Raw genomic sequence first — 41,874 nt, 5'->3', positions numbered from 1 at the left:
AGACAGAGTGACCACGACTGGTGAGTCAGTCACTGGTGCTGTCACCGAAGCGGTGTAAACGACGGTGCCACCTTCAGCCACATTTGGAGTTGCGGTCAGGCTGACGGTCGACGTATCGATAGTGTCTGTGACGTCGGTCACAGCCGGAGCCGGGTTGGTGACCAGGTTTTCGAAATTGCCGCCATCGGCCTTGGTGATGGTGACTTCAACCTTGCCGGCGTCTTTATAGACATCATCGGCAGGGGCGGCGACGGTCGCTGTACCCGAGGTAGCACCGGCAGCGATGGTGATCACGGCGCCGTTGCTCAGGGTTACGGTGACCGGGGTGCCCGCAGGGTTGGTCAGGGTGGCGGTGTAGACGATGGAGCCGCCTTCGGCCACGGTATCGGTGGCCGACAGGCTCAGGCCGGTGTCGTCAATGCTGTCGGTCACGGTGGTGACCGCTTTGTCTGGGCTGGGTTGCAGGTTCTCGAAGTTGCCGCCTTCAGCCTTGGTGATACCGACTTCGATGGTGTCGCCGTTCTTGTAGACATCATTGGCTGGCGCCGGGACGTCGATCGAGCCACTGGACTTGCCCGCTTCGATCGTGATCACCGAGCCGTTGGACAGGGTGATGGTCACTGGAGTCTGTGCCGGGTTGGTGAGGGTGGCGGTGTAGGTGATCTGCCCGCCCTCGGTAACGCTGGCATCAGCGGTCAGGCTGACGGTGGTGGTGTCGATGGTGTCGGTGACCTGGGTGACCGCCGGGGCCGGGTTGACCGTTACCAGCAGGCCGCCACCGCCGGTGGTGCCGGTCACGCTGACGCTGATCTGGCCAGGGTCGATATAGACGTTGTCGTGGGGCGCCAGGGGCACTTGCACGCTGCCAGTGGTCTGGCCGGCGCTGATGACGATGACCGCGCCATTGGACAGGGTCACGGTCAGGTCGGTAAGTGGCGCCTGGGTCAGGGTCGCGGTGTACACCAGGGTGCCGCCGGCTTCGGTAATGGTCGGGGTGGCGCCCAGCGTCAGGGTGGCCGGGCGCAGGGAGTCACTCCCGCTGCCATTGCCGTTGCCATTGCCCAGGCCGCCATTGTTGGTCAGGCCGCCAAAGGTGTTGTCCTGGGTCGAATTGGCCAGCCCCAGGCCAGCGGTGGGGAAACCGATGGTCGGGTCGACCCGGCCCGCAGTCTCTTCCAACTGCACAAAACTGTGGCCTCCACCGGCCGCGCCGCCATTCCCCGCGGCGGTCGGGCCGGCGGCGGTGGCTTCCAGGTCGGTGGTCGGGTCCGCGCCGGCGGCGATGGCCTGCTGCAGCTCTGCCACCGAAGGGGCGGCCTGAGCGGTGGCCTGTGCCAGGTCCGTGCTGGAATCCGGTGCAGCACCGCTCCACTGGGTGTCACGTCCCAGGTCCAGAGTGCGCCCGTCGGTCAACTCCAGGGTGACGGCTCCGGCGGGGCCGGTGTCTACCTGGTCACCCACGAACAGGCGGTCCCCTTCAATGAGTACGCGTCGGATCCCTTCCGGGGAAACCACGAAAACTTGGCCGACAATGCTTTTGACGATGGCAACAACACTGCTCATTGGGGACTCTCCGGTGTACCGCTCAGTCGACTTCCATGTACCGGCTTGGGCGCGGGCCGCAACTCAGTCAGGACGTACTAGGTGTGTAATTGGGAACGGGTAATTGACAGATCTATCGTCAAAAGTTTGGCTATATTTTTTGGGTATTAACTTTATGCCAAACTATTGACCTTATGGGCGCCATCCTAAACAATCGCCGAATTAATGTCACATTGATATTCACGCAGTAACCTGACTTGAAGTATGTGAACCAGTTCTTAGTTTGAACTTTCCGACGGACGGTTGTTTTGGTTGTAATCAATCGATGTGGTGCCACGTTCTGACGTGATTCTGGACACGCTGTCCGAGGGAAATTCTTACCATGCGTTTTCATCTGTTCAAGGCCCTGCCCTTTGCCTTAGCCGCCAGCTTTGTGCAGGCTCAAACCCTTCCTGAAGCCATGCAGAAAGCACTGGATGTGCACCCGGAAATCCAAGCCGGCGTGAACAGCCGCCTGGCTGCTGACTACCAGCTGAAAGCCGCCAAAGGTGGCTATCTGCCACGAGTGGACATGCTAGCTGGCTATGGTCGTGAAGGGACGGATAACCCTACGACCCGTGCGGGTACAGGCAGCAATCACTGGGAAACCTTGAGCCGCGGCGAGTCAAGTTTGCGTCTGCAACAGATGGTTTTTGACGGTTTTGCCACGTCCAGCGAAGTCGGGCGTCAACAAGCCACCGTCAACTCCCGCGCCTATTCCCTGCTGGGCACTTCCGAGCGTACGGCCCTGACCGTGGCCCAGGTCTACCTGGATGTGCTGACCCGCCGTCAATTCGTGCAACTGGCGGAAGACAACCTGCGCAATCACGAGCGCATCTACGACCAGATCAGGCTGCGCACCCAGCGTGGCGTGGGGAGCGGCGCCGACCTTGACCAGGCTGAAGCGCGGATGGCCCAGGCCCGCAACAACCTGATCACCGAGCAGACCAACCTGGCCGACGCCCAGACCAACTATCTGAGTGCCGTCGGAGAAATGCCGGACCAACTGGAACGCCCTGCCAGTTTTATGGCGTTGTTGCCGGCCAACCTCGACGAGGCTCGGCACCAGATGCTGGAAAACAGCCCGATCCTGCGTTCCGCCGAGTCCGATATCGTCGCCGCCGAGAAGCAGTACGACGCCGCCAAGTCGGCGTTCTATCCGCGTTTCGACGCTGAGCTGGGGCGTACCGCCGACAACGACCTGGACGGCCAGAACGGCCACAACAATGAATGGCAGGCCATGCTGCGCATGCGCTTCAACCTGTTCGCCGGCGGCAGCAACAAGGCCGACCTGGAGTCCAAGGCCTACCAGTCCAACCAGGCGCTGGATATCCGCAACAACGCCCTGCGGGTGCTGAACGAGGAACTGGGCCTGGCCTGGAACGCCTTGAACAACGCCAACGCCCAGGTGCCGATCGCCCAGCAATATGTCGATCACAGCACCGCCGTGCGCACCGCCTACCAGAAGCAATTCAGCCTTGGCGAGCGCACCCTGCTGGACTTGCTCGACAGCGAAAACGAGTTGTTCACCGCTTCCCGGCGTCTGGCCGAGATCCAGAACATTCAGTTATTTACTCAGTACCGAATCAAGGCGACCATGGGCGAGTTGCTCAAGAGCCAGGGAGTGGTCGCACCTATGGCTTCTGTCGTGCAGAACGATACGAAGCCCAAGGTCCAGCTGCCCGGGATGAATTGAGCTAATTTCATCCAACCAGCCAGTCAAGAGTGTCGAGCGTGGAAGCAGAAGTCAGTGTGCAACTCAGTCATGATCCACGCGGCATGCATGACGATCCCCTTCTGGATGGTTTGCTGACCCTCTGCTTCCTGCACCAGAAGCCCGCCAGTGCGGCGATGCTGACCACTGGCCTGCCCTTGCCATCCCAGCGCCTGAGCGCCGAGCTGCTGCCCCGGGCCGCAGCCCGGGCCGGGCTGCAGGGCCGGGTGCTGCGGCGCAAGCTCGAACAGATTCCAGCCATCGCCATGCCCGCCCTGTTGCTGCTCAAGGACGGTCGCAGCGCGGTGCTGCTGGGCTGGCAGGGGGAAGACCAGGCGCGGCTGCTGCTCAGCGAAAGCGATGGCGGCGAAGTCTGTGTCGACCGCCAGTTGCTGGCCGACGATTACAGCGGCCAGGTGTTCTTCGCCCAGCCCCAGCACAAGTTCGACGTCAACCACGGGTCGCTGATCCCCCGCGCCCGTTCCTGGTTCCGCGACACCCTCAAGCGCTCGCGCTGGCTGTATGTCGACGCCATTGCCGCGAGCCTGCTGATCAACATCATCGCCATGGCTGCGCCGTTGTTCGTGATGAACGTCTATGACCGGGTGGTGCCGAACCAGGCCACCTCGACCCTGTGGGTGCTGTCCATCGGCATCATCGGCGCCTACATCTTCGACCTCATCCTCAAGGGCCTGCGCAGCCTGTGCCTGGACCTGGCGGGAAAGAAGACCGACCTGATCATTTCCGCCACGCTGTTCGAGCGCATCGTCGGCATGGCCATGAAGTACCGCCCGGCACGGGTCGGCAGCTTCGCCCAGAACATCCATGAGTTTCAGAGCCTGCGGGACTTTCTCGCATCCCTGACCCTTACCAGCCTGATCGACCTGCCGTTCACCCTGCTGATCTTCCTGGTGATCGCCATCCTTGGCGGGCATCTGGTGTGGATTCCGGTGCTGGCCTTCCCGATTGCCCTGTGCATCGGCTATGCCCTGCAGAAGCCGCTGGTGGCGACCATGGAGAAGACCATGGCCCTGGGGGCCGAGCGCCAGTCGAGCCTGATCGAGACCCTGGCCGGGCTGGACGCGGTCAAGGTCAACAACGCCGAGAGCGAGCGCCAGTACCAGTGGGAGCAGACCATCGGCACCCTCAGCCGTCTTGAGCTGCGGGTGAAGATGCTGTCCAGCCTGGCGATGAACATCACCTTGCTGATCCAGCAACTGGCCGGGGTGATCATGATCATCTTCGGCGTGTACCAGATCATCGACGGCAACCTCAGCATGGGCGGCCTGATCGCCTGCTACATGCTCAGCGGTCGGGCCCTGAGCCCGCTGGCTTCGCTGTCCGGGCTGCTGACCCGCTACCAGCAGGCGCGGGTCACCATGACCTCCGTGGACCAGATGATGGAGCTGCCCCAGGAGCGCAATTTCGACGAGCGCCCCCTGAGCCGCAGCGTGCTGCAGGGCGCCATCGAGTGCCGGCAACTGAGCTTTACCTACCCGGGGCAGCAGAACCCGGCGCTGAAGAACATCAACCTGATGATCAAGCCGGGGGAAAAGGTCGGCATCATCGGCCGCAGCGGCTCCGGCAAGAGCTCCCTGGCCAAGCTGCTGGTGGGGCTCTACCAGCCGGATTCCGGGGCCCTGTTGGTGGACGGTGTGGACATTCGCCAGATCGATGTCAGTGAACTGCGTCACAACATCGGCTACGTGCCCCAGGACATCCAGCTGCTGGCCGGTACCCTGCGTGACAACCTGACCTCCGGTGCCCGCTACGTCGAGGACGAGCTGGTGCTGCAGGCCGCGGAACTGGCGGGGGTCCATGAGTTCGCCAGGCTGCACCCGCAGGGCTATGAATTGCAGGTGGGCGAGCGCGGGCAGAACCTTTCCGGTGGCCAGCGGCAGAACGTTGCCCTGGCTCGCGCGCTGTTGCTCAACCCACAGATCCTGCTGCTCGACGAGCCCACCAGCGCCATGGACAACACCGGCGAAGAGCGCTTGAAACAGCGCCTGGAGGCGGTGGTGCAGGGCAAGACCGTGGTACTGGTCACCCACCGGGCGTCGTTGCTGTCGCTGGTGGACCGGCTGTTGGTGGTGGACCGTGGGCAAATCCTGGCCGATGGCCCGAAAGCGGTGGTGATGGAAGCGTTGAAGAAGGGGCAGATCAGTGTTGCTTAAGTCGGGATTCAAGGACTCGATCCGTCGCTATTTCAAAGGCACCGATTCGCTCCAGGGGCAGCCACTGCCCGAGGTCAACAAGGCTCTGATCGAAGATGCGCCGCGGGTTATCCGCCTGACCATCTGGGGCATCATCGCGTTCTTCCTGTTCCTGGTGCTGTGGGCCAACTTCGCGGTGATCGACGAGGTAACCAAGGGCGAGGGCAAGGCGATTCCTTCCTCCAAGCTGCAGAAGATCCAGAACCTGGAAGGCGGCATCGTCTCCGAGCTGTACGTCAAGGAAGGCCAGATAGTCGAAGCCGGCGCGCCGCTGATCCGCCTCGACGACACGCGCTTCCAGTCCAACGTCGGCGAGACCGAGACTGTGCGCCTGTCCATGCTGCTGCGGGTCGAGCGCCTGAGCGCCGAGGTGGATGAACGCGAGCTGAATTTCCCCGCCGAGGCGGTCAAGGAAGCGCCGGGTCAGGCGGCCAGTGAGAAATCCCTGTACCAGAGCCGTCGCCAGCAACTGCATGACGAGATCGGCGGCCTCCAGGAACAGCTGATCCAGAAGCAGCAGGAACTGCGCGAGTTCACCTCCAAACAGGCGCAATACCGCCAGCAGCTGGGCCTGCAGCGCCAGGAAATCGCCATGTCCGAGCCGCTGGTGGCCCAGGGCGCGGTGTCGCCGGTGGAAGTGCTGCGGCTCAAGCGTGCCGAGGTGGAAACCCGTGGCCAGTTGGACGCCACCACCCTGGCGATTCCCCGCGCCGAATCGGCGATCAAGGAAGTGCAGCGCAAGATCGATGAAACCCGCGGCAAGTTCCGTAGCGAGGCCCTGACCCAGCTCAACGAAGCGCGCACCGAACTGAACAAGGCCAGCGCCACCGGCAAGGCCCTGGAAGACCGGGTCAGCCGCACCCTGGTGACCTCGCCGGTACGCGGTATCGTCAAGCAGCTGATGGTCAACACCATCGGCGGGGTGATCCAGCCGGGCAGCGACATGGTGGAAATCGTCCCCCTGGACGACACCCTGCTGGTGGAAGCCAAGATCCGTCCCCAGGACATCGCCTTCCTGCACCCGGGGCAGGAAGCGGTGGTCAAGTTCAGCGCCTATGACTACACCATCTACGGCGGCCTCAAGGCCCGCCTGGAGCAGATCGGCGCCGATACCATCACCGATGAAGACAAGAAGACCACCTACTACATGATCAAGCTGCGCACCGACCGCAGCCACTTGGGCACCGACGAGAAGCCGCTGCTGATCATCCCTGGGATGGTGGCCTCGGTGGACATCATCACCGGCAAGAAAAGCATCCTCAGCTACCTGCTCAAGCCGATCATCCGCGCCCGCGCCGAAGCCCTGCACGAACGCTGATCCATGTAAGAAACCACCTGCCAGCCTTGTAGGAGCTGGCTTGCCAGCGAAGGGCCTTGAGAGCGCCTTCGTCGGCGTACCGTCCCCAAGCGGTCCATCGGTTGAATCAACATATCGTTATTCACTAACGGTATTTAAATTCGTTTTCTTATATCTATAAAGTTGACTCCCTGCGTACCTGCCGACCAATCGGCGCGCCGCACGAAATGAACCCACACGGGATCTCCGTGAGTTTCTGATCGACGCGCGCGCCCTGGGCGCGCCTGCGCGGGAGTTTCAGTCATGTCTGCACCAGCCAGTGCCGCCTCCATTGCCGCACAAGCTTTCCAAATCCGGCCCTTGAATGGGGCTGTAGGCGCCGAGATCGTCGGCCTCGACCTGTCCCGGCCAGTCAACGACCAGGACTTCGCCCGCATCCACCGCGCCCACCTGGACCATCACGTAGTGGTGTTCCGCGACCAGCGCATCAGCCCCGAACAGCAGATTGCCTTCAGCCGTCGCTTCGGCGTGTTGCAGATTCATGTGCTCAAGCAGTTCCTGCTGGCCGGGCACCCGGAAATCCTCATCGTTTCCAACATCATCGAGAACGGCCAGTCCATCGGCCTGGGGGACGCCGGCAAGTTCTGGCACTCGGACCTCTCCTACAAGGAACTGCCGAGCCTGGGCTCGATGCTGCACGCCCAGGAACTGCCAGCCGAAGGGGGCGACACCTTGTTCGCCAACATGCACCAGGCCTGGGACAACTTGCCCGAGGCGCTGCGCAGGGCGGTCGAGGGTCGCAGCGCCGCCCACTCCTACACGGCGCGCTACAGCGAGACCAAGTTCGAGGGCAACTGGCGCCCGACCCTGACCCCGGAGCAACTGGCCCAGGTCGCCGAGGTGGTGCACCCGATCGTGCGCACTCACCCGGAAAACGGCCGCAAGGCACTGTTCGTCAGCGAAGGTTTCACCACCCGCATCGTTGGCCTGCCGGAAGACGAAAGCGCCCAGGTGCTGGCCGAGCTGTATGCCCACAGCGTGCTGCCGGACAACATCTACCGCCACCAATGGCAGCCCCACGACCTGGTGTTCTGGGACAACCGCTCGCTGATCCACCTGGCTGCCGGTTGCCCGAGCCATCTGCGCCGCAAGCTGTATCGCACCACCATCCAGGGCGACGCCCCTTACTGATCAGCCAGGCACGGCAGGAGAACCAGCATGTCCTTATCCATTCCCTTCATTCCCCGCCTCGGCAGACTGGCCACGGCCATCGGCCTGGGTTTCAGCCTGCTGGCCGGCAGCCTGGTCGCGCCTGCGCCAGCCCAGGCCGAAGGCGAGATCCGCATCGCCGAACAGTTCGGTATCGTCTACCTGCTGCTCAATGTGGTGCGCGACCAGAACCTGATCGAAAAGCACGGCAAGGAGCAGGGCATCGACATCAAGGTCGACTGGACCCAGCTGTCTGGCGGCGCGGCGGTCAACGACGCGCTGCTGTCGGGCTCCATCGACATTGCCGGGGCCGGCGTCGGGCCACTGCTGACCATCTGGGATCGCACCCACGGCCGGCAGAACGTCAAGGCCGTAGCCTCTCTGGGTAACTTTCCCTACTACCTGGTGAGCAACAATCCCAAGGTCAAGACCATCGCCGACTTCACCGAAAAGGACCGCATTGCGGTACCGGCGGTGGGGGTCTCGGTGCAGTCGCGCTTCCTGCAATACGCCGCCGCCAAGCAATGGGGCGACCAGGAATTCAATCGCCTGGACAAGTACACCATCGCCGTTCCCCACCCGGACGCCACCGCCGCGCTGATTGCCGGCGGCACCGAGCTCACCGGGCACTTCTCCAACCCGCCATTCCAGGACCAGGCCCTGGAGAACCCCAATGTGCACGTGGTGCTCAATACCTACGACCTGCTGGGGCCCAACTCGCCGACGGTGCTGTTCGCCACCGAGAAATTCCGCAACGACAACCCCAAGACCTACAAGGCCTTCGTCGAGGCCCTGGCTGAAGCGGCCGAGTTCGCCCAGCATGACAAGGGCGCAGCCGCCGATACCTACCTGCGCGTGACCAAGGCCAAGATCGACCGCGCCGCCTTGCTGAAGATCATCGACAACCCGCAGTTCGAGTTCAGCGTGACACCGAAAAACACCTACCCGCTGGCGGAATTCCTGTACCGGGTCGGTGCGATCAAGAACAAGCCCGAGTCGTGGAAGGACTACTTCTTCCAGGATGCCAAACCGTTGCAGGGGAGCTGATCGCCATGAACGCCCCCTTGCCAGGCCACACGGCCAGCAATCGCGCTGCCATCGCCCAGGCGCTGTTGGCGGTGGAACAAGTCAGCCTGGAATACCGCACCCCACAGCGGGTGGTGCGGGCCACCCACCAGGTGAGTTTCGAGGTTGATCCGGCCGACCGCTTTGTCCTGCTGGGCCCTTCAGGCTGCGGCAAGTCGACCCTGCTCAAGGCCGTGGCCGGGTTCATCCAGCCCTGCGAGGGCGAGATTCGCCTGCAAGGCCAGCGCGTCAGCCAGCCCGGGCCGGATCGTATCGTGGTGTTCCAGGAGTTCGACCAGTTGCCCCCCTGGAAAACCGTGAAACAGAACGTGATGTTTCCCTTGCTGGCGTCGAAGACCCTCGGCCGCCGCGAGGCCGAGGAGCGTGCCCTGGAATACCTGGAGAAAGTCGGCCTGGCGGCTTTCGCCGATGCCTATCCGCATACCCTGTCCGGTGGCATGAAGGCCCGGGTGGCGATCGCTCGCGCCCTGGCCATGCAGCCGAAGATCCTGCTGATGGACGAGCCTTTCGCCGCCCTCGACGCCCTGACCCGACGCAAGATGCAGGAGGAGTTGCTGCGGCTCTGGGAGGAGGTGCGCTTCACCTTGCTGTTCGTCACTCACTCCATCGAGGAAGCGCTGGTGGTGGGTAATCGCATCCTCTTGTTGTCGCCTCATCCGGGGCGCGTGCGGGCAGAAGTCCACAGCCACCAGTACGACCTGCAGAGCCTCGGTGGCGTGGCCTTTCAGCAGACCGCGCGGCGCATCCACCGCTTGCTGTTCGATGAAGGCCAATCGCCGGAAACTGAAACCGAGCTGGATTTCGCCGATATCCGTATCGCTTATTGAGCCGTCAGGCTGCCGTTGAACGAGGAACGCCCGATGAGCCAGTCATCCCCTGTGCGCGAAGAATACGAAGTCGTCCTGCAACCTTTGCTGCAAGTCCCGCTGGAACGAGAGCTGCCCCTGGGCCAGCGACTCTGGCAGCAGGGCTGGCTGCGCAAGGGCCTGATCCTGATCCTCCTGGCGCTGCTCTGGGAAGCCGTGGCCCGCTACCAGAACAATGACCTGTTGCTGCCCGGCTTTGTGCAAACCGCCAGCGCCCTGTACCAGGGCCTGATCAGCGGTGAACTGCTGGGCAAGGTGGGCATTTCCCTGGTGGTGCTGCTCAAGGGCTACCTGATCGGTATTGTCCTGGCCTTTGCCCTGACCACCCTGGCGGTGTCGACCCAGTTCGGCCGCGACCTGCTGAGCACCCTGACCTCGATGTTCAACCCGCTGCCGGCCATTGCCCTGCTGCCCCTGGCGCTGCTGTGGTTCGGCCTGGGGCAGAACAGCCTGATCTTCGTGCTGGTGCATTCGGTGCTCTGGGCCCTGGCCCTGAATACCTACGCCGGGTTTCTCGGGGTTTCCGAAACCCTGCGCATGGCCGGGCGCAACTACGGCCTCAAGGGCCTGCGCCTGGTGCTGTTCATCCTGATCCCGGCGGCGCTGCCGTCGATTCTCGCCGGGTTGAAGATCGGCTGGGCTTTCGCCTGGCGCACCCTGATCGCTGCCGAGCTGGTGTTCGGCGCCACCAGCGGCAAGGGTGGCCTGGGCTGGTACATCTTCCAGAACCGCAATGAGTTGTACACCGACAAGGTGTTTGCCGGGCTGGCAGTGGTGATCCTCATCGGCCTGCTGGTGGAAAACCTGATCTTCGACACCCTGGAGCGGATCACGGTAAAACGCTGGGGCATGCAGCGCTGAGCTACCTCGTCCGCCAGCCCCCCGACCGTAGGAGCTGGCCTGCCAGCGAAAGCGTCCTCAAGGGCTATGCAAGGTTCGAGGGCCCATTCGCCGGCAAGCCGGCTCCTACGCGGCTAGTGGGTTCACGGGTAAGGATTGATCTCCCTCATTTTCCTCGGCGCCAAGCCTGCTAGCATTGCGCCTGGATCATCCCTGACCAGTCACGAGTGCTCAGCATGCAACTTCCGGACATGAACCTTCTGGTGGCCCTCGACGCCCTGCTCGACGAGGGCAGCGTGGTGGGCGCGGCGCGGCGCATGAACCTCAGCCCGGCAGCCATGAGCCGGACCCTGACGCGGATCCGCGACGCCCTCGGCGACCCGGTGCTGGTACGTGCCGGACGCGGCCTAGTGCCCACCCCCAAGGCCCTGGAACTGCGCAGCCAGGTGCGCGATGTAGTGGAGCAGGCGGCGCTGGTGTTCCGCTCGGCGGACAAGGTCGACCTGGGCTCCCTGCAGCGGCGCTTCAACGTGCGCGCCAACGATTTTTTCGTCGGCGTGTATGGCGGTCGCCTCATCGATACCCTGGAGCGTCAGGCGCCCTTGTGCGAGCTGCGCTTCGTGCCCGAAGGCGATGGCGATGACGAGGCCCTGCGGGAGGGAAGGATCGACCTGCGGATTAGCAACACCCGGCCCCTGACCCCGGAAGTCAAGGTGCAGAACCTGTTCACCACCGCCTTTGTCGGCCTGGTGCGCGAAGGCCACCCGCTGTTGGACGAAGACATCACCGCCGAGCGTTTTGCCGCGTTTCCCCATATCAGCATGTCTCGCCGGGGCATAGCCCGTGGGCCGATCGATGCGGCCCTGGCCGAGCAGGGCCTGGAGCGCCGGGTGCCGCTGATTGCCCCGAGCTTCCACGCCGCCATGTTCATGCTGCCGGATTCGGACCTGATCCTGCCGGTGCCCCAGGAAACCCTGCTCAGCGTCTCGCGCCTGGGCCTGCGCTTGCGTTCGTTCGTGCTGCCGATCTCCCTGCCGACCCTGGTCCTGACCCAGGCCTGGCATCCACGCTACGACAAGGACCCGGCGCACAAGTGGTTTCGCGAAACCCTGCGCACCTCCTGCCAGGCCACCTGGCAAGAAGCCCAGCCAGGCTCTTCGTAGGAGCCGGCTTGCCGGCGAAAGCGGTCTTGAGGACCCCTTCGCTGGCAAGCCAGCTCCTACGGTCAACAGGGTGAATTGTTGCGTCTGACGCACTTATAAACTGTCGATAAGTCAGTTTTCGTCAGCATCGGCTGTTCATAAACTGCTCTGGTTTTCTTGTCTGGAGCAGTATTTCCATGAGTTCCCTCGCTGTCGCTGCGCCTGCTTCGGTTGAAGCCGCCAGCAAGCCGGCAGCCATTGCACCGCCGGTGTTCGGGCCGCGGATCATCATCGGCCTGGTGGGCGTGCTGCTGGCGGTGCTGGTCTCGGGCCTCAACGAGATGGTGACCAAGATCGCCCTGGCGGACATTCGTGGTGCGCTGTTCATCGGTTACGACGAAGGCACCTGGCTGGTGGCCTGCTACACCGCCACCTCAGTGGCGGCCATGGCCTTCGCGCCCTGGTGCTCGGTGACCTTTTCCCTGCGGCGCTTCACCCTGTGTGCCATTGGCCTCTTCACCCTGTTGGGGGTGCTGTGCCCCTTCGCCCCGAACTACGAAAGCCTGTTGCTGCTGCGCACCCTGCAAGGCCTGGCCGGCGGCGCCCTGCCGCCGATGCTGATGACCGTGGCCCTGCGGTTCCTGCCGGCCAACGTCAAGCTCTACGGCCTGGCCGGCTATGCCCTGACCGCCACCTTCGGCCCTAGCCTGGGCACACCCCTGGCGGCACTCTGGACCGAGTACGTGGGCTGGCAATGGGCGTTCTGGCAGGTGGTGCTGCCTTGCCTGCTGGCGATGGCGGCGGTGGCCTACGGCCTGCCCCAGGACCCGCTGCGCCTGGAACGGTTCAAGCAGTTCAACTGGCGCGGCCTGCTGCTGGGCTTTCCGGCGATCAGCATGCTGGTGATCGGCATCCTGCAGGGCAACCGCCTGGACTGGTTCGAGTCGCCGCTGATCTGTGTGCTGCTGGCTGGCGGCCTGGTGCTGCTGGTGCTGTTTCTGATCAACGAATGGTCGCAGCCGATTCCGTTCTTCAAGCTGCAGATGCTTGGCATCCGTAACCTGTCCTTCGCCCTGCTGACCCTGGCCGGGGTGCTGGTGGTACTGACGGCGGTGATCATCATCCCGTCCGCCTATCTGGCTCAGGTCCAGGGCTACCGGCCGTTGCAGACCGCGCCGGTGATGCTGGTTATGGCCCTGCCGCAACTGCTTGCGCTGCCCCTGGTGGCAGCACTGTGCAACCTGCGCTGGGTCGATTGCCGCTGGGTGCTGGGGATCGGCCTGGGCATGCTGGTGCTGTCCTGTCTGGGCGGTACGCACCTGACCTCGGCCTGGATTCGTGACGACTTCTACGTGCTGCAACTGCTGCAGATCTTCGGCCAGCCCATGGCGGTGCTGCCCTTGCTGATGCTTTCCACCGGCAGCATTAGCCCGGTGGAAGGGCCTTTTGCCTCGGCCTGGTTCAACACCGTGAAAGGCCTGGCGGCGGTGATTGCCACCGGTGTGCTGGATGTGCTGACCACCCGCCGCCTGCACTTTCATTCGACCATGCTGGTGGACAGCCTGGGCAACTCGCCTCTGGTGGACGACGGCGTCGCCGGCCTGGCCCGGCGCCTGCACCAGCAGGCCGTGGTGCTGACCTCCGCCGACCTCTACTACTGCATGGCAGGGCTGGCCGCTGTGCTGATCCTGCTGATCTTCTGGCTGCCGACGCGGATCTACCCACCGCGGGCACCGACTTGAACGAGACCTTTGTCATGACGACCCAGAACAAACACAAAATCGCCATTGCGGTAGGGGCAGTGGCGGCCCTTGGCGTGCTGGCCTACCTGGCGCTGCCGGGGCTGTTCGGCCGCGCCGGCGAGCAGACCACCAACGACGCCTTCATCGCTGCCGACTACACCCTGGTGGCCCCGCGCGTGGCGGGGTTCATCAAGGAAGTGCTGGTGGAGGACAACCAGCAGGTCAAGGCCGGGCAACTGCTGGCGCTGATCGACGACCGTGACCTGCGCGCCGCGGCCCAGGCGGCGGATGCCGAGACCCTGGTGGCCAAGGCGCAGTTGCAGAACGCCCGGGCGACCCTGGACCGGCAGAGTTCGGTGATCGCCCAGGCTCAGGCTGCCTTGAGCGCGGCCCAGGCCGAGCGAGCCTTTGCCGAGCATGAACTGAACCGCTACAACCACCTGGCCGGGGTCGGCGCCGGCACGGTGCAGAACGCCCAGCAGGCCCGGACCCGCATCGACCAGGCCAGCGCCCGGCTGGCCACCGCCACCGCAGCCCTGGCGGCGGAGCGCAAGCAGGTGGAGATCCTCACCGCCCAGCGCGACGCCGCCGAAGGCGGCTTGAAACGTGCCCAGGCGGCCCTGGAAATGGCCAGCTACGAGTTGTCCTACACGCGCATCGTGGCGCCGGTGGACGGCATGGTCGGCGAGCGCGCGGTGCGGGTCGGTGCCTATGTCACCCCGGGCAGCAAGATCCTTGCCGTGGTGCCGTTGCAGCAGGCCTATGTGCTGGCCAACTTCCAGGAAACCCAGCTCACCGCCATGCATGCCGGGCAGGTGGTGCAGGTGCGGGTCGACAGCCTGGGCGGCGAGACCCTGCATGGTCGGGTGGAAAGCCTGGCCCCGGCCACCGGTGTGACCTTCGCCGCGGTGAAGCCGGATAACGCCACCGGCAACTTCACCAAGGTGGTGCAGCGCATTCCGGTGAAGATCCTTCTGGAACCCAACCAGCCGTTGGCCGAGCGGTTGCGGGTGGGCATGTCGGTGGAAGCCAGCGTGGACACCCACAGCTCTGCCACCAGCGCCCGCGAGGTGACCCAGCGATGAGCCGCGAACGCAGCCGTCACAGACACTCCCACGGGCTCCGTACTCTGCTGGCGCTGAGCCTCCTGCCCCTGGCCGCGTGCACTGTCGGCCCGGATTTCCAGCGGCCCCAGGCGACCCAGGTCCAGGCCTGGTCCGCCCCGGCCCAGGCCGCTGCCAGCCAGGCGGTGGACAATGCCATGCAGGAGCGCTGGTGGGAGGTGTTCAACGACCCGCAACTGTCGGCCCTGAGCCGTCGCGTCCTGAGCGATAACCTCGACCTGCAGCTGGCCACCAGTCGTTTGCAGCAGAGCCGGGCGGCGCGCCAGGTCATCACTGCCGAACGTTATCCGAGCACCTCGGCCAATGGCGGCTACGGGCGCAAGCGCAACAGTGCCGAGGGGCTGAACGACCCTTCGGGGAACAACGGTAAATCGGCCTTCAATCTCTGGGAAGCGGGCTTTTCCGCCTCCTGGGAGCTGGACTTCTGGGGCCGGGTGCGGCGCGAAACCGAGGCCGCCGACGCGACCCTGGAAGTGGCGGAGAACGACCGGCGCGGGGTGCTGCTGTCGGTGCTGGCGGAAACCGCCCAGGACTACATCCAACTGCGCGGGGTGCAGAGCACCCGGGCGGTCACCGAGCAGAACCTCGAGGTCGCCCGGCACAGCCTGAAACTCTCGCAACTGCGCCTGGCCGACGGCGTGGCCACCGACCTGGACGTAGCCGAAGCCGCCGCCCAGGTCGCCACCATCGAGGCGCAACTGCCGGAGCTGCAACAGCGCCAGGCGCAGTTGATCAATGCCCTGAGCCTGCTGTTGGGGGAGCCACCCCAGGCCTTGCACCAGGAACTGGCCAGTGATGCGCCAGTGCCGCAACCGCCATCCCAGGTGGCTATCGGCCTGCCTTCGCAACTGGCCGAGCGGCGACCGGATATCCGCCAGGCCGAGGCGCGCCTGCATGCAGCCACGGCCAGCATCGGTGTGGCCAAGGGCGATTTCTATCCGCGCATTACCCTGTCCGGCAACTTCGGCTCCCAGGCCCTGCAACTGGCGGACTTCGGTTCCTGGAGTTCGCGGCAGTTCGGCATCGGCCCGCAGTTCAGCCTGCCGCTGTTCGATGGCGGCCGTCTGCGGGGCATGCTCCAGTTGCGCGAGGCCCAGCAGCAGGAAGCCGCCCTGGCCTACCAGCAGACGGTGCTGCGGGCCTGGCACGAAATCGACGACCAACTGACCCGCTACAACGCCAGCCAGTTGCGCCGCGACAGCCTGGCCGAAGCGGTGCGGCAGAACCAGATCGCCCTGCGCACGGCGCAGCAGCAGTACGTCGAAGGCGTGGTGGATTTCGTCAACGTGCTGACGGTGCAGGGCGCCTTGCTGGCCACCCAGGAGCAGTGGGTGGAAAGCTCGGCCGGAGTGTCCCTGGCCATGGTTGGCCTGTACAAGGCGCTGGGGGGGGGTTGGCAGTCGGTCTACCCATTGCAGGCTGCCCGCCAGCCAGGTTGAAAAGCGTTTTGCCTGGATTGAGAAAAAAGTGTAATGATAATTGCTCTCAATCATGTGCGCAGTTTCCTTCATGCCAGCCACCACTGACGGCAACGCTCAACTCCATCGTCTGTATCAGGATCATCACGGCTGGTTGCAGGGCTGGTTGCGCAAGCGCCTGGGCGATCGCGAGCATGCCGCGGACGTGGCGCAGGACACCTTCCTGCGCCTCTTGCTCTCGGGGCGTTTTCCCGGGCAGCAGGAAAGCCGCAGCTACCTGGCGCAGATCGCCCGCAACCTGGTGGTCGACCAATGGCGGCGCGCGCGCATCGAGCGCGCCTACCTGGAAAGCATCGCTCACTTGCCGGAGCCGCAGACCCCCTCCCTGGAAAGCCGCGCGCTGATTCTCGAAACCCTGATGCAGATCGACGCCATGCTCGACCGCATGCCGGACAAGGTGCGCCAGGCCTTTGTCATGTCGCAGTTCGAGGGGCTGGGCTATGCGCAGATTGCCGAGCGCCTGGAGGTTTCCGTCAGCTCGGTGCAGAAGTACATGACCCGTGCGATCCAGGCCTGTTACCAGGTGCTCTACGCAGAATGAAACCTCATCAAGCACCCATTGCCCCCAGCGTTGTCGAGCAGGCCAGCGAGTGGCTGATGCTGCATTGGGGCGGCGAATTGAGCGCGCAGCAGCGCAGCGCCTTCGACGCCTGGCAGCAGGCCGATCCCGAGCACCAGCGAGCCTGGCAACGCTTGCAGCAACTGCAGCAGACCCTGCAAGGCGTGCCGGAACACAGCACCCATGTGCTGTTGGCCAAGGCGCCGGACCAGCAGCGCCGCGCCGCACTGAAGCTGCTCGGCTTGCTGCTGGTGGCCGGTGGCAGCGGCTACCTGGTGCAGGACAGCCAGCCCTGGCGAGCGGCCTTCGCCGGGCAGCGCAGCGCCACCGGGGAAATACGCCACCTGACCTTGAGCGACGGCAGCCGCCTGGATCTGAACAGCGCCAGCGCCGTCGACCTGCTGTTCAGCGCCAGCGAACGGCGCATCCGCCTGATCCAGGGCGAGATCCTCTTGACCAGCGGGCATGACCCGTCGCGGCCGCTGATCGTGGAAACCCCCGCCGGTGATATCCAGGCCCTGGGCACACGTTTCGCCGTGCGCGAGTTGGACGGCGGCACCCGGGTCGATCTTTACGAAGGGGCGCTGCGGATCAGCCCCCGCCATGCACAGGCCCTGCAACTCAATGCCGGCGAACGCCTGTGGTTCGACGCCGGCCGGGTGTCGGCCCGGCAAGTGGCCCAGGTCAATGCCAGCAGTTGGAGCGAGGGCCGGTTGATTGCCGAACGCCAGCCCCTGGGGCAGTTCGTCGCTGAGCTGTCACGGTATCGGCCAGGGGTGCTGCGCTGCGATGAGCAGGTGGCGGGCTTGCTGCTGACCGGGGTCTTTCCCCTGGCCGACAGCGATGCGGTGCTCGCAGCCCTGGAGCGCTCGTTACCGGTACGGGCCCATGCGGTGACCCGCTACTGGGTGACCCTCAAGCCGCGAGGCTGAATGCAAAAATATTTTGTCAGGCGGTTGTCGGTTCCGGCGCGCCGTTCGGGATACCCCATGAAAGCCGATCAAGACGCATTCTCATGGGGAGTTCAGGAATGCCTTACCAGACTGCTGCATCCATTTTGACCCTGGGCGCTACCGCGCGCCGCCGAGCCTTTGTTGCGCTGCTGGCGGTGGCACCCGTGCTGCCAGGCATTGTCCAGGCCGAGCCGGGCAGCCAGAGCCAGGCCCGCGACTACCAGATCGCCCCCGGCAACCTCGACCAGGTGCTGAACCGCTTTGCCAGTGCGGCGGGGATTCTCCTGTCGGTGGATGCGAGCATGACGGCCGGCAAGCACAGCCAGGGCCTGCAAGGCCGCTATGAAGTGGCGCAAGGGCTGCACCAGCTCCTCGCGGGGACCGGCCTGCAAGCCACCCAGAGTGGCGCCAGCTGGGGGCTGCAGCCGGTGGCCCAGGGCGCTGCGCTGGAGTTGGGGCCAACCCGCATCGGCGCCACCCAAGTGGATGAAAATGCCTGGGGCGCGGTGCCGGGGATCGTGGCCAAGCGCAGCGCCACCGGCAGCAAGACCGATTCGGCGCTGGTGGAGATTCCGCAGACCATCAACGTGATCGGCGCCAAGGAAATCAGCGCCCGTGGTGCCCAGAGCGTGACCGAGGCGCTGCTCTATACCCCGGGCATGACCGGCGGTGGCTTTTCCGACCGGGTGAAGATTTTCGACGAGCCCACCTCCCGTGGTTTTTCACCGACTCCGCTGTACCTCGACGGCCTGCACTTGCCCTATGGCGGTGGCAGTACCGGGGGCGCCCTGCAGATCGAGCCCTATTCCCTGGAGCGCATCGAAGTGCTCAAGGGCCCGGCCTCGGTGCTCTACGGGCAGAACCAGCCGGGCGGGATCGTCAACATGGTCAGCAAGCGGCCCACCGAGACCCCCGTGCATCAGCTGAAAGTGGAAGCCGGCAGCTACGACCACAAGAGCATCGCCCTGGACCTGGGCGGCCCGCTGGATGAGCAGGGGCAGTTCCTCTATCGCCTGACCGGCCTGGCCAGCGACAGCCAGGACGCCATCGATTACGTGCAGCGCCAGCGTCAGTTCATCGCCCCGAGCCTGACCTGGCGCCCGGATGACGACACCCAACTGACGGTGTTTGCCCAGTTCCAGAAGGACAACGACGTGCCCGAGGCCCAGGGCCTGCCCAGCGTGGGCACGGTGTTCGCCAACCCCAACGGCAAGATCGACCGCGACCTGTTTCTCGGCGAGCCCAGGGTCAATGCCTACGACCGTGACCAGTTCGTCGTGGGCTACGAGTTCTCCCATCGCCTGAACGATGTCTGGACCCTGAAGCAAAACGCCCGCTACGCCGACGTCGACGACCGCTACCGTGCGCCGCTGCATGGCTACAAGTTCGTCACCAACCCCAAGACCGGGCTCGACGACCAGCGCTACATGACCCGCTACGGGGTCGACTGGAAGCAGCACAACAAGGTCTTCGGCGTGGATAACATCGCCCAGGCCGAGTTCGACACCGGGCCGTTCAACCACACGGTGCTGGTGGGGCTGGATTACTACCACTTCAACTCGAAGTACCACGGCAAGTACGACTACAACCCGCCGATTCTCGACATGTTTACCCCTACTTACGGCCAGTCGCTGAATTTCGGCAACGCTTACCAGTGGGACAACACCATCATCCAGACCGGCCTCTACGTGCAGGACCAGATCAAGTACGAGAAGTGGGTGCTGGTGCTGGGCGGTCGCAACGATTGGGCGGAAACCGACAACAAGGCGCCGCTGGGTGGGGCCCATACCAACGTCAAGAACCAGTCCTTCACCGGGCGCGGGGGGCTGGTGTATCTGTTCGACAACGGGCTGGCGCCCTTTGTCAGCTACTCGGAATCCTTCCTGCCGTTGAGCGGCACCAGCTTCCAGCGCAGCGCGTTCGAGCCTTCCACCGGCAAGCAGTACGAAGTGGGGGTGAAATTCCAGCCTCCGGGCCAGGAGAGCTTCGTCCAGGTATCGGCCTATCAGCTGGACCAGGAGAACATTCTGACCACCGACCTGGCCAACCCCGGGTTCAGTATCCAGAGCGGTGCGGTGCGCTCCCGGGGTATCGAGCTTGAAGCCAAGGCCAGCCTGAGCGAGTCGCTGGACGTGATTGCCTCGGCATCGCGCAACGACATCAAGTACACCAAGGACAACGATGGCCGCGAGGGTCGCCACCCGGCGGGCATGCCACCCCTGACTGCTGCGTTGTGGCTCAACTACACCATCCTGGGCGACACCCCGCTGGCGGGCCTGGGAGCGGGCGTGGGCACCCGATACGTCAAGGGCAGCTACGGCACCGACTACGACGGCGCCTTCCAGATCCCTTCCTACACCGTGTACGACGCCGGCCTGACCTACGACCTTGAAAAGTCGCCGTTGCAGCTCAAGGGCGTGAAGCTGGCGCTGAACGTGAAGAACCTCACCGACAAGACCTACGTCGCCAACTGCACCAGCATCTGGGACTGCTACTACGGTGAGGGACGGACCATGGTGTCGAGTTTGACTTATGACTGGTAAGGGGCCGTCTGACTGATTTGCAGGTCCCTGGTTCGCTTTCGGCTGTTTGTGGGAGCTGGCTTGCCAGCGAAGGCGTCTGCCAGGCCGCCTTCGCTATCAAGGATTTTGCAAGAACACCACGTAGCCCTTGAACCAGGGGCTGTCGCGCAGGGCCTGGGGTTCCTGCCATTCACCGCCCTGGATCAGGCCGACCTTGTAGGGCAGGCCCATGCGGTCCAGGCGCGGCAGGTAGCTGGCGTAGTTGGGGATGCTGCGGCGGCCCTGGTAGGTCTGCACCACCACTTCGTCCACCACGCCCTTGAGCTGGCCGATGGCTTGCGGGTCGGCGTTGCTGCCCCAGTCCATCAACCCGGTGATGCTCAGGCGGTAGTGCGCCGGCAGGCGCTGGCGCAGGTCGCGCAGGAAGTGGCCATAGCGCTCCAGGTCGTGGGTGCTGCTGTCGAAATCGATCTGGATGCCCACTACCTGGGTGCCCGTGGCCTGCCAACGCTGGACCTGGCCCAGCAACTGGTCATACAGCGGTGCGGGCCAGGCCAGGGTGTGGGCGCGGTACACCACCCACACCTGTTCCTGGGGTAGGCGCGACACCGGCAGGCCCTGGGCGATGAGCTGGACGCCGCTGGCTGGGTGGCGCCTCGAACGGCTGATCTGGCCCTGGAGGAGGTACAGGGTCCTGGCCTGGCCCAGCACCGGCTGGGTCTTGACCCCGCTCCACAGCCAGAAGGCGTCGTAATCGCCGGCGTCCACTGCCGCGCTGGCCGGCGTTGCCCAGCACAGCCACAGCAGCAGGCCATAGCCCAGGCGCTTGCCTACCAGTAGTAACGCAGCGACTGAGCCCACTGGGTATCCCCCAACTTGGTCTTCAACTGGCGGAACCAGGCCTTGCGCACGGCGGGCTCGACACCGGCACCGCCACAGTTGTTATGGCCCGAGGAGGCGTAGCAGTTGATGGCTCGGTACAGCGCGTAGGCGCGATCGTCACGGCTGGCCTTGGGGTTGTTGATCACCACCTGATAGCCGTCGAGCCGCGAGAACGGCTTGCCCGGGAACGTGTCCTGGGTGCCGCCCAGGTTCTGGGCCGGTGGCGGGGTGTCCAGGGGCATGCGGTCGAAGCCGCTGAAACGCATGAACTCGCCGAGGCAGAGCAGCCCGGCCGGGGCTTTCGGGTCACGCTGCAGGAGGGCGGCCGTCTCCAACAGGCTTGGGCAGCGGTAGTCGGGTTTTTCTTCTTCGGGCTGTGGGCCATTCCAGTGGAAGTCCTGCAACGGCGGGGTATCGAGGTAGATGTAGCCCAGGCTGGCGGCAAGGCTAGCGTCGGGCAGGGTGGGCGGCAGTTGCTCGAAGTCTTTGCCGAAGGCCGCGTACTGGCCGCGGGTCAGGTCCTTGTACAGCAGGATAAAACGCGCGGCGTTGCGTTCCGCTGGCGACTCGGCCTTCTGCGCTTGCTGGCGCAGCAGTTGGGGAGAGGCCACCTGGCGCAGGAGAATGGCGCGCACCTGGGCAGTCTTGATCGGCGAGTCGTCGGCGAACACCTTGGCCAGTTGCCCGCTGCGCTCGTAGGTGTAGGCCAGGGCCAGTTCCAGCTGTTCGCGTTGCAGCGGTTGCTGGGCCAGGGGCAGCAATTGCAGCCACAGCGCCTCGGCGCCTTTCCAGTCCTGCTGGGCCTGCAGGGCCAGGCCACGCAGGGTCTGCTGGCTGAAGCTCAGGTAGTCCAGTTGCGCCGGCACTTGGCTGGGCAATTGTTTGAGCGCCGCCGCCGGTTGTTTTTCGACATACAGGCTGAAAGCGGCCTGGAGATAGTCGAACAGCGCCGGCTGGCTGGCGAACAGGGCCTTCTGCTGTTGCAGGGCGTCCCGGGTCAGGGGCGCCGATGGGGTGTCGCGCATGCGCATCAGGTCCTTGACCGCCAGCAGCAGCGGAGCCTTGAAGTGGTCTTCGGGCAGGCTCAGTAGTTTGTAGTCGACTTCTTCCACCAAGTCGTCCAGAGGCATGTTGCGCGGGGTGCCGGGTGCCTGGGTCAGTTGCTGGGCGTAGTCATCGGCCAGGGCCTGGGTGTCGCCCGCCAGCCAGTGCACACGGCGGATCAAGCCTCTGGCGGATACGGCGTAACGGCCCTGTGGATAAGTCTTCAGGTAGGCCTCGAAACCGGCGCCGGCCTGTTGCAGGACGGCTTTGTCCACATGCTCCAGATTGACCATGCTCCATTTATCGAGGGCGTTCTGCTGGGCCAGGTTGAGCAGGGTGCGCGGGCTCATGTAGGCCGCGGTTTCGGCCAGCCAGGGCTGGGGATTGTCCTTGAGCGCGGCAAAACCGTTGCCGGCTTCGTTGAAGCGGCCGCTGTAGAAGTCGGCGGCGGCCTGCAGGTAGCCGGCGAACGCCTTGGCCGCTGCCGAGTTCAGGTTGGCCGGCAGCAGCTTGCTCATTTCGCTGGCGTTCCAGTCGCAGCTGGCCAGCAATTGCACCCGGGCCTCGGCCAGGGCCTGGCGTTCTTCGGGGCTCAGTGGCGCCTGGTCGAGCTGCTCGACAAACGCCAGGGCACTGGCGTCCGAGTTGCTGCGGCAGCGGCTGCCTTCTCCGGAGAGAAAGCCGTCGCCGGCGGTTTTCTGGTTGGCGCGACGCAGGCCCACGGCCTGCAGCAGGCTGTCGAGCTGCTCGGTCGCGGGCGATGGGCCGGGTTTGGGTGGGTTGCCAGTGTCGGGGTCGAGCTCGGGCTGCGCCGGGTGCAGGCGATAGTGCATGAAGGGCACGGGACCATAGCCCAGGCCTACTTCACCCTGAATCAGGGGCCGGGGCGTCATTGGCAGGCTGCCCTGGTCGGCCAGCAGCAGCCGCAGGTTGACCCGGCTGTCGTTGCCCGGGCTGAGAAAGGGCAGGTTGCTGCAATTGTCCGACTGGTTGGCGTAGAGCTTCCAGGTCGGTGAGCAGATGTCGTCCGAGCTGGCCTGGGCCTGGCCGGTGCATAGGGCGGTGAGGGTCAATGCCGAGAGCAGAAGCTTGCGCATGAATTGTCCTTAATTCAGAAAAGCCATGAGGGCAGGTTCCGAGTGTGGCGAAAATCATACAGAAGGCGCCGGCTGGCACCTACGTCGCTGGTTAGAAAATCCGCCGTTCTGTGACGCGACTTTGCTGTTCTCCGGTCTATGTTCATCCATTGCCGGTGATGGCCGGGCCTGACCCCGGACGGCGGTACCCGAGGGCAATCGGCAGGCGTCGCACATGGCATTCGAGGAGCGGCTTTTTACCCTTGCGTCTGTGCTTTGCGGTTTTCCAGGCAAAGGACGATGCTATCGGGGTTTGAGCGACCAGATCAGGCGAGTTTATGGGGAGCAAGGAATGGATTTTCGCAGAGCGCCGGAGTTGATCGGGCGTTTGCAAGAGCAGGCCGTCGTGCCTCAGGAGCAAGGTGTGCAGCGGCTGATGCGCTTGGCGCTGGAGTATTGGTTGCTGCCGGTGTTGCTGTTGGCTGCGGCCGTTCGCTTTTATGACCTGACCGCCGCGGCCATCTGGGGCGACGAAGGTTCCAGCCTGGTGCTCAGCCAGTATTCGCTGAGCGAAATCTGGTTTCATGCGGCCCGCGACGTCCATCCGCCGCTGTATTTCATGCTGTTGCGTGGTTGGATTGAACTGTTCGGCGACGGGATTTTTTCCATTCGCACCTTCAGCGCGCTGCCAGGGATAGTCACCGTAGGGCTCGGCATGTGGCTGGTGGCGCTGCTGGCGACCCGTCGCGCGGCGATTCTCGCCGGTGTGCTGCTGGCCCTGCTGCCCACGGCCGTGCGCTACAGCCAGGAAGTGCGCATGTATGCGCTGCTCGGCCTGTTGCTGCTGGGGGCGACCCTGGCCTTGGTGTACTGGCTGCGCCAGCCCTCGCGTCGGGGCTATCTGGTGAGCTACGCGCTGCTGATGACCCTGGCCTTCTACACCCATTACTTCACGGCGTTTTGCGTGCTGGCGCACTGGCTGTACCTGGCCGTTTCGGGCGTGCGCGCCGAGGGCGGCGGGCGTCTGATAAGCCGGCCGGCCTGGTGGCTGGCGAATGCGGCGATCGTGCTGCTGTTCCTGCCCTGGGTCCCGGAGTTGCTCGACCTGCTGCGGCACATGGACGAGTTGAAGGCCAATGGCGATGTCGGCTGGGAGCCTCCGGTGACCTGGTCGTCGCTGCTGGCGATGGTCTGGCAGTTGTTGATCCAGGACGAGGGCGACAACCTGCCCGGGGTGTTGTTCGTGGGCATGCCGCTGCTGTTGCTGGCGGTCTGCGGGGGGCTGGCCTGGCGTGACGGTGCGCCTGCCCGGTTTGGCGGGCTGCTGGCGAGTTTCACCCTGGTGCCGTTGTTGCTGGTGTTTGCGGTGTCGTTTGCCTCGCCGGTGTTTATCGAGCGCTACCTGACCGCCTATGCCCTGGGTTTGCCGATGATCATCGCGGTGCTCGTTGATCGCTGGCTCAAATCGGCCCGGCTGGTGGCGCTGGGGTTGCTGCTGGGGTTTGTCGGGCTGGAAGCGGTGGGGCTGAAAAACAACGTCGATGTCGACGCCAACGATCAGATCAGCGTGATGGTCGACTACGTCAACCGGCACTACGTCGCGGGCGACCGCATCGTTATCAGCGACATGCTCTGGTACCTGAGCTACCTCTACTACAACCGCACCGATGCCCAGCCGATGCTCTATACGCCGCCGCTGCCGGGCGGCGCCTCCAGCAGGCCGAACGCCTACGGCTTCGGCACCCTGATCGACCACCCGGATCAGGTTTACCTGGATCAGTTGAGCGCCTTGCCAGTGGGCAGCGGGCGTTATTGGCTGGTGGGGTCGGACGATCAGTCCGAGGAATTCGCGCCATTGCCCCAGGGGTGGCACAAAGTCGGTCAGTTCGCCGCGGGTGGTACTCGGGCCCGCTTGTTTGTCCTCTGTGGCTCGGCAGCCGGCGCCTCCTGTGCGGGGCAATGAACGCACAGGGTGCCGTTCGGAAGTTCGAGGTCTTGTGTCTTGCAGCGCGACCTAGACTTGCATCAGGAGTCACAGTCCTGTCCCCGCTTGCGGGGCACCGAGGTGCATCATGCGTATGGCAAGAACCGTGCAGCGCAGCCTGGAACAAGCCGCTTGCGAGTTTGATCTGGTGAGCCATCCCCATTCCGCCAGCAGCCTGGAAACGGCGCGGGTGGCGGGGGTGCCGGCGGAGCGGGTGGCCAAGTCGGTGGTCCTTGACGATCACCACGGCCACTACCTGATGGCGGTGTTGCCGGCCAGCCGTCACCTGGACCTCAGCAAGGTGCGCGGCAGCGGTGAATGGCAGATCACCCGGGAAAGCACCCTGGCCCACCTGTTCAACGATTGCGAGCGCGGCGCGGTGCCGGCCCTGGGTGAGTCCTATGGGCTGGACGTGGTGATCGACCCACTGCTGACCCGGCAGAAAGACATCTACCTGGAAGCCGGCAACCACCACAACCTGGTGCACATGAGCGTGGCCCAGTACCTGAAGCTGGTGCCCCACGCCGAGGTTTGCGAAGTCTCGCACTGATCAGGAGCCCGACCATGGAAGCACCGACCCACAGCCTGCCGGCGTTGTTCAAACAGTTGGGGCTGGCCGATGACCCGGTGAGCATCGAGCGTTTCATCGCCACCCATTCGCCGCTCAAACCGGAGCTGCACCTGGCGGACGCATTTTTCTGGAGCGAGAGCCAGGCCGACTTTCTGCGCACGGAAGTGCTGGACGATGCCGATTGGGCCGAGGTGGTGGATCAGTTGGATGTGTTGTTGAGGAAGGGGCGCGGGGGCTAGGTCGGTGGCGGCCATTGGCGAGCGGTGTGGACCAGGGCCAGGATCCAGATGGGGTCTTGGCTTATCTGATAGACCAGGCGATAGCTCGGGTGGGGAATCAGCTCGCGGGTTCCTGCCACCAGTCCCGTGGAGCCTATCTGCGGGTTGAGGACCAGATGGTCGACGCATTCGCTGAAGCGCCTGTCCATGTCGACCGCAGCCCTCGGGTTGAGCACATGCAGGTAATCCCAGATATCCATGCGGTCCTGTACGGCTTCGGGAACCCATACAACCTTCATTCCAGCCTCGATGCCCGAGCGCGTCTGGCAGCGAACTCTGCCTCTACCTCTTCATGGTTGTGCCCGCGTTGAGCGTCTACGGAGGCTCGAGCCAGCAGGACTTTCTGTTGCAGGAAGGCCTCGTACTCACGGGATTCGTGCTGTTTTTGCACGAACTCGCGCATCAACTCGCGCACGATCTGTGAGGCTGGGCGATGTGCGGCCAGTGCCTCCGCCATAAACTGATCCCGCAGTTCAGTTTCCAGTTTCATCGTAAAGATGGCGTGTTTGGGCATGAGAGTTCTCCTCAAAAAGTACTGAAAAAGTATATACCTTTTCAGTACTTCTTCTGTTTTGCAGGCGCTGGATCCCAGGCTTGGCCGAGGTATTTGTTACAAAACTTGACTGGATTTATCCGTCAATGACATATTGATAGTTAGCAAACTAACAGTGTGCGAACAATCTTGTGTCCAGCTCCCTTGAATCACTCCACATGAATATCAGCAGTGGCATGGTGGTCGCGTCCCGCCATTGGCGGCGGATCTGCCAGACCACTCTGGTCAACTTCGGCATTTCCGAAGCCTGCGCGGTGCCGCTGTTGATGATCGGGCGCCTGGGCGAGGGCGTGCGCCAGGTCACGGTGGCCCAGGCCGCAGGGATGGAAAGCCCGTCCCTGGTGCGCCTGCTGGATCAACTGTGCAGCGCCGGCTACGTGTGCCGCAGTGAAGACCCCCACGACCGCCGGGCCAAATGCCTGAGCCTGACCGACACCGGTCGCGAGCTGGTGCAGGCGGTGGAAAGCGAGTTGGTGCGCCTGCGCCATGAAGTGCTGGAAGGCATTGGCAGCGCCGACCTGGAAGCGGCGTTGCGGGTGATCCGCGCGTTCGAGTCCGCCAGTCATGTACCGGTGCTGCCATCTTGAAAGGCTTCTTTACCGGCATGCCTCCCGCGCGGGACTGGTTCTATGGCGTACGTACCTTCGCCGCGTCGATGATCGCCCTGTACATCGCCATGCTGATGCAGATGCCCCGTCCGTATTGGGCGATGGCCACGGTGTACATCGTCTCCAGCCCCTACGTCGGCCCCACCAGTTCCAAGGCCCTGTACCGGGCGATCGGCACCTTTCTCGGGGCGGCGGCCGCGGTGCTGTTCGTGCCGATGTTCGTGCAGAGCCCCTACCTGCTGGTGGTGATCATCGCCCTGTGGACCGGGATCCTGCTGTTCCTGTCCATGCACCTGCGCACCGCCAACAACTACGCCCTGATGCTGGCCGGCTACACCTTGCCGCTGATCGCCCTGCCGGTGGTGGACAACCCCCTGGGGGTCTGGGACGTCGCCGAGGCGCGGACCGAGGAAATCTTCCTCGGCATCATTTGCGCCGCGGTGATCGGCAGCATGTTCTGGCCCCGGCGGCTGGCCCCGGTGTTCGTCGATTCCGCCGCCAAGTGGTTTGCCGATGCTGCGCTCTACAGCCAGCGCTTCCTGGCTCGAAACGTCCAGCCCGAGGAAGTCAGCGCCTTGCGCGCGTCCATGGTGGGCACCTTCAACACCCTGGAACTGATGATCGGCCAGTTGCCCCACGAGGGCGCCCGGCCGCAGACCGTGCGCAATACCAAGGAGCTGCGCGGGCGGATGATCAACCTGCTGCCGGTGGTGGATGCCCTGGACGATGCCCTGTATGCCCTGGAACGGCGTACCCCGGAGCTGGTGGCGCAGTTTGCCCCCTTGCTGGCCAAGGCCGATGAATGGCTGCAAGGCACCGCCCGGGAGGCTTCGGTGGAACGCTGGCAGGCCCTGCGCGATGAACTCGAAGCCTTGCAGCCAAGCCCCGAAGCCCTGGATGACCGGCGCCAGCTGCTGCTGTCCAACGCCCTGTATCGCCTCGGCGAGTGGATTGACCTGTGGCAGGACTGCCGCAGCCTGCAGCACGCCATCCAGAGTGAAAGCCAGGCGCCCTGGCGCGCGGTCTACCGGCATTGGCGGCTGGGCCGGCTGACGCCGTTTCTCGATCGCGGGCTGATGCTGTATTCGGCGGGCTCGACGGTCCTGGCGATCATCGTCGCCTCGGTGCTGTGGATTCTCCTGGGCTGGACCGACGGCGGCAGCGCAGTGATCCTGGCGGCGGTGGCCTGCAGTTTCTTTGCTTCCATGGACGACCCGGCGCCGCAGATCTACCGGTTCTTTTTCTGGACCGCGATGTCGGTGCTGTTCGCCAGCCTCTACCTGTTCCTGATCCTGCCCAACCTGCACGACTTCCCGATGCTGGTGCTGGCCTTTGCCGTGCCGTTCATTTGCGTCGGCACCCTGACGGTGCAGCCGCGGTTCTACCTCGGCATGCTGCTGACCATCGTCAACACCTCGTCCTTCATCAGCATCCAGGGCGCCTACGACGCGGACTTCCTGAGTTTTGCCAACTCCAACCTGGCCGGCCCCATGGGCCTGCTGTTCGCCTTTGTCTGGACCCTGATCGCCCGGCCGTTCGGCTCCGAACTGGCGGCCAAGCGCCTGACCCGTTTCAGCTGGCGCGACATCGTCAGCCTCAGCGAACCGGCGACCCTGGCCGAACACCGGCACATGGGTGCACAGATGCTCGACCGCCTGATGCAGCACCTGCCGCGCCTGGCCATGACCGGGCAGGACACCGGCATCGCCCTGCGGGAGTTGCGCGTGGCGCTCAATATGCTGGACCTGCTGGCCTATGCACCGCGGGTGCAGGGCGTGGCCCAGAGCCTGCTGCGCCAGGTGGTGGCCGAGGTGGGCGAGTACTTCAAGGCCTGCCTCAAGGCCGGCGAACGCCTGCCGGCCCCCAGTGGGCTGCTGATGACCCTCGACCGCACCCGCCGCGCCCTCGGCAGCCAGGGCCTGCAAGGCGACCACGAAACCCGCCTGCACCTGCTGCATGCCCTCAGCGGCCTGCGCCTGGCGCTGTTGCCGGGGGTGGAATTCGTCGCCACCGGCGAGCTTGAAGAACCCCTTCCCCATGGCATCGATGGAGCGCCCCTATGATTGGTGATCTGGATATCAGCGGGGTGTTCCTGCCTACGCTGCTGGTGCTGATGGGCATCACTTATGGCTTGTACCTGCTGGTGCACGGGGTGCTGACGCGCTTGCACTTTTATCGTCTGGTCTGGCACCGGGCGCTGTTCAACGTGGGTCTCTACGCTCTGCTACTGGGCGCCGTGGACTCTCTCAGTCGATACCTGATGACATGAAAAAACCTTTATTGACCATTGGCCGTGTGGTCCTGACGTTACTGGTGGTGACCTTCGCGGTCGTGGTGGTCTGGCGCATGGTGATGTACTACATGTTCGCGCCCTGGACCCGGGACGGGCATATCCGCGCCGATATCGTGCAGATCGCCCCGGACGTATCCGGGCTGATCCAGCAAGTGCAGGTGCGTGACAACCAACTGGTGCAACGCGGCCAGGTGCTGTTCAGCATCGACCAGGACCGCTTCAAGCTGGCCCTGCGCCAGGCCAAGGCGGCCCTGGCCGACCGTGAGGAAACCCTGGCCCAGGCCCAGCGCGAGGCCAAGCGCAACCGTGGCCTGGGCAACCTGGTGCCGCGCGAGCAACTGGAAGAAAGCCAGTCCCGCGAGGCCCGCGCCCAATCGGCCCTGGCCGAGGCCCAGGTGGCGGTGGACAGCGCCCAGCTCAACCTCGACCGCTCGGTGGTACGCAGCCCGGTGGACGGCTACGTCAACGACCGTGCGCCGCGCACCCAGGAGTTCGTCACCGCCGGGCGCCCGGTGCTGTCGGTGGTGGACAGCAACTCCTTCCACATCGACGGCTATTTCGAAGAGACCAAGCTCGATGGCATCCATGTCGGCCAGGCCGTGGATATCCGAGTGATCGGCGACCGTGCGCGGCTGCGCGGGCATGTGGAAAGCATCGTCGCCGGGATCGAGGACCGTGACCGCAGCAGCGGCTCCAACCTGTTGCCCAACGTCAACCCGGCCTTTAGCTGGGTGCGCCTGGCACAACGGATTCCGGTGCGCATCGCCTTCGACGATGTGCCGGCGGACTTTCGCATGATCGCCGGGCGTACCGCCACGGTGTCGATCCTCGACGACCAGGCCAAGCAGGAGCCCGGCCAATGAACAACGGCGCGCGTTTGGCCCTGGCCGGGCTCGGCCTGCTGCTCTCGGCCTGCCAGATGGTCGGGCCGGATTACCAGGTGCCCGGGGATGCTGCGGTGCAGCGCAAGGATTTGCAGGGCCAGTTGAGCGCCAAGGGCGCCAACGTGGTGTCGGCGCCGGTGCCTGCCGACTGGTGGCGGCTGTACCAGGACCCGCGCCTGGACCAGCTGGTGCAGCAGGCCCTGGCTTCCAACACCGACCTGCGGGTGGCGGCGGCCAACCTGGCTCGGGCCCGTGCCCAGGTGGATGAAGCCCAGGCCGCCGGTGGCTGGAGCGGTGGGGTCAAGGCCGGGGTCGAGCGTTTGCAGGAATCCGGCGAAGCCTTCCTGCTGCCGGAAAAGGTGCCAGTGGCCAACGTCGGCAACCTGTCCATCAGCACCTCCTACCAGTTCGACCTGTTCGGCACCTTGCAGCGCGGCATCGAGGCGGCTCAGGCCAACGCCGACGCGACCCAGGCTGCGGCGGATACCGCGCGCATCACCCTGGTGGCGGACGTGGTGCGGGCCTACACCCAGGTTTGCGCGGCCAACGAAGAACGGGAAATCGCCGAGCACTCCCTGAGCCTGCAAGCCCAGAGCACCGAGCTGACCCAGCGCCTGCGCGATGCCGGGCGCGGCGACGAGACCCAGGTCACCCGTTCCCAGACCCAATTCAAATCCCTGCGCGCCGAACTGCCGCGCTATGAGGCGGCGCGCCAATCGGGCCTGTTCCGCTTGTCGATGCTGCTGGCCAAGCCGCTGGATCAATTGCCCGCTGGCACCGACAGTTGTGCCCAGTTGCCGCATATCACCCAGCTGTTGCCGGTGGGCGATGGCGCGGCGCTGCTCAAGCGCCGCCCCGATGTACGGCAGGCCGAGCGCCAGCTGGCCGCCGCCACCGCGCGCATCGGCGTGGCCACCGGGGCCCTGTATCCGGATATCAGCATCGGTGCGACGGTCGGCACCGTGGGCATCCTCGACAACCTCGGCAAGCCTTCCACCAATCGCTGGGGCTTCGGCCCGCTGATCAGCTGGACGGTGCCGGCCAATGGCGCCCGCGAGCGCATTCATGAAGCCGAGGCCGCCAGCCAGGGTGCCCTGGCGCATTTCGATGGGGTGGTGCTCAACGCCATCCGCGAAACCCAGACCGGCCTGGCCCAGTACAGCGCGCAACTGCAGCGCCGCGATGCCCTGGCGGATGCCGAGCAGTCGGCGCAGCTGGCGGCGGACCAGACCCACCGCTTCTTCCAGGCCGGGCGCGCGTCCTTCCTCGCCGACCTGCAGGCCACTCGCACCTATACCGATATGCGCGCGCAACTGGCGGCGGCCAACACCCAGGTAGCCATGAGCCAGATCGATCTGTTCCTGGCCCTGGGCGGCGGTTGGGAAAGCGGACGAACGCAAGGCCCGGAACACGCGAAACCCTGAGGCCGTTGCTATGCTTTGATCAGTTGGAAAAGTGCCTTGTGCAACGTGTTTTCCAACCGGTCAAAGCATGTGATGGTCATGGGGATTCCAATAATGAAAAACCCTTATGCTCCGGGCTTCTGGTGCGCGCTCTGCGCCCTGGTGCTGCTGTCTGCCACTTACTTCTACGGCATCATGCTGGCCCACCAGATCGACAAGGCCCTGGTGTTCCTCGACAGCGCCAGCGCGCTGATCGCGGTGATGGCCATCGGCGTGGTGGCCTGGGCTTCCTTCCAGGGCCAGAAAATCAAGAAAAGACAGCTTGAGCAGAGCAAGACCCTGGTGGTCATCTGGGACACCAAGGTGGCCCTGCGCCGGGTCGAGACTGTATTCGACCGTTACTTCTGGGGCAGTTACTGGCAACCGGGGCGGACCTTCGCCGAAGTCATGGGCGAACTGACCGGCACCCCGCTGGAAAAGAGCCTGGAGGCCCTGAAGAAGCAGTGCATGCTGCTGGACAAGCAAGCCGACGACGGCCACCACTGGTTGAGCAATGCCCGGGAGCTGTCGGACGTCGCCACCGCCATGGCCCGAGAGCGCTACCAACTGGACTTCTGCGACCCACGGGGCGAATCCCGGGGCAACAGCGCGGTGATCGACCGCGACTTCGAGGTGCTGGTCTACACCTGGAGCGCCCGCCTCAAGAGCTTCGATCATCAACTCGATGCCTTGGAAATCGAATACTCCTAAAAGCCCCTTCCCCTGGCCCTGCAACGGCGGCGGCTGCCGGTTCGCGGCAGCCGCTGCCGGGGCCATCTCCCCGCACTCCACGGTTTTTCACATTCAAAGGTTGGGCTCGCGCTGGTCGCCAGTGGTAATCTGCGCCGGTTTTACGCGCAGTCGAGCCGCGACCCGTCATGGGTTCAGGGAAGACGACCACACCTTCAAACAACGGATATTGATCGGGTCATACATGAATAAATCAGCAGGCGTACTGTTAGGAATCGTCGTCGCAGTAGGTGCCATCAGTGCCGGCGGCGCCTGGTACACCGGCACCAAGCTGGAAGGGGTCCTGCAGCAGCAGGTGATTGAAAGCAACAAGGAGCTGCAAACGGCGCTGATCGGCTACGACGCCACGGCCACCCTGGAGCTGGTGTCCCTGGAGCGTGGCGTGTTCAGCAGCAATGCCCGCTACCGCCTCAAGACCCAGGGCGAGGTGTTCAACGGTGGGCTGGAACTGATGATCGCCGACCATATCGAACACGGCCCGCTGCCTTTCTCGCGCTTGATCCGCCTCAAGTGGCTGCCAGTCATGGCGTCCAGTCATTACGAGTTGGAGAACAATGCGCAGACCGACAAGTGGTTTGCCGCCACCAAGGGTGCTGCACCGTTCAAGGGCGTGGTCAATGTCGGCTATGACCTGTCCGCGGAGGGCACCCTGGATTTCGCTCCGATGGAACTGGCCCTGGATGAGCTGAACAACCTCAAGTTCTCCGGCCTGAATGCCACTTTCAGCGTCGGCGACAATCGCCGCAAGGCCAAGGTCGATGGCTATATGGACAGCCTGAGCCTGTTCCTCAGCTCGCCGGACAAGGCCCCGCTCAAACTGGAAATCAATGGCCTGACCCTGGCCAGCAACCTGCAGAAAAGCAGCTTCGACTACTTCCTGGGCCAGAACACCCTGGAGCTCAGCGGCCTGAAGGCCACCTTCGGCGACAAGCAGTCGGTGCTGACCCTGAAGCACTTCGAGCAGAAGACCTTCAGCGAAGAAACCGGCAGCACAGTGGCGGGCCGTGCGGATTACCGAGTGGGCGAAATCGCCTTCGACGGCAAGACCGTGGGTTCGGCCGAGATGCTCTGGAGCATGAAGAGCCTCGACAGCCAGGGCATGCTCGATCTGGTCCAGGTCTACCAGAACGTGCTGCAGCCGTATCAGAAGGCCGCCACCGAGGCCTCTGCCGAGGGTGAACCGGCTCCGGAACTGCAAATGTCCGACGCCGAGCAGGTCAAGGTACAGGCTGCCGTGAACAAGGTCCTGGAAGCCAAGCCGCAGATCGCCCTGGAAAGCCTGGCATTCAAGACCGCCGGTGGTGAAAGCCGTTTCAGCCTGAGCCTGGATCTGGCCAAGCCGCAGAGCCTGGAGCTGCCGCCAGTTGAGCTGGGCAAGCAACTGGTCAGCCAGTTGGATGCCAAGCTGTCGCTGTCCAAGCCGATGGTGGCGGACTTCGCCGCCCTGCAGGCCCAGGCCGAAGGCCAGACCGATGCCAAGCTGATCGCCGAGCAAAGCGCGGCCACTGCAGAAATGCTCAGTGCCATGGCCCTGTCCACCCAACTGGCCAAGCTGGAAGGCAATGATGTGGTGTCGGCCCTGCACTATGCCAATAACGAAGTGAACTTCAACGGCCAGAAAATGACCGTTGAGCAGTTCATCGGTTTGGTCATGAGCAAGCTGGGGGGCGTAGGCGCCCAGCAGTAAAGGTGCACGGGCCGCTTTGCGCGGCCTTTCTTGTGCAACCCCTGACGCCCGGCCTGTGCAGCCCACAGGTCGGGCGTTGTGCTGTCTGGAGCAAGGCGGTGAGGGCGGCTGCAGGCCCCGCAGAATCTGATTCTGAATAAATATGGCGCTGCACATTCTGAACTAACCTTCGTGGAAGAATTCTCCCAGAGACTCTGTCGATCTTCTGATCGTCCGGGCTGGGGCGTAAGGGCGGGGCGCATAACTCCGACTAGCCACGTAAGGATGCTGACGAAATGCAACGCACTGTTCATCCCGCTCGCCGCTACGGCCTTCGTCCGCTGTGTCGCCTGGCATTGTGCAGCCAACTGTTATGGCCGGGCCTGGCGTTCGCCGATGCGGCCTATGACCAGTTGATCATCCAGGCCCGGGCCGGCAGCTACGCCCCTGCACTGAACCATTTGCGCCAAGTGCCGGCGGACCGGTTGAACAACGGGCTGGTCAGCGACCACCTGCAGATCGCCAGCTGGGCGGGCCTCGATGCCGAGGTGGTGAAGGTCTACGAGACCCAGGGCCGCAACCGGGTGCTGCCGGCGCAGGCGCTGGCCGCCACGGCCCGGGCCTACCGCAACCTCAAGCAGTGGGACAACGCCACCCAGGTCTATCGCCTGGCGCTGCAGCGCGACCCGCGGAACGCCGACCTGCAGCTGGGGCTGGCCCTGACCCAGGCCGATGCCGGCCAACCGGCCGAAGCCGTGGCCCGGGACAAGGCCCTGGTGGCGGCCAAGCCCGATGACCCGAACCGGCGCCTGGCCTTGGGCTATGCGCTGACCCGCGCCAACCAGCCTTACGACGCCCTGGCCGCATACGACCAGGCGTTTATCCGCGCCGGCGACAAGCCCGAAGTCATTCGCGAATACATCTACGCCCTGCAGCGGGCACGCCTGCCGGAACCGGCCCTGCGCCTGGCCCGGCAGCACCCCGGGCTGATCGATCCGGTGATCCAGCGGCGCATCCAGGCGGATCTTGCCGCCGAACGGGTGCGCCTCTCGGAGCTGGCCAGCCGCAGTGAGAAAGAGCGCTTTGTGGTGGCCGACCGTGCCCTGGCCGACTACGACACCCTGTTCGCCGCCTGGGGCAAGGACCCTCAAGCCCAGGACGACCTGACCCGCTGGCGCATCGACCGCCTGGGCGCCCTCAAGTCCCGGGCGCGCACCGCCGAGGTGATCAGCGAATACGAGCAGCTCACCGCTGCCGGCGTGGCCATTCCCCCGTATGCCTTGCGCTGGGTGGCGGCGTCCTACCTCGACCAGCGCCAGCCGGAAATCGCCGCGGACCTGTATCGGCGTGTGTTTTCTGCGCCGGACGGTGATGCCGACCACCGCCTGGAAGACACCACCGCGCTGTATTACGCGCTGCTGGAAAGTGAACGCCCGGAAGAGGCGCTGAAACTCGCCAATGACCTGGCCGACAGTGTGCCGCAGCGAATTCAGCTCACCGGGCAAACCGTGGGCGACCCCAATGACGACTGGGTCGATGCCCAACTGCTGGCGGCCCAGGCCGGTGCCGACGGCACGGCCGGGGCTGATCTGCCGGGCACCGAGCAGCGCCTGGAGACCCTGGCGGGGCAGGCTCCGGGCAACATCAACGTGCGCCTGGCCCAGGCTGACCTTTACCGGGTGCGCGACTGGCCACGGCTTTCGGAAAGCCTGCTCAAGGAAACCGAGAGCGTGGCCCCGCGTGATGTCAGCCTGGAAGTGTCCCAGGGCCATACGGCCCAGGACCTGCAGGAATGGCGGCAACTGGATGCGCTGACCGACGACGTGGTGGAGCGCTTTCCGGAAAGCCGCCAGGTGCAGCGCCTGGCCCGCGAGCGCGAAGTGCACGACATGGCCGAACTGCGGGTCATGACCTATGGCGGCAAGAGTTACGGCGGCGGCAGCAATGGCGCCGGCGCGGTATCCGGCAGCCGTGATTTCGGTATCGAAAGCCGGCTTTACACGCCGCCGATTGCCGAGGACTGGCGCCTGTTCGGCGGCATTGGCTATGCCATGGGGGACTTCCCGGAAGGGATCGGTAATCACCGCTGGCAGGTCCTGGGCGTGGAGCGGCGCACCCGCGACATGACCCTGGAAGCGGAAGTCTCCAACCATTCCTATGGCTACGGCGACAAGACCGGTGCCCGGGTGTCGCTGGCGCGGGACATCGACGATCACTGGCAATACGGCGGCAGCCTCGACTACCTCTCTGCCAATACCCCGCTGCGGGCCCTCAACAGCGATATCAGCGCCAACGGCGGCAGCGCTTTCCTGCGTTGGCGGGCCAATGAAAGCCGGGAGTGGAAACTGTCCCTCAGCCCGTCGCACTTCAGCGACGGCAACAATAGGTTCGAGGCCCTGCTCACAGGCCGCGAAGGGGTCTACCGCTCGCCGAAAGTGCAGGTCGACCTCGGCCTGGAAGTGGGCGCCAGCCACAACACCCTGGAAGACACCCCCTACTACAACCCCGAGGCGGACCTCAGCGTCCTGCCCACCGTCACCGTCAACCACGTGCTCTATCACCGCTATCAGACCTCCTGGAGCCAGCAGTTCCAGGCCGGCGCCGGGACCTACAGCGAACGCGGCTACTCCACCGGAGCGGTGGGGCTGCTCAGCTACGGCCAGCGCTACAGCTGGAACGACGTGTTCGACATCGGCGGAGTCCTGAGCGTGATCAACCGGCCTTACGACGGCGATCGGGAAACCGACCTGCGCCTGGCTGTCGACCTTACCTATCGCTTCTAGAGAAGAGTGTGACGATGCGCCTGATCAACCGTTGCATCCTCCTGCTGGGAGCCCTGGTTCTCAGCGCCTGCTCCCAGCCCGCTGCCGACTTTCTCGCCCCGGCGCAACGGCCGTTGCCCAACACCGAGGCACCCTGGCCGAAGAACCACGTGCTGGGCATTGCCTACCACGACATCGAGGATCGCGACCCGGATCAACGGGTGGTGGCGGTGCGCACCGAGCGGATGATCGAGCAACTGGCCTGGTTGCGGGAAAACGGCTACCGGCCCGTGACCGTGGACCAGATCCTGGCGGCGCGCAACGGCGGCCCCGAACTGCCGGCCAAGGCCATCCTGCTGACCTTCGACGACGGCTATTCGAGCTTCTACACCCGGGTACTGCCGGTGCTGCGCAGCTATCACTGGCCTGCGGTGCTGGCGCCGGTGGGCACCTGGATCGACACCCCGGCGGACCAGCCGGTGAATTTCGCCGGCGAGCTGCGGCCCCGCTCACAGTTCCTGACCTGGGCGCAGGTCCGGGAAATCTCCCGCTCCGGGCTGGTGGAAATCGCCGCCCATACCGACCACAGCCACCTGGGCATTCTTGCCAACCCTCAGGGCAACCTGCAGCCGGCGGCGGCGACCCGCCGTTTTGACGCCGCCTCCGGGCGCTATGAAAGCGAGGCGGATTTCCAGGCGCGGATGCGCCAGGACGTGACCGCCATCTCGAACAAGATCCTGGCCGTGGCCGGCTATCGCCCACGGATCTGGGTCTGGCCTTACGGCACGGCCGACGGCTCCACCCTGCAAGTGGTGGACAGCCAGGGCTTCAAGCTGGCCCTGACCCTGGACGACGGCCTGGACACACTCGACAACCTGATGAGCAGCCCGCGTTTCCTGGTGGTCTCGGACCCGGACGGCATGCACTTCTCCAACAGCATTGTCGGCGCCGAGACCGCCGCGCCCATGCGCGTGGTGCACGTGGACCTGGACAACGTCTACGACCCGGACCCCAAGCAGCAGGAGGTCAACCTCGGCAAGCTGGTGCAGCGCATGGCCGACCTGGGGGCCAACACCGTATTCCTCCAGGCCTTCGCCGACCCCAAGGGCGACGGCCTGGTGCAGTCGCTGTATTTCCCCAACCGGCACCTGCCGATGCGCGCCGACCTGTTCGACCGGGTCGCCTGGCAATTGCGCACCCGGGCCCACGTCAAGGTCTATGCCTGGATGCCGGTGCTCAGCTTCGCCCTGGACGCCCGGCTACCCCGGGTCACGCGCTGGGATCCGGCCACCGGCCAGAGTGCGATCGATCCTAAGCAGTACCAGCGGCTGTCGCCCTTCGACCCCAATGTGCGCCAGCAGATCGGCGACCTCTACGAGGACGTGGCGCGCATGACGTCGGTGGACGGCATCCTGTTCCACGACGACGCCGTGCTCTCGGATTTCGAAGACGCCAGCCCCGGAGCCTTGCGCGCCTATGCGGCCCAGGGCCTGCCGGGTTCCATGGCCGCCCTGCGCGACGATCCGGCCACCCTGCAGCGCTGGACCCGCTTCAAGAGCCGCTACCTGATCGACTTCACCCATGAACTGGCCGCCAAGGTCCGGGCGATTCGCGGGCCGCAGGTGCAGACCGCGCGCAACCTGTTCGCCGAGCCGATCATCAACCCGCAGAGTGAAACCTGGTTCGCCCAGAACCTCGATGATTTCCTGGTCAGCTACGACTGGACCGCGCCCATGGCCATGCCGCTGATGGAAGGCCAGAGCCAGCGGCATTCCGGGCCCTGGCTCGAAGCCCTGGTGGACCAGGTGCGCGCCCGCCCCGGTGCCTTGCAGCGCACGGTGTTCGAGCTGCAGGCCCGGGACTGGGCCCGCCAGCCCGCCAGCGACCTCTCCGCCCAGCAACTGGCGGACTGGATGGGCCGCCTCAAGCGCCAGGGCGCGACCAATTTCGGCTACTACCCGGACAACTTCCTCGAGAACTCACCGGACCTGAAGACTCTGCGGCCCGCGCTCTCCAACAAATGGAGCCCTTGAATCATGGTGGATCGTATCTTTGCGCTGGTGGTCCTGGCGCTCGTTCTCGGCGTGCCCCTGGGGCTGATCTTCGTGCTGACCGGCGAATTCCTCATGGACTTCGTCTTCTACTACCCCTTGTTCATGTCGGCGCTGTGGATCGCCGGCGGCCTGTATTACTGGATGCACTGGGAGCGCCACTGGCCGTGGAGCGACGACACCCTGCCGCCGCCCCTGGCCGGCGAGCCGCTGATCAGCATCCTCATTCCTTGCTACAACGAAGGCGACAACGTCGCCGACACCATCCATGCGGCCCTGGCCCAGCAGTACCCGAACATCGAAGTGATCGCCATCAACGATGGCTCCAAGGACAACACCGCCGAGGTGCTGGACCGCCTTGCCGCCCAGGACCCGCGCCTGCGGGTGTTGCACCTGGCGCAGAACCAGGGCAAGGCCGTGGCCCTGCGCATGGGCGCGGTGGCGGCACGCAGCGAATACCTGGTGTGCATCGACGGCGATGCGCTGCTGGCGCCCAACACGGCGGCCTACCTGGTGGCGCCGATGCTGGACAACCCGCGCCTGGGCGCGGTGACCGGCAACCCGCGGATCCGCACCCGTTCGACCCTGGTGGGCCGGGTCCAGGTGGGCGAGTTCTCCTCGATCATCGGCCTGATCAAGCGCACCCAGCGGGTGTTCGGCAAAGTCTTCACCGTCTCCGGGGTGATCGTCGCCTTCCGCCGCACCGCCCTGCACCGGGTGGGCTACTGGAGCCCGGACATGATCACCGAAGACATCGATATCAGCTGGAAGCTGCAATTGGACCACTGGTACGTGTTCTTCGAGCCGCGGGCGCTGTGCTGGATCCTCATGCCGGAGACCCTGCGCGGCCTGTGGAAGCAACGCCTGCGCTGGGCCCAGGGCGGCGCCGAGGTGCTGTTCAAGAACATCCGCGGGATCTGGGAGTGGCGCCACCGCTACCTCTGGACCCTGCTGTTCGACTACTGCCTGTCCACCGGCTGGGCCTTCACCTTCCTGTTGTCGGTGATCTTCTGGGCTTTGGGCAAGTTCATCGTCATGCCCGAGGCCATCACGGTGCACACCATCGTCCCACCGGCCTTTACCGGGTTGGTACTGGCGATGGTCTGCCTGACCCAGTTCGCGGTGAGTATCCTGATCGACCGCCGTTATGAAAAAGACCTGTGGAAAACCATGTTCTGGGTGGTCTGGTACCCGCTGGTGTTCTGGTTCATCAGCCTGTTCACCACCCTGGTGAGCTTTCCCCGGGTGCTGTTTGGCGAACACCAGAAACGCGCGCGCTGGGTCAGCCCGGACCGCGGCATCAAACCCATCGATGACGAAGAGGAGGTGCGCTGATGAAAATCATCCGAACCCGCCAGCGTCCGTTCATGGTGATCGTCGACGTTGTCCTCACCGTACTGGCCTGGGTAGGCCTGCTGTACTTGCTGGTTCGTGGGCTCATTCCGCTGCTGGACAGCCATGAAGGGCCGCGGATAGAGGCGGGCATGCTCGACGCCCTGACCACCCTGCAGTTCTATGCCTGGGTGGCGGTACTCAATGCGGTGCTGCTGATTTCCTGGGCCCGCTACCGCCAGCGTCGCAACAAGAGCTACCCGCCCCGGCTGCCAGCACCCGTGGTGGACGACAAGCGCCTGAGCGAAACCTTCAAGCTCAACGACGCGACCTTCGCCCAGATGCGCCAGCCCGGCACCATGATCGTGCACAACGACGAGGAAGGCGGCATCAGCCACGTCACCACGCAGTTCTATCGCATCCTTCCCGAAGACCAGCAGCACCCGCCGTTGAAGGTGGAACCGCCACCACGGGTGATACATCTGCGTTCGGAAGGGGATGAGGGCAAGAAAACAGGGGAGGATTGACTGCCCGGGGAGGATTACGGCTCTTCTGAATTTGCAGAGGGAATTGTCTGATTTGATTTTCAGTATTTAAATCAATATCTCATTGATTTACTTGGGTTTTTTACGTGTGTTGTCCGCTGCGGATGTGATTGCGGGTGAGTTGTTCCTTATTGTAGAGAGAGTGCGCGGCAAGGCTCTTGCCTATGGGTGTTGACTCTTCGAAGTGTGCAATATCCTGTTGTTTCTCACCTTTAATTGAATTTATATCGCCTTGATTTAAAAGGATTTCAGGTGATTTTCCTTTAAATTTTTTCAAAATTTATAATGGGCAGTTCAGTGATGAAACTGCATGTTTTTACCCTGTAATATTATTTAAAAGTTCGAATTAGTTGTTATAAGCGATTCTGCGGCAGTCATTTGACGATGCAGTGATGGCTTATTAGCATCACGTCCTTCTTAGCTCTTGTCGTCACGGTTTCGAAGGATCGAATATGTCTCTCTCCACTCTTGGGATGAGGTTGTGCTGTGCCTTGTCCTGCCTGCTGCTGTTCAGCGCGCTGCATAGCGCCGCTGTCGCGCCCATGCCCGGTACCACCTTCAATCTCGGCGCCCAGTCCTCCATCCATGGCTACAAAGACCAGAGCCTTAACGGCGACTGCGGTTACTGCTGGCGCAACGACCTGCGCTCGGCTCGCTCGCTAGGCAAGTACCTTGCCGCCGGCGTGACCTTCGCCCACTTCCTCGAGCGGCCAGATGCCCTGAGGGAGCGGGAAGCACCTATCTACTTCCGTTTGGATCTCTTTTTCTGATTGCACTGATTCATTGAGGCTTTTGACATGGACGTTCGCCAACTCGCCTTCCTGGCT

33 protein-coding genes and 1 pseudogene are annotated in these 41,874 nt (G+C 64.3%); 29 read left to right on the top strand and 5 right to left on the bottom strand.

From position 1 onward, the window contains the following. Nucleotides 1-1,563: retention module-containing protein (locus KCG88_RS30445; protein ID WP_210713743.1), on the bottom strand; the 1,563-nt coding region annotated here is incomplete at its 3' end. Between the two features lie 361 nt (nucleotides 1,564-1,924). Between KCG88_RS30445 and KCG88_RS30440 the strand changes: the two genes are divergently transcribed. The 14 genes from KCG88_RS30440 to KCG88_RS30375 all read left to right on the top strand — a co-directional run bounded on the left by KCG88_RS30440 (nucleotide 1,925) and on the right by KCG88_RS30375 (nucleotide 20,347). Further along, the gene (locus tag KCG88_RS30440; protein ID WP_047335330.1) at nucleotides 1,925-3,277 is read left to right on the top strand and encodes a TolC family outer membrane protein; all 1,353 of its coding nucleotides are present in this window, start codon (nucleotides 1,925-1,927) and stop codon (nucleotides 3,275-3,277) included. Nucleotides 3,278-3,315: 38 nt separating this feature from the next. Next, on the top strand, nucleotides 3,316-5,469 hold the full coding sequence (locus tag KCG88_RS30435; protein ID WP_210713742.1) for a type I secretion system permease/ATPase: 2,154 nt from the start codon (nucleotides 3,316-3,318) through the stop codon (nucleotides 5,467-5,469). Beyond that, complete coding sequence (locus KCG88_RS30430; RefSeq protein ID WP_011058517.1) at nucleotides 5,459-6,826, top strand: HlyD family type I secretion periplasmic adaptor subunit; 1,368 nt, start codon at nucleotides 5,459-5,461, stop codon at nucleotides 6,824-6,826. Before KCG88_RS30435 ends, KCG88_RS30430 begins: the two co-directional genes overlap by 11 nt. A gap of 282 nt (nucleotides 6,827-7,108) precedes the next feature. After that, nucleotides 7,109-7,996, top strand: a complete 888-nt coding sequence (locus KCG88_RS30425) for a TauD/TfdA family dioxygenase (protein WP_210713741.1) — start codon at nucleotides 7,109-7,111, stop codon at nucleotides 7,994-7,996. Nucleotides 7,997-8,035: 39 nt separating this feature from the next. Next, a complete protein-coding gene (locus KCG88_RS30420; protein WP_210713744.1) occupies nucleotides 8,036-9,061 on the top strand; it encodes an ABC transporter substrate-binding protein in 1,026 nt (341 codons plus the stop codon). A gap of 5 nt (nucleotides 9,062-9,066) precedes the next feature. Further along, the gene (locus KCG88_RS30415; protein ID WP_041115052.1) at nucleotides 9,067-9,927 is read left to right on the top strand and encodes an ABC transporter ATP-binding protein; all 861 of its coding nucleotides are present in this window, start codon (nucleotides 9,067-9,069) and stop codon (nucleotides 9,925-9,927) included. Nucleotides 9,928-9,960: 33 nt separating this feature from the next. Further along, the gene (locus KCG88_RS30410; RefSeq protein ID WP_210713740.1) at nucleotides 9,961-10,827 is read left to right on the top strand and encodes an ABC transporter permease; all 867 of its coding nucleotides are present in this window, start codon (nucleotides 9,961-9,963) and stop codon (nucleotides 10,825-10,827) included. Between the two features lie 215 nt (nucleotides 10,828-11,042). Continuing rightward, nucleotides 11,043-11,969 carry a LysR family transcriptional regulator gene (locus tag KCG88_RS30405; protein ID WP_210713739.1) on the top strand — a complete coding sequence of 309 codons (927 nt, stop codon included), beginning with the start codon at nucleotides 11,043-11,045 and terminating at the stop codon, nucleotides 11,967-11,969. Nucleotides 11,970-12,145: 176 nt separating this feature from the next. Then, the gene (locus tag KCG88_RS30400) at nucleotides 12,146-13,690 is read left to right on the top strand and encodes an MFS transporter (RefSeq protein WP_210713738.1); all 1,545 of its coding nucleotides are present in this window, start codon (nucleotides 12,146-12,148) and stop codon (nucleotides 13,688-13,690) included. Between the two features lie 14 nt (nucleotides 13,691-13,704). Further along, entirely contained in the window at nucleotides 13,705-14,775 is a 1,071-nt protein-coding gene (locus KCG88_RS30395) for an HlyD family secretion protein (RefSeq protein WP_210713737.1), read from the top strand. Next, nucleotides 14,772-16,253, top strand: coding sequence for an efflux transporter outer membrane subunit (locus KCG88_RS30390; RefSeq protein WP_210713736.1), 1,482 nt, complete (start codon nucleotides 14,772-14,774; stop codon nucleotides 16,251-16,253). Before KCG88_RS30395 ends, KCG88_RS30390 begins: the two co-directional genes overlap by 4 nt. A gap of 70 nt (nucleotides 16,254-16,323) precedes the next feature. Next, complete coding sequence (locus KCG88_RS30385; RefSeq protein ID WP_210713735.1) at nucleotides 16,324-16,833, top strand: sigma-70 family RNA polymerase sigma factor; 510 nt, start codon at nucleotides 16,324-16,326, stop codon at nucleotides 16,831-16,833. Continuing rightward, nucleotides 16,830-17,783 carry a FecR family protein gene (locus tag KCG88_RS30380; protein WP_011058527.1) on the top strand — a complete coding sequence of 318 codons (954 nt, stop codon included), beginning with the start codon at nucleotides 16,830-16,832 and terminating at the stop codon, nucleotides 17,781-17,783. Before KCG88_RS30385 ends, KCG88_RS30380 begins: the two co-directional genes overlap by 4 nt. Before the next feature lie 98 nt (nucleotides 17,784-17,881). Beyond that, the gene (locus tag KCG88_RS30375) at nucleotides 17,882-20,347 is read left to right on the top strand and encodes a TonB-dependent siderophore receptor (RefSeq protein WP_210713734.1); all 2,466 of its coding nucleotides are present in this window, start codon (nucleotides 17,882-17,884) and stop codon (nucleotides 20,345-20,347) included. Nucleotides 20,348-20,443: 96 nt separating this feature from the next. On the opposite strand, the gene KCG88_RS30370 is transcribed toward KCG88_RS30375, so the two are convergent. Together KCG88_RS30370 and KCG88_RS30365 are read right to left on the bottom strand one after the other, a co-directional pair. Then, the gene (locus tag KCG88_RS30370; protein ID WP_210713733.1) at nucleotides 20,444-21,187 is read right to left on the bottom strand and encodes a DUF3142 domain-containing protein; all 744 of its coding nucleotides are present in this window, start codon (nucleotides 21,185-21,187) and stop codon (nucleotides 20,444-20,446) included. Further along, the gene (locus KCG88_RS30365; protein WP_210713732.1) at nucleotides 21,157-23,349 is read right to left on the bottom strand and encodes an outer membrane assembly lipoprotein YfiO; all 2,193 of its coding nucleotides are present in this window, start codon (nucleotides 23,347-23,349) and stop codon (nucleotides 21,157-21,159) included. Before KCG88_RS30365 ends, KCG88_RS30370 begins: the two co-directional genes overlap by 31 nt. 331 nt (nucleotides 23,350-23,680) lie before the next feature. On the opposite strand from KCG88_RS30365, the gene KCG88_RS30360 reads away from it, so the two are divergent. The 3 genes from KCG88_RS30360 to KCG88_RS30350 all read left to right on the top strand — a co-directional run bounded on the left by KCG88_RS30360 (nucleotide 23,681) and on the right by KCG88_RS30350 (nucleotide 26,122). Next, nucleotides 23,681-25,291: a glycosyltransferase family 39 protein gene (locus KCG88_RS30360; protein WP_210713731.1), complete on the top strand. Its 1,611-nt coding sequence runs from the start codon at nucleotides 23,681-23,683 to the stop codon at nucleotides 25,289-25,291. 109 nt (nucleotides 25,292-25,400) lie between these two features. Beyond that, the gene (locus KCG88_RS30355) at nucleotides 25,401-25,862 is read left to right on the top strand and encodes a YbaK/EbsC family protein (protein WP_016967891.1); all 462 of its coding nucleotides are present in this window, start codon (nucleotides 25,401-25,403) and stop codon (nucleotides 25,860-25,862) included. A 14-nt stretch (nucleotides 25,863-25,876) separates the two neighbouring features. Then, nucleotides 25,877-26,122 carry a DUF2789 domain-containing protein gene (locus KCG88_RS30350; RefSeq protein ID WP_011058533.1) on the top strand — a complete coding sequence of 82 codons (246 nt, stop codon included), beginning with the start codon at nucleotides 25,877-25,879 and terminating at the stop codon, nucleotides 26,120-26,122. Here KCG88_RS30350 and KCG88_RS30345 read toward each other — a convergent pair. After that, nucleotides 26,119-26,400: a type II toxin-antitoxin system RelE/ParE family toxin gene (locus KCG88_RS30345; protein ID WP_210713730.1), complete on the bottom strand. Its 282-nt coding sequence runs from the start codon at nucleotides 26,398-26,400 to the stop codon at nucleotides 26,119-26,121. The genes KCG88_RS30350 and KCG88_RS30345 overlap by 4 nt on opposite strands. After that, nucleotides 26,397-26,675, bottom strand: a complete 279-nt coding sequence (locus KCG88_RS30340; protein ID WP_015633690.1) for a hypothetical protein — start codon at nucleotides 26,673-26,675, stop codon at nucleotides 26,397-26,399. The genes KCG88_RS30345 and KCG88_RS30340 overlap by 4 nt, the downstream gene beginning before the upstream one ends. Before the next feature lie 197 nt (nucleotides 26,676-26,872). Here KCG88_RS30340 and KCG88_RS30335 point away from each other — a divergent pair, with 197 nt between their 5' ends. The 12 genes and pseudogenes from KCG88_RS30335 to KCG88_RS30280 form a co-directional block, all read left to right on the top strand. Continuing rightward, nucleotides 26,873-27,301 carry a MarR family transcriptional regulator gene (locus KCG88_RS30335; RefSeq protein ID WP_011058536.1) on the top strand — a complete coding sequence of 143 codons (429 nt, stop codon included), beginning with the start codon at nucleotides 26,873-26,875 and terminating at the stop codon, nucleotides 27,299-27,301. Beyond that, nucleotides 27,298-29,385, top strand: a complete 2,088-nt coding sequence (locus KCG88_RS30330; RefSeq protein WP_210713729.1) for an FUSC family protein — start codon at nucleotides 27,298-27,300, stop codon at nucleotides 29,383-29,385. Before KCG88_RS30335 ends, KCG88_RS30330 begins: the two co-directional genes overlap by 4 nt. Beyond that, complete coding sequence (locus KCG88_RS30325) at nucleotides 29,382-29,591, top strand: DUF1656 domain-containing protein (protein WP_011058538.1); 210 nt, start codon at nucleotides 29,382-29,384, stop codon at nucleotides 29,589-29,591. The genes KCG88_RS30330 and KCG88_RS30325 overlap by 4 nt, the downstream gene beginning before the upstream one ends. Then, nucleotides 29,588-30,478 (top strand): HlyD family secretion protein, encoded by an 891-nt coding sequence (locus KCG88_RS30320; RefSeq protein ID WP_210713728.1) that lies wholly within the window; start codon nucleotides 29,588-29,590, stop codon nucleotides 30,476-30,478. The genes KCG88_RS30325 and KCG88_RS30320 overlap by 4 nt, the downstream gene beginning before the upstream one ends. After that, complete coding sequence (locus KCG88_RS30315) at nucleotides 30,475-31,923, top strand: efflux transporter outer membrane subunit (RefSeq protein ID WP_011058540.1); 1,449 nt, start codon at nucleotides 30,475-30,477, stop codon at nucleotides 31,921-31,923. Before KCG88_RS30320 ends, KCG88_RS30315 begins: the two co-directional genes overlap by 4 nt. A gap of 93 nt (nucleotides 31,924-32,016) precedes the next feature. Next, complete coding sequence (locus KCG88_RS30310; protein ID WP_210713727.1) at nucleotides 32,017-32,652, top strand: NADH:ubiquinone oxidoreductase subunit N; 636 nt, start codon at nucleotides 32,017-32,019, stop codon at nucleotides 32,650-32,652. Nucleotides 32,653-32,875: 223 nt separating this feature from the next. Then, nucleotides 32,876-34,378: a YdgA family protein gene (locus KCG88_RS30305; protein ID WP_047335348.1), complete on the top strand. Its 1,503-nt coding sequence runs from the start codon at nucleotides 32,876-32,878 to the stop codon at nucleotides 34,376-34,378. 275 nt (nucleotides 34,379-34,653) lie between these two features. Further along, nucleotides 34,654-37,140, top strand: a complete 2,487-nt coding sequence (gene pgaA, locus KCG88_RS30300; protein ID WP_210713726.1) for a poly-beta-1,6 N-acetyl-D-glucosamine export porin PgaA — start codon at nucleotides 34,654-34,656, stop codon at nucleotides 37,138-37,140. A 14-nt stretch (nucleotides 37,141-37,154) separates the two neighbouring features. Continuing rightward, entirely contained in the window at nucleotides 37,155-39,152 is a 1,998-nt protein-coding gene (gene pgaB, locus KCG88_RS30295; protein WP_210713725.1) for a poly-beta-1,6-N-acetyl-D-glucosamine N-deacetylase PgaB, read from the top strand. A 3-nt stretch (nucleotides 39,153-39,155) separates the two neighbouring features. Then, nucleotides 39,156-40,505 carry a poly-beta-1,6-N-acetyl-D-glucosamine synthase gene (pgaC, locus tag KCG88_RS30290; RefSeq protein WP_047335351.1) on the top strand — a complete coding sequence of 450 codons (1,350 nt, stop codon included), beginning with the start codon at nucleotides 39,156-39,158 and terminating at the stop codon, nucleotides 40,503-40,505. Beyond that, the gene (gene pgaD, locus KCG88_RS30285; protein WP_047335352.1) at nucleotides 40,505-41,029 is read left to right on the top strand and encodes a poly-beta-1,6-N-acetyl-D-glucosamine biosynthesis protein PgaD; all 525 of its coding nucleotides are present in this window, start codon (nucleotides 40,505-40,507) and stop codon (nucleotides 41,027-41,029) included. Before pgaC ends, pgaD begins: the two co-directional genes overlap by 1 nt. Nucleotides 41,030-41,601: 572 nt before the next feature. Continuing rightward, nucleotides 41,602-41,817, top strand: a pseudogene (locus KCG88_RS30280) (ShlB/FhaC/HecB family hemolysin secretion/activation protein); the annotation flags it as partial. Nucleotides 41,818-41,874: the final 57 nt, after the last annotated feature.

This window comes from Pseudomonas sp. MWU349, assembly GCF_017947325.1.
Taxonomy (GTDB): domain Bacteria; phylum Pseudomonadota; class Gammaproteobacteria; order Pseudomonadales; family Pseudomonadaceae; genus Aquipseudomonas; species Aquipseudomonas protegens.
This window is presented reverse-complemented; position numbering and strand designations above follow the sequence as displayed.

Coding starts and splice junctions, on each gene's coding strand:
- KCG88_RS30440 (WP_047335330.1), top strand. CDS start 1,925: ATGCGTTTTCATCTGTTCAAGGCCCTGCCCTTTGCCTTAGCCGCCAGC.
- KCG88_RS30410 (WP_210713740.1), top strand. CDS start 9,961: ATGAGCCAGTCATCCCCTGTGCGCGAAGAATACGAAGTCGTCCTGCAA.
- pgaB (WP_210713725.1), top strand. CDS start 37,155: ATGCGCCTGATCAACCGTTGCATCCTCCTGCTGGGAGCCCTGGTTCTC.
- KCG88_RS30425 (WP_210713741.1), top strand. CDS start 7,109: ATGTCTGCACCAGCCAGTGCCGCCTCCATTGCCGCACAAGCTTTCCAA.
- KCG88_RS30385 (WP_210713735.1), top strand. CDS start 16,324: ATGCCAGCCACCACTGACGGCAACGCTCAACTCCATCGTCTGTATCAG.
- KCG88_RS30315 (WP_011058540.1), top strand. CDS start 30,475: ATGAACAACGGCGCGCGTTTGGCCCTGGCCGGGCTCGGCCTGCTGCTC.
- KCG88_RS30325 (WP_011058538.1), top strand. CDS start 29,382: ATGATTGGTGATCTGGATATCAGCGGGGTGTTCCTGCCTACGCTGCTG.
- KCG88_RS30360 (WP_210713731.1), top strand. CDS start 23,681: ATGGATTTTCGCAGAGCGCCGGAGTTGATCGGGCGTTTGCAAGAGCAG.
- KCG88_RS30395 (WP_210713737.1), top strand. CDS start 13,705: ATGACGACCCAGAACAAACACAAAATCGCCATTGCGGTAGGGGCAGTG.
- KCG88_RS30345 (WP_210713730.1), bottom strand. CDS start 26,400: ATGAAGGTTGTATGGGTTCCCGAAGCCGTACAGGACCGCATGGATATC.
- KCG88_RS30335 (WP_011058536.1), top strand. CDS start 26,873: ATGAATATCAGCAGTGGCATGGTGGTCGCGTCCCGCCATTGGCGGCGG.
- KCG88_RS30415 (WP_041115052.1), top strand. CDS start 9,067: ATGAACGCCCCCTTGCCAGGCCACACGGCCAGCAATCGCGCTGCCATC.
- pgaD (WP_047335352.1), top strand. CDS start 40,505: ATGAAAATCATCCGAACCCGCCAGCGTCCGTTCATGGTGATCGTCGAC.
- KCG88_RS30375 (WP_210713734.1), top strand. CDS start 17,882: ATGCCTTACCAGACTGCTGCATCCATTTTGACCCTGGGCGCTACCGCG.
- KCG88_RS30320 (WP_210713728.1), top strand. CDS start 29,588: ATGAAAAAACCTTTATTGACCATTGGCCGTGTGGTCCTGACGTTACTG.
- KCG88_RS30380 (WP_011058527.1), top strand. CDS start 16,830: ATGAAACCTCATCAAGCACCCATTGCCCCCAGCGTTGTCGAGCAGGCC.
- KCG88_RS30405 (WP_210713739.1), top strand. CDS start 11,043: ATGCAACTTCCGGACATGAACCTTCTGGTGGCCCTCGACGCCCTGCTC.
- KCG88_RS30365 (WP_210713732.1), bottom strand. CDS start 23,349: ATGCGCAAGCTTCTGCTCTCGGCATTGACCCTCACCGCCCTATGCACC.
- KCG88_RS30340 (WP_015633690.1), bottom strand. CDS start 26,675: ATGCCCAAACACGCCATCTTTACGATGAAACTGGAAACTGAACTGCGG.
- KCG88_RS30350 (WP_011058533.1), top strand. CDS start 25,877: ATGGAAGCACCGACCCACAGCCTGCCGGCGTTGTTCAAACAGTTGGGG.
- KCG88_RS30305 (WP_047335348.1), top strand. CDS start 32,876: ATGAATAAATCAGCAGGCGTACTGTTAGGAATCGTCGTCGCAGTAGGT.
- pgaC (WP_047335351.1), top strand. CDS start 39,156: ATGGTGGATCGTATCTTTGCGCTGGTGGTCCTGGCGCTCGTTCTCGGC.
- KCG88_RS30390 (WP_210713736.1), top strand. CDS start 14,772: ATGAGCCGCGAACGCAGCCGTCACAGACACTCCCACGGGCTCCGTACT.
- pgaA (WP_210713726.1), top strand. CDS start 34,654: ATGCAACGCACTGTTCATCCCGCTCGCCGCTACGGCCTTCGTCCGCTG.
- KCG88_RS30310 (WP_210713727.1), top strand. CDS start 32,017: ATGAAAAACCCTTATGCTCCGGGCTTCTGGTGCGCGCTCTGCGCCCTG.
- KCG88_RS30400 (WP_210713738.1), top strand. CDS start 12,146: ATGAGTTCCCTCGCTGTCGCTGCGCCTGCTTCGGTTGAAGCCGCCAGC.
- KCG88_RS30355 (WP_016967891.1), top strand. CDS start 25,401: ATGCGTATGGCAAGAACCGTGCAGCGCAGCCTGGAACAAGCCGCTTGC.